The sequence below is a fragment of the Corynebacterium poyangense genome (assembly GCF_014522205.1).
Classification (GTDB): domain Bacteria; phylum Actinomycetota; class Actinomycetes; order Mycobacteriales; family Mycobacteriaceae; genus Corynebacterium; species Corynebacterium poyangense.
On the sequence record NZ_CP046884.1, the window covers coordinates 1498426 to 1556096 of the forward strand.

A 57671-nucleotide genomic window follows, 5' to 3' on the forward strand; every position below is an offset into this window, starting at 1 on the left:
ATGAAGAAAGAATAATGAGGTCACCATCACGAACAGTGATTTGGCGATGCTCCCGACGCGCCATGCGAGACAATGCTGCCATGGGCTCACCCTGCGTACCGGTGGTAATCAATAGCACCTTATGGGGAGCCATTTTGGCTGCATCATCCATAGATATAAAGGTCCCGCGGGGAGCTTTCAGATAGCCCATCTTCTCCGCAATTTCCATGTTGCGAATCATCGACCGGCCATTAAAAGCAACCTTGCGTCCGGCTGCTACCGCGGCATCCACGGCAGACTGGACGCGGTAAACATTGGAGGCAAAAGAAGCCACAATAACCCGCTGTTTAGCGTCTGCTACCAGCCGCTTGAGGGTTGGGGTGATCTCTGATTCCGACCCTGAAAATCCTGGTGTGCTGGCATTCGTAGAGTCGCACAACAACAGATCTACCCCTTCATCACCGAAGCGGGATAGCGCCGGCAAATCAGTGGGTTTACCGCCAATGGGGGTTTGGTCCAGTTTAATGTCACCGGTGTGAATAACCAGACCAGCGCCAGTTTTAATGGCAATCCCTAGGCAATCTGGAATGGAGTGGTTGACCGTCCAGAATCGCAAGTTAAAGGGACCACGATTAACATCGGAGGACTCATTAACCTCAATGAGCTTCGGGCGTTGCCGGTGCTCCTGGCACTTCGCTGCGATAAGCGCCAAGGTAAATTTCGACGCCAGAATAGGAAGGTCTGCTCGGTGCTTAAGTAGCCACGGGATTCCACCAATATGGTCTTCATGCCCGTGAGTAATCACCAGGGCATCAACCCGATCTAGGTGATTTTCAATAGGCCCAAAATCCGGGAGGATCAAATCCACCCCTGGTTCCCCTGAGGACGGGAAGAGAACACCACAATCCACAATTAACAGTCGATTATTGTATTCAAACACCGTCATATTGCGGCCGATTTCGGAAATACCACCCAACGCGTAAATCCGCAGCCCATTTTTCGGCGCCTTCGGCGGAGCCGGTAACCGCTTAGTTAAATCCGCCCCCTGCATGGACTTCACGACGTTCCGGCGTCCACCATCCTGACGAGAACGCTTCCCCCCTTGCCCACGTCGGTTTTGATTTTTCGCCCGACGCCCATCTTGACCATTCTTCTTGGCGTCGCTGTACTTCTTCTCGGTGCCGTTTCGAGCTGCACCTTCTTCCTCCGGTGCGTGAAACACCGGAGTGTCAGCCCCCGGAGGGCCCGCCTTACGGGTCACTTTCCGAGAACGATTTCGGGGTTCAGTCATATTTAAAGGACTCCAGATTTTTCCATATCGTCGCGAAGCTCCTCAACTTCTTCCGCAGTAGGCGGAGTAATCGGCAGCCGAGGATCTCCGACTTCAATGCCCTGCAAACGGAGGGCAGCTTTTGCGAGGCTAGCTCCACCCAAACGAGCCTGGGCATGAACCAGCGGATTTAATGTGGCATTTATGCTACGAGCTCGCTCCAAGTCACCTTCAGCAAAGCTGGTATAAAGCTCCCTTAGCTGGCGGGGAGCCGCATGCCCAATGACCGAAATAAATCCGGTAGCGCCAACAGAAAGCCAAGGTAGGTTCAGCGGATCGTCCCCTGAGTACCATGCCAAGCCGGTTTCCGCAATGAGCTCAGTTGCAGCTGTGATGTCACCTTTGGCATCTTTCAGCGCCTGAACAGTGGGCAATTCAGCCAACCGTCGAATAGTATCAGATGCAATAGGTACTCCCGAACGCCCGGGTATGTCATAGAGACAAATTGGGGTATCAGTAGCAGCGGCCACTGCCCGGAAATGTTCATATAATCCGGTCTGATTTGGCTTGGAGTAATAAGGAGTGACCACCAGCAAAGCATCAGCTCCGGCCTCAGTGGATGCCCGAGCGAGCTCAATGGAAGAGTGAGTATTGTTTGTCCCCGCACCAGCAATAATTTTAGCGCGGTCACCCACTTCCTCCTTCACAGCTTTGAGCAACTCAAGCTTTTCTGCAGTAGTGGTGGTCGGAGACTCTCCCGTGGTGCCAGCCAGCACCAAGGAATCACAACCTTCATCAACAAGATGCGCCGCAAGACGTCGACCGGCACCAAGATCAAGCTCACCATCTTGGCCGAAAGGCGTGACCATGGCTACGCAGACGGTACCGAAGGTGTCGATTCCGTTCTTCGATGTCAAAACTGTGCTCATGACCTGAAAGAATACCTGTTTAATTTCCTTCCGGGGGCACCGACCCACAGGGAAAATCTGCCCATAGCAAAGGACTTGCTGCTGAGAGCACAGCGAAACTAGCCTTGGCCACTTCCTGGATTTCCTGTTCGGCGTTTTCCCCACCACTCTGTTTCAGGAAATCTCGCCAACCGGCGATGCTAGAACTCACAACCACGGGGCTTTCGCTCAATCCTGGCTCTAAACCACGCAAGGCCGCAGAAATTTCTTTAGCCTTGAGTACCGCATTGTTCTCCTCGTGGAATTGCTCGGCTAACACCTCAGCCAATTCACGACTGAGAAAAGTTAAATCATCGACGGCATTGTCCACCATTCGACGAGCGTCACGGTTGTTTCTTAGAGTCTTCGCCAAAGCAATGGATCGTTGTTCCCGATCCACCCGATCAGGATTCATCTCGGTAATCATCAGGCGTCGGAAACTTAACATCTGGTGCACACAGTCACGAGAAATTCCTCGAATATACAGGGTGGCACTAGCATGCTCAAGGATCTTTTCGCGTCCCACTGCCAGAAGTTTCAGCAGGTACGCCCGGTTCGTGCGGGTTCGAGGCTGCGGGGACTCAAAACTGTTGTCATGCAGCCGGCTGGCAAATTCCGTCAGTGCTTCAGCCCCGGAGCACTGATCGGGAACCCAATTCAGCCCTTCTGGAATATGAAACTGAGTGCTTGCGATTAGCTGAACCTCAAGCTCACGCACCGTGACTACTACTCCTTCATGATCCGTGGTGGTGGTTGGCTACATGCTATAAGCCAAGGTAGGAATCAAGTCCTACGCATAGCCCGGGGCGATCAGCCACGTTCCGGATACCGACCAGAACACCAGGAACAAAGGAAGTGCGGTCATAAGAATCTTGGCGAATAGTGAGGCTTTGGCCTTGGGTACCAAAGATTACTTCTTCGTGGGCAACCATTCCACTCATCCGCACCGCATGAACGGGAACTCCGTCTACGTCAGCACCTCGGGCTCCTGGAAGGGACTGCGCTGTCTTATCGGGTTGAGCAGGCATACCAGCTGCGCGTCGTGCTTCGGTTATCCCCTCAGCGGTATGAACCGCGGTCCCGGAGGGAGCGTCTAATTTGTTGGGGTGATGGAATTCAATGACCTCGGCTGATTCGAAGAACTTTGCTGCTTGTTGAGCAAAAGCCATGGCAAGAACAGCAGAGATCGCAAAGTTCGGAGCAATGAGCACCCCTACCTCGGGGTGTTGAGAAGCCCATTCTTCAACCTGCGCTAGGCGTTCTTTATCAAACCCGGTGGTTCCTACCACGCAGTGTATTCCGTGCGCAATGCAGAATTCGAGGTTCCCCATCACTACGTCTGGGGTGGTGAAATCAACGATGACTTCGGCCTCAGCAGTAATCAGATCGTGGAGATCGTCACCGCGATCAATGGTGGCTACAAGGTCGAGGTCCTCTGTGTCGCGGACCCCCGCCACTACAGCTTCTCCGACCCGCCCCCGAGCCCCAAGAACACCGACTTTAATACCCACATGAACCTCCTGGAACATCCTTGTTAACACAATCGATGTTCTAGTTTAGGCCCAAAGCTCAGTTAGCGTTCCCGACGCGCCCCTGGAGAAGGTGTTGCTTGGAGAAAAGCTGGGGGAGCAAATTCTGCCTGAGCAAAGGAGCGAGAAATTGCTTGAGCCATTGGGTGAACCTCTGCGCGAGGGACTAAAGCAATTGCGCTTCCGCCGAAACCACCGCCGGTCATGCGGGCCCCGATGGCTCCGTAGTCCTTTGCTGTATCGACGATGAGGTCGAGTTGAGAGACAGTGACTTCGTAGTCTTCCTTCAGCGACTTGTGAGAGGCGTACATAGCACAGCCAAAAGCCTGGAAATCAGCTCGCTTGAGGCTTTCAATAGCATCAAGAGTTCGTGAGATTTCAGTTACTACATGTCGGACCCTACGGTTGGTGCAATCTGAATCTGCTCCCGTGCTTGTGGCCCACTGCTGCGCAGCCGCATATATCGCGGTGTCATCACCGATGTCTCGAAGAGTAGATGCTTGGCAATAGTGGGTTACTGCATCAATAATTCCCCGGCGGGAGGCATATTGACCATCAGCCAAACTATGAGGGGCATTGCTATCAATCACCAGGATGGCTAAGTCATGGGATTCAAGATCACAAGGAACGTGATAACTCTGTCCGGTGGAAAAATCGATGGCCAGAGCAAAACCGGATTTCCCTTGCAAGGAAATATTCTGGTCTAATCCTCCCGTAGACGCCCCCACCACCTCATTTTCTGCCCGGATAGCAGCCTGGATAATAGCAGTTCGAGTCGCATCATCTGCTAAAGCTCCGTCACCTTTTTCTAGCTCCACCACCGCACTTGCTACTGCGCACTCAATAGCGGCAGAACTTGAAAGCCCAGATCCCAGTGGAACATCCGACACTATTGCCACGTCATAGCCACGTGCGCTAGGTGACAATAGACCTGCTTCTCGCAACGCCCAGATGGGGCCCAGTGCGTAACCTAGCCATCCAGAAATTTCTCCTGGTCCAAGATTCCCGGCGCGGAGTTCCGCTTTAGCTGGTTCAGAATGGCTAGGAAGCCAAGACTCAATCCTGATGGTGTCATCATCTCGGGGAGAAATGGCGACGTAGGTAGATTGCTCTAAAGCGAAAGGTAGGCAGATTCCTCCGGCATAATCTACATGTTCGCCAATAAGGTTTACCCTCCCCGGGGCTGCCCACACTCCCGTTGCCGAATATCCATAGCTGCGTTCAAAATTCCTTAACGCGGCATCGCAGGCTTCTTGCGATGTCCGGTTAGGCAACCAGTGAGGTGTGCTCATGCCTGCTCTCCTATCTCTTGAAAGCGTTGAGCTATTCGCTCTGGGGTGGTATCGGATATCCATGCTCCTTGGCCGGACTCGGATCCCGCCAAGAATTTCATGCGCCCGGGAGACCGCATGAGTGAAAAAAGTTGGAGATGAAAACGTCCGTATTCGCGCTCCTCGCCGACTACAGCTTGATTCCATGCACTGATATAGGGAGTGCGGTCTACCCCCTCGAAGAACTGATCGATCCGTCGCAGGAGATCTAGATACATCCGGGTTAGTTCATCACGTTCGACGTCACTAAGCTCTGCGAAATCCTTGACGTCACGATGCGGCATCATCATGACCTCTACCGGCCATTTTGCCGCGGCAGGGACAAAGGCAGTGAAGTAGTCGCCCACGCGAAGCAGACGTCGACCGTCTTCGTGTTCAGCGCGGAGGATGTCATCAAAAAGATCGTGTCCGGTGTTGTCACGGTGATGGCGAGCCTGGATGATAATTTGTTGCGCCCGGCTAGGGATGTAGGGATAGCTATAGATCTGTCCGTGCGGGTGCTGCAGGGTTACTCCAATTTCGGCACCACGGTTTTCGAAGGGGAAAACATGGCGAATCCCTTCAATTGCTGATAACTCTGCGGTGCGATGCGCCCACGCCTCTACCACGGTGCGTGCCCGTTGGTAACTCAAATCCTTGAAAGAATGATCTACCTCGGGGGTGAAGCACACGACTTCGCATCGACCGCGCGCTGGCTGGTGAGGGATCAAATCTGGAAGGCGTTGCTCTGACGATTCCCCGGAGGATTGTTCCGCGTGCACGGACAACGAAGGGAAGCGGTTTTCAAAAACCACGACGTTATAGTCTACCGCCGGGATTTCCGTGGGGAGCTGTCCCGGCTTGCTGGGGGCAAGCGGGTTTTCATTGGCCGGTGGCATGAAGGTACGGTTCATGCGGTGCGCTGCGTAGACATTCCATTCTCCGGTGAGCGGATCTCGACGCATTTCCGACTGGGTGGAAGCAATGGGAAGTTTCCTTGGATCATCCAGTATTCTGGTTTCTTCCCCGCTGAGATAGGGGTTTTCGTCATCGAAATAGAGGAGTTCTCTCCCATCGGCCAAGTGCGTCCGGGTCACCCGCACTGGATGAGGCATTAGTGTGCCGGTCCTTCCTGGTGCATTGCGGCTAGTTCTGCTTCATCGACCACAATTGGGCGCAGTTTAGACCAGAGGAAAAATCCGGCTGCCACTACAAGGAGAACCACTCCGGCGTAGATGTTGTATTCCGAGTGTTTTAGCTCGTTGGTGTCCAGATTGATCCCTGGGTTCAGGAGGAAACCAGAAAATAGCAAGAGGATTCCGTAGATACCGAGCAATGCTCCAATGACGTTGCGGATATCGAAAGCGCCGGCGGAATGTTTCTGTGGCTTGGTATGTGCTTGTTGAGATGTAGTCATAGTCGCTCCCCTCCTTAAGCAAAGATAATGTTGAGAATAATGACCAAGACCAGGCATAAGATGCCTAGCGGAATGGTGCGTTGATACCACGGCAGAGCAGCTTCAGCGTTATCCACTAAGTGTTCTTTGGGGGTCACCGAACGGACAAAGCCAACCAGTTCCGCATCGGGTTTGGGCTGGGTGGCCAACGAAACAATGATGGACAACACAATGTCAACAACAAAGGCAATGGACGCCGCGACAAACGCCGTTCCCTGGCCGGGGAGATTAAAGAATCCTGCTTGCGCGGTGCTGAACTCCGCAATGCACCAATATATGACGGCGGAAAGGGTACCCATGACAAGTCCCACCCAACCTGCCGTCGGGGTCATGCGCTTCCAGAACATACCCAAGATGAAGGTAGCGAAAAGCGGAGCGTTGAAGAATCCGAAGAGAGTTTGGAGATAATCCATGATATTGCCGAAGTTTTGCGCGATCAGGGCGGTAAATACCGCGATCAACGTCGCACCAACTGTGGCAATTTTCCCGATTTTCAGGTAGTAAGAATCATCTTTATCCCGCTGTACATAAGCTTGCCAGATGTCATAGCTAAATACCGTGTTGAAAGCAGAGATATTAGCAGCCATACCAGCCATAAAAGCGGCTAAGAGACCAGCAATAGCTACCCCCAACAACCCATTAGGAAGAAGGTCTCTCATTAAATACAATATGGCATCATTAGGTTTGGCGTCACCTTGCTTAATAGGGGTAACAATAGCCCCCGCCACCATACCGGGAATAACCACCAAGAAGGGAATAAACATTTTCGGAAAAGCGCCAATAATCGGGGTTTTCCGAGCTGAGGACAAAGAATCAGCGGCCATGGATCGTTGAACTTCGACAAAGTTGGTGGTCCAGTAGCCGAAGGACAGCACGAATCCTAACCCGAACACCAGTCCAATAACGGAGACGACGGGATTATCAAAGCCAGACAATTCCGTACCAGGCCAGGTGTGGAAATGGCTGTTATTGTTCACCATGGTTTTCAGACCGTTCCAGCCGCCCACATTGTGCAAACCGATGAGAGTCAATGGCAGCAAGGCAGTGACAATGACAAAGAACTGCAGAACTTCGTTGTAAATTGCAGCGCTTAAGCCGCCCAGAGTGATATACGAGAGCACTATCACTGCGGCTACAACTAAGGTGACCCACAGATCCCAGCCAAGGAGAGAATTAACTACCTTTGCTAAGAGCAAAAGGTTGACTCCAGCAATCAAGAGCTGCGCCAAGGCAAAGGATAAGGCGTTGACCAGGTGGGCTGCTGGACCAAAGCGTCGAAGCATAAATTCCGGTACGGATCGAACCTTAGAGCCATAATAGAAAGGCATCATGACAATGCCTAGGAACACCATGGCGGGAATGGCTCCGATCCAGAAATAGTGCATGGTTTCCACGCCGTAGGTCACACCGTTTGCTGAGTGTCCTACAATCTCCACCGCGCCCAGGTTGGCTGAGATGAAAGCTAACCCAGTGACCCAAGCTGGGAGGGAGCGTCCAGAAAGAAAGAAGTCAATCGAACTGGAAACCCGGGAGCGCGCCGCCCATCCGATTCCCAGCACGAAGATGAAGTAGATAGCGACAATGAGGTAATCCATCACTGTCGCATCGAGCCGCGGGGCTCCAGCCGCAACAATCACGGCAGATCTCCGTTCTATGTCAAAAAATGTCCTGAAAGTGTTGTAAGACACAACACATTGTTCTACCCCGGTATACGCCAGAGGTCATACAACTTTCATCCATTGAGGAGTTTTTTGATTTTTTTCACACCATTCTGAGGGATTTTCAGAATTTTTCCTCAGCTTTTATTCGCCGAGCGCCCGCACCCCTACCTGGAATTGAACCGTCTCTCCCGGCTTGATATAGCCGATATCTCGACCCGAACGGAAGGCATTAGGCGGACACGTCATTGGCTCTACCGCCACTGCTCTCCCTAATCCGGGATAGCCCTCACGTCGAGCCGGATCTGCGGTAAAAATTTGGAACCACTTGGTTTTGGCATCAGCTCGAAGTTCCACTCCGCGCCCTTCTCGGTCTACCAAGGTGGCTCTGATCATGCCGTCAGCTGCCGGAGAAGCCACGTTGCCAAAGCAGTGATCCAACCACACTCCGTGCATCGGTACGCCATGATTAAGATGAGCAAGAACCGCATCCGCTGGAATTTCTGGACCAGCGGGCAAGTTTCGCTGCGGGTCAAGAGGTAAGCAGCTCTTCGCCGGTACTGACAAAATGCATTCATCTAGGGCGGCTCCTCGAGCTACTAAGTAGGGATGCCAACCAATTCCCAAGGGACAGTCACTATCTACTATCCCAGGGTGACGAATAGTCATCACTCCGCTCAGCCCAGCTTTTTCATTTAACTCCCAGGTCACCGCGTATTCCGATGGCCACGGCCACCCCGGCTGCGCAGGGAGATCTAAGCTCAAACCCACTCGTGTGTCTTCAACAGTGTCAACCTTCCACTGTCGGGTACCAACGAATCCATGGATGGCAGTCATTCGACCTGGCTCGCTAATATCTAGCCGGTGCATCTCTCCACGGTGAGAAAACACTCCATCAGCGATGCGATTTGGCCACGGCGCCAGGAGGGTTTGGGCTCCCAAGGGAGGAAAACCATTATCCCCATATGGGGCTAATAGATCATCTCCTTGAAAACGCAACTCAGCCGGGCCACCACCGAAGCTGCTTACTTTCGCTTCATAGTCACCAGCTCGAAGCCCAAGGTAACTAGACATATTTACCTCCCCTTATATCTTCTGTAGGTTCCTAACCCAAGGCTAGACCAGGATCAAGTTAAGGAACCTGTGATAAAGACCGCGTGAAAATATGTCAATCGAATATTCGACATTGAGGTTACTTAAAGACTACGATTCAAAAACATCACAGTGGTTGCGGTCACACGACCGTCCCGTGAAGACCCTCGCCCTACTTACTGGACCATAGAGACCGTTATGTTCAAGTATCTCTTGAAGAAGATAGCTAGCTGGCTGGTGGTGATTTTTCTCGCCACAAATATCGCCTACTTTCTAGCTTCGTTTTTTCTCGATCCTCGATCCAACTACCTCGGCCGTCGCCCCCCCTATTCCTGATGATCAAGTAACCAAAATTTTAGAACCTCTTAATCTTTCTGATACCACGCCCCTATTACAGCGTTGGTGGACGTGGCTCAGCAATATTTTGTTCCATTGGGATTGGGGAGCCTCGCCCCTGGGAGACTCGGTCAATGAGCAAATCTCCCACCGCATCTGGGTTTCCGCCCAACTCCTCCTCCTCGCCACCATCCTATCCGTCGTGGTCGGCGTGGCCATTGGTATCTACACGGCATCCAATCAATATCGGCTCGGAGATCGTGCCTGGCAATTCACCTCGATCATCACGATGAACCTCCACGTGGTTGTCGCTTCGCTAGGCGTGGTAGCTGCCGCCTTATGGATCAACCGAGTAACCGGAACGCGGGTCTTTTATGTCACCGGCGCCTCAAACCCAGACATCACTGGTTTCTTCCCTAAGATCATTGATCTTCTCCAGCACCTTGCCTTGCCGACTATCTCTTTGTTGATTGTCAGCTACGCCGGCTACCACATGATGCAGCGGACACTATTGCTTGATAACCTCAGCGCGGATTATGTTCGCACTGCTAGGGCTAAAGGTTTAACTCGACGCCAGGCTATCCGTAAACACGCCTTGCGCACCTCCATCATTCCCGTGGCGACGTCTGTGGCCTTTTCGATTCCGGGAATTTTTACCGGTGCCATTATGACGGAAAGAATCTTCGCGTGGCGAGGCATGGGTGACTATTTCCTTCAAGCCTTAACCCGGAATGATATTCACGGCACCGTCGCGGTTGCCGCATTCGGTGCTTTTACCACTGCCATCTCAGCCATTTTGGCTGATATCACCGTCGTTATCGTCGATCCACGCGTGAGGGTGAACTGATATGAGCGAAACCGGAAAAAACCGTGCTCTCCAGCATCGCGCTGATTTAGGCCGGACCGCGGCGGACGACGCCATTGGTAGCGGCGCTATCCCTACTGCTGATTTGACCTCAGCATCGCAGCCCACATCCCAGACGGCAGTTGCCTACCCGGCAGAAGCGGGAATTACCTCTTCTCCGGATCCCTATCGGGAACGCAAACCAGGCCTCCGCCATATGAGCCGAATGATGCTGTATCGGCGTCGCTTTATGCGTAATCGCTTCGCAGTGGTCGGCGTCATTATCTTTGTGCTGCTTATCCTTCTGGCAATCATCGGCCCCTATTTAAGTAAGTGGAGCTACTATGAAGCCGACTTCCTCGCCTTGAGCGAAGCTCCTGGCCCTGAGCATTGGTTCGGCACCTCAGAGGCGGGAAATGATCTCTTTGCACAAGTCACTCACGGCTTGGGCCGTTCACTAATCATCGCAGTCACAGTTTCTATCAGTGTTACTTTCCTTTCTGCTGTGATTGGTGCAGGTGCAGCGTTATACGGCGGTGCGGTAGAAAAGATCATCCTGACCATTATTCACTTCCTCTTAGCCGTACCAACCTTCTTGATCATCGCATTGTTAGTCTCCGATTCTGGCGGAGATTGGAAGTTACTCACCGTGGTCCTTATCGCCTTTGGCTGGTTTTATCCGGCTCGTGTGATTTGGTCCTTAGCACTGTCCGTACGGGAAAACGACTATGTTCGCGCGGCCAAATATATGGGTGTTTCCCGCCCCCGGACAATTCTTCGCCACATTGTTCCTAATATCGGATCGCTGCTGGTCATCCAATTGGCCTTGAGCGTGGTCTCCACGGTGATGTCCGAAACCGGCCTGTCCTTCCTCGGATTGGGTGTGAAATTGCCCGACGTCTCCCTGGGTACCTTACTTTCCCAAGGAGCTAACCAGCTGGAATCTGCTCCGTGGATGTTCTGGTTCCCGGCCGGAGTCCTTACTCTCCTCACTGTGTCCATGGCGTTTATTGCCGATGGACTGCGTGACGCCCTTGATCCGAACTCCAATGCGGGAGGCAAAGCATGACCGAGCAACCCATTCTTTCCGTCCGTGATCTCGCGGTCTCTTTCCCCTCGGAAGCGGGAACGGTTAACGCTGTTCGCGGGGTTGACTTTGACTTGTATCCGGGGCGCACTCTCGGAATTGTCGGTGAGTCTGGATCCGGAAAATCAGTGACCTCCATGGCAATCATGGGGTTGCTCCCGGACTATGCCAGTGTTCAAGGCTCCATCAAGCTTAAGGACCAAGAGCTTTTAGATTTATCTGATACCCAAATGTCAAAGATCCGGGGCAACCAGATTGGAATGATCTTCCAGGATCCGCTCTCCGCTTTGACGCCCGTTTTCAATATCGGAGATCAAATTGTTGAAGCCATCCAAACCCACCAAAAGGTTTCTCGTTCCAAGGCCCTAACCCAAGCCGCAGAATTACTCGACCTGGTGGGAATCCCCGAGCCTCAACGTCGCCTAAAATCTTTCCCTCATGAGTTTTCCGGCGGTATGCGTCAGCGCGTGGTTATTGCTATCGCTATTGCTAATAACCCCAGGGTCCTTATTGCCGATGAGCCTACAACTGCCCTTGACGTTACTATTCAGGCGCAGATTCTCGACGTCATCAAAGTAGCGCAAAAAGAAACCGGCGCCGCTACCATCATGATCACTCATGACATGGGAGTTGTCGCCGGTACTGCGGATGATGTGATGGTGATGTATGCCGGTCGTCCAGTTGAGCGCGCAGAAGTCACTGAGCTTTTCCATAATCCCAAGATGCCGTATACGGTTGGACTATTAGGTTCAACCCCGCGCATTGACGTTGCTAGCAGCGGAGCGTTGACCCCGATTAGCGGTCACCCTCCGGTGGTGGTTGATCTTCCCCCGGGATGTCCTTTCGCACCTCGCTGCCCTGTAGCGATAGATCAGTGCCGAGACATTGATCCGGAGCTCACCCCGCTACCTCAGCTGGCCCAGCACTCAGCTGCCTGCCACCGTTCTGAGGAAATCCATGATTCTCGCATTGACGGACAAAAACTCTTCCCTACTCCGGAACTTGCTGAAGATAAGTTAGCCGGTGTGCCTCGAGAGGAGCGGAACGTTGTCCTTGAGGTCAAAGATCTCAAGAAGGATTTCCCGCTCATTAAAGGTGCAGTCCTGAAACGCCGGGTCGGTACCGTTCATGCGGTGCGCGGTTTAACTTTCGACGTCCGTGAAGGCGAGTGTTTCGCGATTGTGGGTGAATCTGGTTGCGGAAAAACCACGACCTTGTTGGAGATTATGGATTTAGATCCGCAAGATGGCGTGGTGGTGCTAGGCGGAAAGGATGTCTCGAAGCTCAGCGCAGGCCAGCGTCGTGACACCAGGAAGTCTATTCAGATGGTGTTCCAGGACCCGATGAGTTCCCTGGACCCCCGGTTAACGATCCGCGATATTATCGCTGAGCCTTTAGCATCGCTGGGCTACAAAGGCAATATCGATGATCGGGTAGAAGAGTTGATGACGTTGGTGGGCTTAGACACCACACAGATTGATCGTTTCCCTGGTCACTTCTCCGGAGGTCAACGTCAGCGCATAGGTTTAGCCCGAGCTTTAGCCACTAACCCGCAGCTTATTGTCCTAGATGAGCCGGTATCTGCGCTGGACGTTTCTATTCAAGCAGGCATGATTAACTTGCTTGATGATTTAAAGCGCCAGCTTGGGTTGTCTTATCTCTTTGTGGCACATGACCTTTCGGTGATTAGGCACCTTTCAGACCGCGTAGCAGTGATGTACCGGGGTGAATTTGTCGAAAGCGGTGATGTGGACGAGATTTTCGATCATCCACAGCATCCCTACACCAAAGCGCTACTCTCGGCGATCCCCATTCCTGACCCAGATATTGAACGCGACCGTAAGCGTATTCCTGTTCCCCGTGATGCCGACGGCGGCAGTGGAGCACCCATGACGGAGCATTCAGCCTCAGGTTTAGGACGCCTCTTCGCTAAAAAATAGGGGCGACGCCTACCCAGCGCCCGCCCAGGGTGCGGTGGTTATTGGAAGCTTCCAATAACTTCCGGGTCCGGGGCACACCGATCCCCACAGCCCTCTGCCCCAATATCCGTCGGGGCATGACAGATTGGAGAGTCCGATGAGAAAGTCCTTAAAGGCATCAGTGGTGGCACTGATGGCCGTCGCAGGTCTTAGCCTTAGTGCCTGCGGCGGTGGTGGAAACCAAGGTGGCGATTCCGGCGAAGCTATCAGCCACGATCAGGTGGCAGATTACGCCCAAACCTCCCGTGATCAAGTAAAAGATGGTGGCGAGCTTAATCTTCCCATTGTGGAGCTGTCTGAGCAGCAGCTTCCATTCAATGCCGATGGCACCGCCTACAGCACTACTATCTGGAGCCTGTATAACCCCCAACTTGCCCTGTTCAGCCCAGATGGCAAGTACACTCCCAATGATGATTACCTCACCAAGGTAGAAGACAAAACCGAAAACGGTAAGACCGTGGTGACTTACACCATTCGGGATGAAGCCAAGTACAATGATGGAACTCCTATTGATTGGAAAGCCTTCGAAAACACCTGGCGCTTTAACAATGGTGAGATGAAAGACGTGGTGCCCAATAGCACCGATGGTTATAAGCTCATTGAATCCGTGAAAGCGGGTGCTAATGACAAGCAAGCGGTCGTCACCTTTAAGCAAGCATATCCCTGGTGGATGGGGCTATTTGATAAGTTGCTGCCACCCCAGGTGAATTCTGCTGACCTCTTTAATAATGGCTACCTCAAGAAGACCCACCCCGAGTGGGGAGCTGGCCCCTACAAGCTGGAAAGCGCTGATTTCAACACCAGCACCGTCACCTTTGTTCGGAATGATAAATGGTGGGGTGAGCCGGCCAAGTTGGACCGGATTGTCTATCGCGGTATGGAAGATAGCGCCTCCATTAATGCATTCCGTGCTGGAGAAATTGACGCGGTAACCGCAGGTACTAAGGACCGTTTAGAAACGGTGCGTGGCATGGGTGATAAGGCTGAAATTCGGATCGGTAAGGTTCCCTTCAGCTCCTTGCTTACCCTCAATTCTCAAGCCGGCCCATTGAAAGACGACAAGGTGCGCGAAGCTGTGATGAGCGCCATTGATCGCTCTAAGCTGGCGGAAATCCGCTTCAACGGCTTAAATTACTCTGAGGAATTGCCCGGGTCCTTTACCCTCTACTCCGTCCAAGACGGCTATGAGGATAATTTCGGCAAGGTTGTTTCCTACGACGTTGATAAGGCTAAGTCCTTACTGGACGAAGCTGGCTGGAAAGAAGGCGCTGATGGTATCCGTACCAAGGATGGACAGCCCCTGGTCCTGCGCTACACCCTTCTCGGCGATAGCCCGCTGTTCAAGGGTATTGCTGCTGCACAACAGCAAATGCTGCGCGAAGTCGGAATCGACATGCAAATCAATGAGCGCCCCAGCTCTGATTTCTCCAAGGTCAGTAAAGAGCGCGATTTCGATCTCTTCCCCATGGGCTTTAGCAGCACTGACCCCTACGGTGTTGCCTATTTCGATCAGACCTACAATTCCAAGAGCGAACTCAACAAGTCTGGCACTGGTTCGCCGGAATTTGATAAGAAGATCGAAGAGCTAACCAAGATCTCTGATCCTGATGAGCAGATCAAGAAAGCCAATGAACTTGAGCAGGATGCCTTTAAGTTCCATGGCATTATGCCGCTGTTCAACGGCCCCCAGATTGTCGCTGTCAAACCTGGACTAGTGAACTATGGGCCGAAGATGTTCGGCATCATCAAGGTTCAAGACATTGGGTGGAAAGCTGACTAAGACTAGTTCTTAGTCCTAGTTCCTCCACTCTTGGATCTAAAAAATCCCGCCCTCTGGTTTAAACACCGGGGCGGGATTTTTCGTCGATACTAGTTTTCGTCCACAGGCTCTAAGGAAATCTTGCCGCGATTATCAATATCGCTGATTTCCACCTGCATCTTATCGCCCACATTGACCACGTCTTCTACTTTCTCAATGCGGCGTTTCCCACCAAGGCGGGAAATGTGCACTAACCCGTCTCGACCAGGAGTTAACGACACAAAAGCACCGAAGGGGACCGTCTTGACGACAGTTCCGAGAAACCGCTCCCCGACCTTAGGTAGCTGCGGATTAGCAATAGAGTTAATCCGCTCAATGGCTGCGTCTGCTGCTGTTCCATTTGCGGCGGAAACGTACACGGTGCCGTCTTCTTCAATGGTGATATCCGCACCGGTTTCTTCAGTCAGTGCATTGATGTTCTTGCCTTTCGGCCCAATGAGTTCACCGATCTTCGAGACCGGAACCTTAACGGTGGTGATCTTCGGCGCCAAGGAACTCATCTCATCCGGAGATTCAATGATTTCTGACATCGTATCCAGAATCTCTAACCGTGCTTCACGGGCTTGCTCCAAAGCCTGGGCGAGAACCTTAGAAGGGATACCATCCAGTTTGGTATCAAGCTGCAAGGCCGTAACATAGTCTGCGGTACCTGCAACTTTGAAGTCCATGTCACCGAAGGCGTCCTCGGCACCGAGGATGTCTGTTAAAGCGACGTATTCTTGTTTCCCATCAATCTTCCCGGACACTAAGCCCATCGCAATCCCGGCTACCGGGGCTTTCAGGGGAACACCGGCGTTATACAGGGAGAGGGTGGAAGCGCAAACAGATCCCATTGAGGTGGAACCATTAGATCCCAAAGCCTCAGAAACCTGGCGGATGGTATAGGGGAATTCCTCACGCGAAGGAATGACCGGCAACAAGGCACGTTCCGCCAACGCTCCGTGACCAATTTCTCGACGCTTAGGAGAACCAACTCGGCCGGTTTCACCAGTAGAGTACGGCGGGAAGTTGTAGTGATGGATATAACGCTTATTGTCAATCGGGGTCAAGGAATCAATATGCTGTTCCATTTTGAGCATATCTAGGGTGGTAACTCCCAAAATCTGGGTTTCTCCACGCTCAAAGAGTGAAGAACCATGAGCCCGAGGAATAAGGTCCACCTCAACACTGAGGTCTCGAATATCTTTTACCCCACGCCCGTCAATGCGGAAATGATCCCGCAAAATCATCTCCCGTACGGTTTGCTTCATCACTGCGTTATACGCAGCACGAATTTCCTTATCAGGCGTTTCTCCATCCTTGCCCACCAGTTCAGCCTCAATTTTTTCCATATAGGCATTGGTGGCTTCATCACGTTCCTGCTTCGCCGGAATCTGCATCAGCTGACGCATCTTCTTAGCTGCCTTCTGCTCCACCTTCTTGAAGGTTTCTTCGCTGTAGTCCGGGAATAGCTGGAATTCCTGGGTTTCTTTACCCGCCCGATCTTTCAAACCTTCTTGTGCTCGGCACAACACCTCAATAAACGGCTTCGCCGCTTCCAGACCTTGAGCAACCACCTTTTCGGTAGGAGCCGGATAGCCTTCTGCAATTTTTTCCGACACCGTCGCGGTGGCACCAGCTTCAACCATCATGATGGCAACATCGTCGATTTTCTTCCGACCTTGTCGTCGGGTGATGCGACGTCCGGCCACCACCATCTCAAAAACGGCATTGCGGTGCTGTTCTACATTGGGGAAAGCTATCCACTGGCCGTCTTTGTGGTCATTGTCGTAGACCAACGCCATGCGAACTCCACCTACAGCCCCAGAGACTGGTAGCCCGGAAAGCTGGGTTGCGGCGGAGGCACCGTTGATGGCTACCACATCGTAGAAATCATCCGGATGTTGAGATAGGACCGTCACCACAATCTGAACTTCATTGCGTAGACCTTTGGTGAACGTGGGGCGTAGGGGTCGGTCAATCTGTCGGCACGCAAGAATCGCCTCAGTAGAGGGGCGCCCTTCGCGACGGAAAAAGGAACCGGGAATTCGTCCTGCGGCGTACATTCTTTCTTCCACGTCAACGGTGAGGGGGAAGAAATCAAAACCTTCGCGCGGAGAGTTTGATGCCGTAGCGGTGGCCAGCAGCATCGTCTCTTCGTCGAGGTAGGTGGTCACTGAGCCGTCGGCCTGCCGCGCTAGCTGTCCGGTCTCAAAACGGATGGTTCGGGTGCCGAAATCCCCGTTATCGATAGTGGCTACCGCCTCGATAAACCCGAATTCTTCATCCTCAAAATAGCTCACGTCGCTCATGCGCGTGGTTTCTCCTCTTAATATTCATTCTTCGGCGATCATCGATGCCGCCGCATAGGATTGACAATTTTCCACGCACTACTGTAGCAGGTCATTCAAATAAGGTTCGACGCCCACCTCGTTGCTCTTCGTGTGTGTCGAGGTAAGCCCTCTCCTCAGGCGAAGCATGGTGATAAAAAATCCTCCTCATGAAAATGAGGAGGAGAAAGCCTAAAAGCTCTGGGGACTTAACGGCGAAGACCCAACCGGGAGATCAAGTCACGGTAGCGGTCAACGTTGTTTTCTGCCAAGTAGTTGAGCAATCCACGGCGACGTCCAACCAAAAGCATCAAACCACGACGGGAGTGGTGATCATGCTTGTGGAATTTGAGGTGCTCGGTGAGGTTAGAAATCCGGGCACTCAGCAAAGCAACCTGAGCCTCGGGAGAACCAGTATCGGAGTCATGAAGACCGTACTGAGATAGAATTTCTTTCTTCTGCTCGGTAGAAAGCGCCATTGCTTGCTCCTTGTATTCTCTTTCAGTCCACATCACATGGATGTCCAAGGCGATGGCCTTGGTTAACTACGCTCGGACTGCTGTGGACCACAGTCTCTAAGCCGGGAGGTAGTTTACCCTACCGCTGTCTTTTAAACCAAATTCCTATCCGCGCGGAGCGGTCTGTGCAGCAGCCTTCGTTATCCGAGACATAAACTCTTTAAGGAAGCGCTCCACATCAACTCCCACCGCTACCTTCACGCTCTTCTTCGGGTCATTGAGTTTTTCTTCATCCCCAATGGTCCGGCCTCGGGTTTCTCCCTCGCAATCAACTTTCATGTTGATATCAAGGCAGGTCACTAGGCTCGGGTCGACAGCCACGGCTACCGCGAGTGGGTCATGCAACCCACATCCACCCAGGTGCGGCGCAGTGGTTTCATAGGCTTTGATGTAGTAGTCGGTGGCCTCAGCAAGAAAATCTCCACCCACCGTGCCGAGCTGCTGCCATTGAGCTGTTTCGGCGGTGGTCAGCAGGGTCTGCAAGGTCACATCTAGGCCAATCATCGTCACCTTCGCCCCAGAGCGGAATACCAGATCAGCCGCCTCAGGGTCCTGGTTGATATTCGCCTCCGCCCACGGGCTGACATTGCCCGGCACCGTCAAGGCGCCGCCCATAATGACGATTGTGGCGTTATCCGCAAAGGTGGCGTCGCGTTGAATGGCGGCCGCCAAGTTAGTCATCGGCCCTGTGGCAACAATGACGAGGTCTTCACCGTATTGACGCACAGCGTCAATCAAGAAATCCACGGCCCCTTGATCGCGGACGGTTCCCTCAGGCTCAGGAATAAGTGCTTCACCAATGCCGTTACGACCGTGGATAAATGCAGAGATATCAAGAACTTCGAAGGAATCCTTGGTGATGGCATGTGGCTCACCGGCAAAAACTGGAACATCCTTATGTCCGAAAAGCTCCAAGATAGCTAAGTCATTTCGGGTGCCGGTTTCCATCAGAACATTGCCGTAGGTGCCCGTTACGCCAATAACTTCTAGTTCCTCAGAAGCCAGGGCATAAACCAAGGCTAGGGTGTCATCAATGCCTGTATCAAGATCAAGAATAACCTTCATAATTCTCGGTACCTCCCAATGTCGGGACTAATTTTCCTCGTCCGAGTCTATACCCAAGGCTCGGTAGGCATCCGAAACATCTTGGCGTATCGCTGTTAACAGGTCCTCAATACCATTGAACTTGAGCATGTCTCGGAGATGCGCAACAAACTCCACGGTTGCACGTCGCCCATATAAATCTGCTTCATGCCCCATGACGAAGGACTCGACACTTCGTCGATCATCCCCAAAAGTGGGATTAGTACCTACCGAAATTGCCGCTGGATAAGCAACCTTCGGTTCCATATCCCCATCGATGTCGCCCTCATTAACCACCGTGAACCACCCGGCATATACTCCATCTGCTGGAATAGCAACACAATCCGGGAAATACATGTTTGCGGTAGGAAAGCCCAGTTCACGTCCTCCCCGACCATTGCCATGAACAATCTGTCCAGATACGCTAAACCGTCTGCCTAGTGCGCGTTGTGCTGCCACCACGTCGCCCTGGGCTAAGGCATCACGCACCACGGTAGAACTAATGCATGTGCCCTCATCCCGTAGAAGTTCGACGATATGAGCCTTAATCCCGACCTCCGAACACAGTGCTTCGAGGACGGTCGTGGTGCCGCTGGCGTCGCGTCCGAACGTGAAATTATCTCCCACATAGACAGAGCGAGCAGATAAGGTTTTTAGCAGCAGGGTGGACACATATTCTTGGGGGCTTAAACCGGCTAATTCACAGCGAAAATCAATGACCAGCACCCCATCAATCCCTAGTTCAGCTGCACGCCGTAAGCGCGAGTCCACACTCATTAATGAGGTAGGAGCGTGACCGGGTAAAAATACGCTTACCGGGTGAGGGTCAAATGTCACCATGATGCACGGCAGACCTTCGGTTCTTGCCTCTCGTACCGCCCGCGATATGAGGCCACAGTGTCCCCGGTGCATTCCGTCAAAGACACCAATTGTTACGACTGAACCCTGAGGTTGCGGAGGTACCTCTTGTAATCCACGCCAGATATCCACCGCTCCATGCTACGTCATCCACACGAAGCCTTTAGACATCGCATAGACTGCCCTCATGCCCGTGGCGAACTCTGGATTAGTAGTTGTAGATAAACCAGCCGGAATGACCTCTCATCATGTTGTTAGTAGGTTAAGACGTATTTACCGCACTCGAAAAATAGGTCATGCCGGCACACTGGACCCCATGGCCACCGGGGTTTTAGTCGCTGGGGTGAACCGGGGAACAAAGTTTTTAGCGCATCTAGGGGCAGCGGAAAAAAGTTATCATGCCCGAGTGCGATTAGGCGTAAGTACCAGCACCGAGGACGCAGAAGGTGAGATCATCACCACGGCGTCATCTGAAGCACTCTCAGCGCTGACAGACCACGATATTCTTGAGACACTCACCAAATTTCGTGGCGATATTCAGCAACGCCCCTCCGCGGTGAGTGCGATAAAGATCAACGGCAAACGAGCGTATCAACGAGTCCGCGACGGCGAAGACGTGGAACTACCCAGCCGACCAATCACAATTTTTGATCTCCACGCAGACAACTTCAACCGAGAACACGGGGTGATCGACTGTGATCTACAGGTACATTGTTCCTCCGGGACCTACATCAGGGCCTTAGCCCGCGATATTGGAGACGCCCTCGGCGTAGGGGGGCATCTTATTGCGCTACGCCGCACAGCAGTGGGGGTTTTTAGCCTTGCTGATGCCTCAACTCTGGAGGAGTTAGAATCCGCAGAACACCCTCCCCTGGTGTCCTTAGATGAAGCACTACCGCGATGCTACCCACCCCTCGCTGTTGATACTGAACAAGCTCGAAAGCTCTCCTTGGGTCAGCGTTTGAGTCCCCGTGGACTATCCGGGATCCACAGTGCCATTGACCCACAAGGTCACGCCGTTGCTCTTGTCCAAGAGACAGCAGAATCACTGAGAACTGTTTTCGTGGCTCGCCCGGCAACCTTATAAAACTGTGTATCAGACGATGCTTCAACGGCCACTGCTCAACGCCCACTGATGGATCTATCACCTATCTGATCAATGAATGAAGGCAGTGGCCAAAATATAACCCTCACTAATGCTCCAACGTCCGTTAATAAAGGGAACAGGAGTAGGTCGCACCAGGAGATAAGAAATAAATGTGCCGTCTTCTCTAAGGTCAATTTCGGCTTGCTCAAAGCCTAGCCAACGATGAGTCAACGGAAACCACGTTTTATAGGTGGCTTCTTTCGCACAGAATAATAATCTGTCCGCGCACGCAATCCCCTGTTTTCTCAGGCTGTCCAGCTGTCGGTATTCCCCAGCGCGAGCAATACCAGATAGCACCCCATCCGGCAGGGGTTCAGCTGGCTCAACATCAATTCCTAAAGATCGCACGAAAAGTTGCGGGGCGACGGCAGCAGCCCGGAACCCTCCTGTATGGGTAATTGAACCGCATACGGTATCTGGCCACAGAGGCATACCACGGTGACCTCGTAAAATAGGGTCACCATGTTCCTTACCCAAATCCTCAAGAGCCCGATGAGCACACCACCGCGCATCACCAAATTCTGCCTTGCGTTGATCAGTAGCCTGCGACACCAGGGATTGTTCTAAAGGATGCAGGTTGTAGAAGTTACTCAAATCCAGGATCTCTGGATCAGTACGCACATAACACCAGCAAACACTCTTGGGAAACAAGGAATCATCCATCATGAATTCATTCCTTCCGTGAGAACTGGATATGGCCAGGGCATATTGCTCTTTCGAGTTTGCCATTCGCGTGGATACCCCAGAGACACCTCAATATGAGGTACCTCGTCGTAGATATCAATCCGCGGTATATGAAGATGCCCGTAGATAACAGCTTGAGCATTATATCTTTGAGCCCACCCCCGGGTATGACGAGTTCCACACCACAACGGTATTTCTGGATGGAATACCCGCTCCGTGGGTTCTTTGATCAAAGGCCAATGGTTGACCAGGATGGTGGGACCGTTGACACGTCCTAGACGCTTGACGCTATAGGCCAATCGATCCCAACACCAGGCTCTGACGTCGACGAACGGCGCTATCGAAAAATAATCCGTCAACACTACTTTTGCTTGCTCAGCTTGGCGTAGGGCGGCGTCGACGCTAAGACCTTCTTGCCGAAAACTGTAGTCATACAGGGTAAACAGGGGGCAGATTGTCACCCCGTTGAAAACGGGGTACGGATCCTCGGGAGTCAATACGCCGAGATTTCTCGAACCCTCGACTAACTCCTGATACTTATCCCGTCCTCGGTGTCGATCAGTAGACCGAGAAAACAATTCGTGGTTTCCCGGTGTCCAGATGATGGTGTGGAAACGCTGCTTAAGCTGGGCTAAGACTGCTAGCACAAGTTCAGTTCTCTCGGCGATGTCGCCGGCGATAATGAGCCAATCTGCAGGAGATTCTGGTTGGAGCTGATTAATGCGATCTCGATTCAACCTCACCGCAGCGTGGAGATCAGAGACCGCCCACAGCGTCTTCTTCTCCTGGTGAGGCATCGCACCTACTCCTTTACCACGTTACTAACCCAGCGCATTGAGTGGAACCGCCATGCTACCGCACCTAGCCGGATAAGGATAAAAAGCACTAACCCGAACCAGATTCCGAGGAGACCGGTGTGGAATATCTGAGCGAGGATCACTGCTGGGAAGAATCCGCAGAGTACCGAAGCAATGCTGATTGTTCGGAGATAGTTAGCGTCCGCCGCCCCCAATAAGATCCCGTCGAGGGCAAAAACTATACCGCCGAGAAGCACCATGATCACCAGGAGCCACCATGGGCCGGCTAGTGCGGCACGAACCTCGTTATCTGGGGTGAAGAGAGCTGGAATGTGTCGCGAAAAAACCGCCATGATGACACAAATCAAAGCGGCGAATAACATCGACCACCGGGTGACCTGGATTCCGGTTTTTCTAGCGAGATCATACGTTCCTTTGCCGAGCGCAGCACCGGTGAGAGATTGCGCTGCTATGCCTAGCGAATCTAACACCAAAGAGATGAAGGACCAGAGTTGGAGCAAAATTTGGTGTGCTGCTAAGGACGCCTCACCAGCTCTGGCAGCCACCGCTGCGGCCGCTAGAAAAGTTGCTTGAAAAGATAAAGAGCGCAGAATTAAGTCCCGACCTAAAACCAATTGAGAACGCATGGTGGACCAGTCAGGAAGCCACGAACCCGAGTGACTGCGGAGAAGTTTGATCAGAAAACATGTCGCGGTGATGCTGGCACCAAGAACATTAGCGAAAGCTGAGCCGACAAGCCCCCAGTGGGCCACAAAAAAGGGAACAGCAACAGCGCCTGGGATGACTCCGGCAAGGGTGAAAAACAACGGTGATACCGCGTCTTGTACCCCGCGCATCCAACCGTTTCCCGCCATGATGACCAGGATTAGCGGCACTCCTAAAGCCGCGATACGCAACCAACGCGCTGCCTCGCGCCCGATGTCTTCTGAGCCAGCTAACCAGGTGGTTATAGCTGGCGCAAAAACCATAACAATGGTTGCGAGCACACTTCCGACAGCGAGGGCTACCCAGGTTGATTGGACTCCCTCACGAACTGCGGCGGAGGTATGTCCACGTCCAAAAAAGCGCGCGGATCGTGCCGTGGTCCCATAGCTGAGGAAGGTGAGCTGAGTGGTGATCAGTGACTGAATCGTCGTACCTGCGGTAAGCGCCGCCAGGTCAAATCTGCCTAATCGTCCAACAATTGCGGTATCAAATAGCAAATACAGCGGAGGGGCAATAAGTACACCCAAGGCAGGCAGAGCCAAGGCCAAAATCTCTCGCGCGGAAATATTTACCGCAGCATCTGCCTGCTCCCGGCGGGATGAATGAGCCATAATCAGCGCTTATTTCTCCAAAGAAATATCATCAAGGACGTTTTTCAGCTCAGCAACAATGGTGTCTGTTTTCCCCGAGGTAGTGTAACCAGCAGCGGGAACATGTCCACCGCCACCGAGCTGAGTAGCGATCCGAGAGACATCAATGTGGGAAGAACGCAAGGACACTGCCCAACGCCCGGGGGATGTTTCTTTAAAAACCACTCCGATATCAGCGTCATCAACTACTCGCACAAAATCAGCGAGGGATTCTACGGCGGCAGAAGAATGTCCGTAGACGGTGTCGCGATCCGCTATCAAATAGGCGACGCCTAGTTCCCCGATCTGTTCTAAGGTCACTCCGCTGAGCACCGAACCCATCATTCGTAGATCTTTCACTGAGTTTCCATCAAGAAGCTCTTCCGCAATCCGACGCGTATCAAGCCCGGTTTTCATTAGTTGAGCAGCTAGGAGGTGCATCTGAGGAGTACCCCAGCGGAAACTACCAGTGTCGGTAAGCACACCAGCATAAAGACAGTGGGCCAAGGTGCGATCTAAGGGCACGCCTAGGGTTTTGAATAAGTCCGCCAAAATCACCGTGGTGGACTCAGCCTCAGGTTGAATGATATTGAGTGTCCCAAATCCAGGGTTGGAAGCATGGTGATCAATCACCAACGTACGAGAGGACTGGGCTATGGCATCTGCTAACGCGCCGGTTCGATCCAAGGATCCACAATCAACAACAATAATTAAGTCCACCGGAGGTAATTCTGCTGTTAGCTCTATGTCTGTGGCTCCGGGAATGGTTAGCAGATTCCGGGGGATTTCTTGAGCTTGTCCGATAAAACCCCGTGCTCTTTTACCGAGGTAACGAAGGGCGTGGACCACTGCCGTAATAGAGCCGATGGCATCAGCATCAGGCCGAAGATGGCCCACTACGGCAACGCGTGCCGCAGAATCAATCACATAGCGGGCCTTATCAAAATGATGGTGGTGTTCTCTGTTGAAACCCTGATGCTCCACCCTAGTCTTCTTCCTGCTCTGAATCTCGATAAGGATTAGCATCCCCAGCAGGAACAGCGGTTTCCTTTAACTTTGCTAACTCCGCATCACGGGCCTTAGCGCGCGCCAAAAGTTCTTCCATCCGAGCGGATGTTTCCGGCACAGTGTCAACTTCAAAACTCAAGGTTGGAGTAAAACGAACATTAAGTTCATTCCCGACGATTTTACGGAGTTGCCCACGGACCTTAGTAAAGACCTCAGCTGCCGCATCAAAATCTGGTTCTTCAGCTAAAGTGCGACCGCGAACAGTGTAGTACACGGTAGCATCATGGAGGTCTCCAGTGACCTTAGTGTCGGTGATGGTCACGAGTTCTAAACGCGGATCCTTGATCTGGCGTTCAATAGCGGTGGCCACAATGGTCTGAATACGTTTAGCCATACGAGCAGCTCGTTGGTGATCGGACATAGGACTCCCCTTCTCCTTAGTTGATAACCAGTAATACAGCGTCAAGATTCTACCCCATACCAAAGCCCCTGAGAGCGGTTCAGGCTCTCAGGGGCGAGGGATTGTGATGAAGCTATCCTCCCGCATGGGGAGAGTGCGGTTTAGGTGCGAGGCACCTCAACCTGTTCATAGACTTCAATCTTGTCGCCGATCTGAATGTCGGGGTAGGACAACACCATACCGCACTCATATCCAGCAGAAACTTCGGTGACATCATCTTTTTCACGGCGCAACGAAGTGATGGTGGCTTCAGGAGCAATCACCGCACCGTCGCGAACCAACCGCAGCTTGGCGTTGCGTCGAACCTTTCCTTCTTCCACCATGCAGCCGGCGATGAGACCAACAGCTGAGGCTTTGAAGATCTGGCGAATCTCGGCAACACCCATGTCGCGATCTTCGTAGATGGGCTTGAGCATACCCTTGAGAGCTTGCTCCACTTCCTCAATGACTCGGTAAATCACGGAGTAGTAGCGGACGTCCACGCCTTCGGCGTTTGCTTCCTCAGTCGCTTTACCCTCGGCACGGACATTGAAGCCAATGATCACGGCATCGGAGGCTGCAGCAAGCTTCACATTGGTTTGGGTTACTGCACCAACGCCACGGTCAATGATGTTGAGCTGTACTTCATCATCGACGTCGATCTTAAGGAGGGCTTCTTCCAAAGCCTCCACGGAACCAGCGTTGTCGCCTTTGAGAATGAGGTTGAGAGTGCTGGTTTCCTTGAGCACTTTGTCCAAATCTTCCAGCGATACCCGCTTCCGAGTTTTCGCTGCCAAGGCATTGCGACGTCGAGCATCACGCTGATCAGCGATCTGTCGAGCCACCCGATCATCTTCCACCACAAGCAGATTGTCGCCCGGGCCCGGGACACCATTTAAGCCTTGCATCTGAACTGGTCGAGACGGTCCGGCTTCTTGAACATCCTCGCCGTACTCATCCACCATGCGGCGGACACGTCCGTAGGTGTCTCCGACGACCACGGAATCTCCAACGCGAAGCGTACCGCGTTGAACAATGACTGTCGCTACGGGTCCACGACCACGATCCAGATGAGACTCAATCGCGATACCCTGGGCATCCATATCTGGGTTAGCTACCAGATCAAGGGAAGCGTCGGCGGTGAGCGTAACAGCTTCCAACAAGCCATCAATATTTTGCCCCTGCTTAGCCGAAATATCGACGAACATGGTGTCACCACCATATTCTTCGGGCACCAAACCGTATTCAGTAAGTTGCCCGCGAATCTTATCCGGCTGCGCTTCTGGCTTATCAATCTTGTTGACCGCGACCACAATCGGGACGTCAGCGGCCTTAGCGTGATTAATAGCCTCAACAGTCTGAGGCATCACCCCATCATCAGCGGCCACGACTAACACAGCAATATCGGTGGACTCGGCACCACGGGCCCGCATTGCGGTAAAGGCTTCGTGACCAGGGGTATCCAGGAAAGTAATGGTGCGTTCGTGATCCTCAACATTGACCTGAACCTGATAAGCACCAATTCCCTGGGTAATACCACCGGCTTCACGACCACCCACATTGGATTTACGGATCGTATCCAATAGTCGAGTCTTACCGTGATCTACGTGCCCCATGACGGTTACGACCGGAGGTCGCTTGGCTAGATCTTCCTCAGTGCCTTCATCTTCACCAAATTGCAGGTCAAAGCGCTCAAGAAGTTCCCGATCTTCGTCTTCGGGAGAAACCACTTCCACCTGGTAGTTAATTTCCTCGCCCAGAAGCTGGAGAGTTTCATCAGAAACCGAAGCGGTCGCTGTCACCATTTCGCCCAGGTTGAATAATGCCTGGACCAGTGACGACGCTTCGCAACCGATTTTCTCGGCGAAATCTGACAAGGAAGCACCGCGACGCAGCCTCAGCGTCTCGCCACCACCGTCGGGAAGACGAACTCCACCGATGACGTTGGGAGCTTTCATTGACTCGTATTCGCTGCGCTTCTGACGCTTGGACTTACGTCCTTTACGCGGAGCGCCACCGGGCCTACCAAAAGCACCTGCGGTTCCACCACGACGTCCGCCGCGGCCACCGCCGCCGCCCATGCGCTCGCCGAAACGAGGTCCTCCGCCGCGATTATTGCGGCCGCCGCGACCACCACCAGCTGGATCCTTCGATGGCATCTCGCGTGGGCTAGGATGCGCTGGCATCATCGCTGGCGAAGGACGACGGCCTCCTCCTTGCTTGACACCTTCATGAGAGTGTCCACCTTGCTGACGCTGACCACCACGGCCACTACCAGAACGATTGTTTTGCTTCCGCCCTCCGGCACCTGCCCCAGAACGTTGCCCACCACGGCCACCTGGGCGCGGTGCTGGGCGTTCTCCACCCCCGGTAGAGAACGGATTATTTGCTACCCGCGGAGCACGACCGCCCGGCTTTGGCCCAGGCTTCGGGCCCGGTTTCGGCTGAGGCTTTGGCGCCTTCTTCTCAGCTTTTTCCGAGCCTTTGTGCTGCTCTGGTTTTTCAGCTGCCGCTTCATGGGTAGCTGACTTTCCACCCTTCGCCGCCGGCTTGGGAGCTACCGGCTTCGGCCCGGGCTTGGGGCCTGGTTTAGGAGAACCCGGTTTCGGCGTAGCTTTAACAGCAGCCTTCGGGGTTTTCTTCCCTGAACTTGAGTCAGCTCCGCCAGCTTTAGCCTCACCTTTCGGACCAGGCTTAGGACCTGGCTTGGGCGAGGACTTCGCCGCCTTAGGCTTAGGTGCAGCCGCTGGGGTTGCACTACCTGAAGCAGCCGATGCGGAATCAGCAGGTTCAGCGGACCCGTTTTTCTTTTCATAGTGTGCCCGCATCTTCTTCACCACGGGTGGTTCAATGGTGGACGATGCAGTCTTAACGAACTCACCCTGCTCTTTCAGGGTCGCCAGCAGTTCTTTACTGGTAATCCCCAATTGCTTGGCGAGCTCATGAACACGAAGCTTTCCTGGCACTTCTCTCCTCTGTGATTTCTCTAGGAGTCGAAGGCCAGGGCGCGCTGACCTTCGACCCTAGGTGTGGTCGTTGACGTTCATCGCTGATGCTTCATCGTGCGCTCATCAGTGTTCGGTCTTCCTTACGTACTCTCCGGGAATAAGGAAACTCTCTTTTCCTGATTCCTCGGCGGCCTGATGTATTACATAGGCCCTGATTTCGGAGGTATCTACCCCACCCGGCAGCCTCAAGGCACGCCTCCACGCTCGACGCTTCTCAGCAAGCTCGAATGCTTGAAGAGTGGGTCTTAACCACGCTCCCCTTCCAGGAAGCCGGCGACGTGGGTCAGGGATAAGCCGACCCGGCGAGTCTGGATCCACGACCACCCTTAATAGCTGGTCAGTAGGCAGTTTCTGCCGGGTTCCGACGCAAGTTCGGCATGGCGTATGCCGTCGGGCTGCTGCCATGCCACCTCCTTATCCGCGTCAGTTCTGGCGCCCCCATATCCATGTGGAGCACCAGGCCGGTCGTTTATCTTACGCGAAAATGAGAAAATGCGTGAATTTAGGCTTGAATGTCAGCGTCGGAATGAATATCAATTTTCCATCCGGTGAGCCGAGCAGCGAGTCGAGCGTTCTGACCTTCACGCCCAATCGCCAACGATAGCTGATAGTCCGGAACAATAACGCGCGCGGTTTGGGCTTCTGCGTCGATCACCTCCACACTCACTACTTTGGAGGGGGCTAAAGCATTACCCACGTAGCGAGCAGGATCCTCATCCCAGGAGATGATATCTATTTTTTCGCCACCGAGTTCTTTCATGATGCTACTAACTCGCTGCCCTCGGGGGCCGATGCACGCGCCTTTGGCATTCAGACCTTTAACGTGGGCATGAACCGCAACTTTGGAGCGATGCCCAGCTTCGCGCGCGATGCCGAGAATCTCGACCGAGCCTTCCGCCACTTCGGGAACTTCAAGTTCAAAAAGTCCTCGAACAAGTTCGGGGTGAGTGCGTGAAAGGTGGATCGTTACTTGACGATCTCCCCGATTAACACCGACGACATAAGCCTTGATGCGATCACCGTGTTCTAAGGTTTCACCGGGCAATTGTTCTGCCGGGAGCAAGATCGCGTCTTGAGGTTCTGCCTCTGTACCAATTTGGACCACAATGATTCCGCGCTCGTTGGCTTTAGCGTCTCGCTGCACAATGCCGGAAACGATTTTACCCTCATAGTCTGTGTAGGCTTCAAAAACTCGCCCGGCTTCTGCTTGTTGAATCTGTTCGATGATCGCGTTGCGGACTGCCTGGGCTGCAACTCTACCGAAACCATCGGGGGTGTCTTCGTATTCGCTCAGAACCGCCCCGGTGTCGTCGAGCTCGCTCACAATTACCGCAACCTCGCCGGTCTCAGAGTCAATATCAACCCGAGCACGGGTTTCAGCCCCATCAGCTTCTGCAGATCGATATTCCCGGTAAGCGGAAAGCAGCGCCCGAGCAATAGTTGGAAGCAAGTCCTCAACCGGGATATTGCGTTCCTGTTCAATGGCCTGCAATGCTTGCAGATCAATATTCACTTGTTAGTTTCCTTGCCTTTCTTCGGCTTCTTCAAAAGACAGCGCGCACAAGTCACGCTCTGCCTGTGGAGGTTGTGCGAATTCAATTTCTACCATCGCAGCTACGTTAGGCGCCAACTCAAAGATCCGAACATGAGGTTTTTTCTCTCGACTTACCAACACCACCGACTCATCTTTTACCGCCCCAATCCGCCACTGGCTTCGCTCACCGTCCTCGGTGAGCTGAACCGCTCGGAAACGGTTGCGTCGCCAATGCCTCGGCAAGGTTAAGGGGAAGTCCACCCCAGGAGTGGTGACCTCCAGGGTATATCCGGGGCCGAAATGAAAAGTACCAGCTTCCTCAGCGGCGTCGAGCTGTTGCGAGATTTCTCTACTGAGTTGCTCTAAATCATCTAAGCCAGGAGCACTATCTGCGGCCACAGCTATTCTGACCAGAGACTTCTTGCCTGCCTTTTGGACCCGCACATCCTCCACATCCATGTCATAGGGACTGGCGATGGGTGTTACGAACGCCATGATCTCAGATTGAGTGGGAAAAGCCATGGCATCCAGCCTAACCGGGAAGGTCTGCGCGTAACATACCCGGTGTGCCTCAATCCAAAGTTCTGAAGTTTCTCACCCGACGCAGCATTGTGGGCGTGTGCCTAACCTCTCTGGCACTCAGCATGACCAGTTGTGGGGTGCTGGGTCCCCGACCGGATAGCACCTTGGTGAGTTTGGCAGGTCAAGCTCTCAAAGACTCACATACGTGGGCTGATAGTTCACCCCGGTTAGCTAAACTCCGAGGAACTCAAGCCGAACGACTACTTGCAGAAATTGCCCGTGACTGCGGCACGTACCAGGATGGAAGAATACCGCAGGATTGTCAGTTAGACAATGATCAGGTAGAAAGCCACGGCATCGAACAATCCCCGGAAGACTCCTTCGACACCATGGTCGCGAGCATTGATGATACCCCGCAAGGTTCTAGGGACCTCATCACTGACTTAGCTTTTAACTTTGGCCATCAGTTCCTTGCTGATTCCACCACAGATGGCAACGACGCTGCGAAGGAGCTCCCCCAACCACCGGCACTGCCCACCAAAGACCAAGATGAAGCAACCACACTGCTGCAACAAGAATATTCCACCATTTGGGGGTTAGATTCTGTTCAAGGTTTTTCATCAGCCAACGCACTTCCTTCTTTAAGCAGTCTCGGTGATTGCCACCGACACAGCAGCGCAGCTTTAGAGCAAGCGTTCCAGCTAGCGAAGAAAACAGCCCCCGAAGCTGCCCCGGGATATCAAATCCCGGCCGAGAAAATTCCAGCAGATACTCATGCCGCCCAGGATTTCGCAGTCGCACTACAGCAAAACTCCGTCCAAGAATGGAAAAAAGCGATGTCACTCGCTAAGGATGATGCATGGCGGTTGTGGCTAACTCGCACGGCGATAGTGTTGGACCAATGTAGCCAATAAAAAACTGTAAATTCTTATATTTTGTTGTTAGAATACGATAGGTGATTGGCCTACATACCCGACGCCATTTTTTTGTTTCTGCGTTAATCATCTTGTTTCTCGGATTATCTGCTCTTTTTATTGGACCTGCAGAACAATCCGGAGATCCCAGCGGAAATCTCCCCGACGGCGCCGATTCCACTCAGGTAGCTGACCTTCTGGCGCAGCAACCAGAAGGCTCAGAAAAAACAGCTATTGCTCTTTTTTATACCGACGATGGCAGCGCCTTAGATCTGCGACGCTTAGCTCCTATAGCTCAGCAATTCGGAGCCCCATTAATACCGGCGGACAATATGAAAGGTGGGATAGCACCCATTTCATTGTCCGGCGAGGATACCGATAATCCCACCGCATTAGGGGAACGCATTAAAAGCCTCCGCAACGATCTCAATTCCGATCTTCCCCCGCACACGGTAGTCCAAGTCACTGGACCTGCAGCGATCCAAGGAGATTTAGCAAGCGTTTTTGATAACGCAAACTTTCTCCTACTCAGCGTCACAGCGGCAATCGTCGCGATTCTTCTCATCATCACCTACCGCTCTCCCCTCCTGTGGATCATCCCCCTCACGGTGATCGGAGTCGCAGACCGGGTAGCCGCCAGTGTATTCACCTGGGTGCTTCATGGAAGCGAAATGTACTGGAGCGAGCAAACCACAGGTATTTTATCGGTGCTAGTCTTCGGAGCCGGCACAAATTACGCTCTCCTTCTGATTTCCCGCTACCGCGATGAATTGCATCGCCACGATAGCCGGGTAGCAGCAATGGCACAGGCGTGGGCACCGTCGGCCAAAACGTGTGTCATCTCCGCGTTAACTGTGGTCCTGGGGATGGGATGTCTAATGCTATCCTCAATCCCTATCAACCGTGGCCTCGGAGCTGCAGCCATAGTCGGGATTTTTGTCGCCTGGGTTTTTGCACTCCTCGTTCTCCCCGGAGCACTCTTGCTCTTCGGACGTTGGATTTTCTGGCCCCAACAACCTGTGGTAGGCGATACCATCAATCATTCTCTTTGGCGCCGAATTAGCCGAATCCCGGCTCAACGCCCCGTTACTGTGCTCGTGGCAAGTTTCCTCGTACTGGGGATCACTGCACTGGGATGGTTCTCTATGAAAACTGGGTTGAGCCAAGAAGATCAATTCATTAACACGCCGGAGTCCATCACCGCCGCCCAAAAATTAGAGGAGTATTTCCCTGATCAAGACGCTAACCCGGCCACCGTGGTAACCCAGCAGCCCCAGCAGGTCATGTCCCGTCTTAGTGACTCTGGATTTGGGGTACAACCGGCACCTGCTGCCGGCAGCTGGGAAACGTACCGAGTTTCTGGCGCCTCCACTTCCCAGCTCCGCGAAACCCTTGCAGGTACTGATGCTCTCGTGGGAGGACAAGAGGCCCAACTACTGGATACCGAAAACTTTGAGCAACACGATCGCCTCGTGATTTTCCCTGCGGTGTTAGGAATTGTGTTTCTTGCCCTAGCTGTGGCCTTGAGGTCTTTCTTAGCACCGCTCATCATGACGGCTACCGTGCTGTTGACAAATATTTCTGCCCTCGGGCTCGGCTGGTGGATCAGCACTAAAATCCTCGGATTTAGTGCCTTCGCCCCCTCAGTTCCGCTCTATTCCTTTGTGTTCCTGGTAGCTCTGGGTATTGATTACTCAATCTTCCTTATCTCCCGCGCTAAGGAGGAACCCGAACTCAAAACCGGTATTTTCCGTGCTCTAGAAGCAACTGGCGGAGTTATTACCAGCGCCGGAATACTCTTAGCTTCAGTATTTGCTGCCCTCGGGGTGTTACCCCTGGTGGCTCTAGCTCAGGTAGGAATTGTCATTTTCCTCGGGGTTTTGCTCGATACCTTGCTGGTTCGCACTCTCTTTATCCCAGCTATCGTCCGGTTGTTAGGCGAAAAATTCTGGTGGCCTCGAAAGACAACCCATAAACAAGCAAGGAGCTCCGCATAATTTAGAAGATGTGGAACACCTGCACGATAGCCTGAAGGCCTAACACCAGCCCCGGTGTTAGGCCTTCAGATTTTTCGCTTAACCAAGAATGTCAAGGACAGCAGCAGTAATCTCAGCAGCAGAGATCTCTGTGGTCTCCCCGCCGCGTTCCCGCAGCTCTACTACCCCATCACCATAGCGACGCCCAAACACCACGGTATAAGGCATCCCAAGTAACTCAGCATCTTTGAATTTCACCCCGGGGCTCACCTTCGGCCGATCATCATATAAGACGTCAATCCCGGCAGCATCAAGATCCGCAACTAGTTGTTCCGCCGCCTCGGTAGCAGCGGAATCCTTATTCGCCACCACTACATGAACCGGATAGGGAGCAACTTCTACCGGCCAATTCAAACCCTTGTCATCATGACGCTGTTCAGCTAACACGGCTACTAACCGGGAAACCCCGATGCCATAGGAACCCATGGTAGGAACGCTGCGCTTACCGTTTTCATCGAGAATTTGAACGTCAAAAGCTTCGGTGTATTTACGACCAAGCTGGAAAATATGCCCTATCTCGATTCCTCGTTCTAGGGTGAGTGTTCCCATCCCTTCAGGGGCTGGATCACCTTCCTTAATTTCTGCAGCTTCGATGGTGCCATCGGGTTGAAAATCACGCCCACACACCAAACCCACGATGTGATGGTTCTTCTTATCTGCACCGGTGATCCAGGATGTTCCTGGCACAACTCGGGGGTCAGCCAATACGGTGATGTCATGGTCGGCTAGAGCCCGGGGGCCCACATAGCCTTTAACTAAAAATGGGTTGGCGGCGAAGTCTTCCTCGGAAGCTAATTCCACCGTGGCTGGCTCACATGCTGCTTCTAGGCGTTTCATATCCGCTTCCCGATCACCGGGCAACAGGATGCCGGTCAGCTGTGGCTCCTTGCCAGATTCGGTGATTTTCACCATTAAGCACTTCAGGGTGTCGGATAATTCCACCGGGCGCCCATCAACGTGAATATTTTGGCTACGGGCCCACGCTAAAAGGGTATCCATGGTTTCAGCATCAGGGGTCTCATACTCCTGGGCTTCGGGCTGACCGTCAATAGGCCGCGGGGTTCCTGGCTGAGTAACCACTGCTTCGACATTCGCCGCGTAATTTCCCTCAGTGGAGCGGACAAAAGTATCTTCACCGGTTGGGGAAATCGCCAGGAATTCCTCCGATGCGGATCCTCCCATTGCTCCAGAGGTTGCTTGGCAAATCGCGTAGTTTACCCCTAGTCGATCAAAAACACGCTGGTAGGCGACGCGATGTTTAGCATAAGACTCGTCCAGCCCGGCGTCGGACATATCAAAGGAGTAGGAGTCTTTCATGACAAATTCGCGACCACGGAGAATCCCGGCGCGCGGCCGCTCTTCATCCCGATACTTGGTTTGGATCTGATAAAGGATGACGGGGAAGTCCTTGTAGGAGGAATAAAGATCTTTCACCGTGAGGGTGAATAACTCCTCATGCGTTGGCCCCAGCAAGTAATCGGCAGATTTCCGATCCTTAAGCCGGAAGAGGGCGTCACCATATTCGGTCCATCGATTAGTGGTTTGATAGGGCTCACGCGGCAAGAGCGCCGGGAAGCTGAGTTCTTGGGCACCCATCCGGTCCATTTCTTCACGCACTACGTTTTCAATTTTCTTTAAAGTGCGTAATCCCAAAGGCAACCAGGAGTACACCCCCGGGGCGACTCTTCGGATATATCCGGCACGAACCAAAAGCTTATGGCTGGGAACTTCAGCATCTGCTGGATCTTCTCGGAGAGTCCGCAGAAACAACGTGGACAGGCGGGTAATCATGACGGAGAGTTTACCGCCTAGGGTAGGAGCTATGCTCATTATCCTCCCACCTTCAGAAACCAAAGCTCATGGCGGTGATGGTCAACCTCTTGACCTGTCGAACCTGCATTTTCCGGAGCTTAATTCCATTCGTGAGTCATTGATCAACGATCTTTTAGCTTTGGAACCCTCCGCCATGCAACAGGCCCTGAAACTTTCAGATCGACTATGGCCGGAGGGGGAGGCCAACCTCGAACTCCTTGACTCCCCCACCATGCCCGCTATTTTCCGATACACCGGCGTTCTTTATGATGCCCTTAAAGCCGAAACGTTATCTCCCATTGCTTTTCCACGATTAGCGATTGGTTCGGCGTTATTTGGTGTTCTTTCTGCTCAGGATCCGATCCCCCACTATCGGTTATCTGCCACTAATAAAATTCCTCAACTCGATGGAACCTCCCCCACTTTAAAATCCCGGTGGAAACCTCAATTGAGTGAGGCCTTGGATAACCGTCACGAGCTTATCCTCGATTTACGCTCCGGTGCTTATGCTGATTTAGGGAAACCCCGCTCAGGAATTTCGCTGAAGGTTTTCCAAGAAAGGTTCGACGGAACCCGGTACATAGTCAGCCACTTCAATAAAAAATACAAGGGAGTTTTTGCGCGGTGTTTGGCAGAAGCGCCCGAGGATTTCTGTCACGTGGATGATGTTATCCAATTTGCAGATTCTCACGGTTTCCAGGTGGAAAAATATGGTTCCAATGAAATCCACCTTATTGTCGCAGAAAGTGAAAGTTAGTTCCTTTTTGTATCCTAGGACCCATGGCTGACCTTCCCCACCTGGAGCACTATTTCGCCGACACGTTCCCGGAACTGTCGATTCCGGTGCGTCCGGAAGAACCCCCACAGCCTCGACTCGTAGCTATCCATAGTTCTTTAGCTACTGAGCTCGGGCTATCTCCCGAATGGCTCGCCAGCCCCGACGGGGTGAAGTTTTTATGTGGCGTCCATCCGGGCTGTTCCGCACACCCAGTGGCCCAAGGTTATTCCGGCCACCAATTTGGGCAATTTAGCCCCATGCTCGGTGACGGCCGCGCTGCGCTGCTCGGTGAAATCATTGATCCTCAAGGACATCGCCACGACCTCCACCTTAAAGGCATTGGTGCTACTCCCTTTTCCCGTGGCGGAGATGGGTATGCGGTGCTGGGGCCCATGCTTCGTGAATTCTTGATCTCCGAGGCCATGCATTCTTTAGGAGTTCCAACAACTCGGTGTCTAGCAGTGATAGCAACCTCAAAAAAGATTATGCGACGGGGCGTACAGCCAGGAGCGCTTCTGGTGAGGGTGGCAGATAATCATTTGAGAGTTGGAACAGTTCAATTTAGCCGGCTTTTGGTGGAACATGATAAAGCAGATATAGATTTACTTTTGAGGATAATTGACGAAATTCAGCTACCGGGTAAATACGGTAATCCTGGTTTAGATCTCATAGACTATGTCATTGAAAAACAGTTATTGACTGTCAGTAAGTGGATGCGGCTGGGTTTTATTCATGGCGTGATGAACACCGATAACACCACGCTTAATGGGGACACTATTGATTATGGTCCGTGCGCCTTTATGGATTACTATGACCCCTCCACCTGTTTTAGTTCCATCGATCATCAGGGCAGATACCAATTTAAGAATCAGCCACTCATTCTAGGGTGGAATATCGCGCGTTTAGCCGAAGTATTATTACCCGTTATTCACCCAGACCCCAACACAGCAGCAGCAAAAGCCACCGAACTAGTGGAAGCAATTCCGCAGCGCTATCGTACGATGTGGCTCGCCGAAATGTCACGAGCCCTAGGCTTAGCCCCATCACCGGCTACCCACGAGATCATAGATGAACTCGTAGCACTCATGACTCAGTATCACTGCGATAACACTACAACTCTGTGGGGTCTGTCCGCTGGAATCTATCCTGCTCCCTTGGAAAAGTGGTATCGGCGTTGGAAAGAACACCACCCCGATACCGAAGCCATGTTCGCTTATAATCCCCTCTACATTCCCAGAAATCACCTCGTTGAGGCCGCACTCAAGGCAGCCGAGGATGGTGACGACACACTTTTCAAGGATCTAGAACGTCACGTCTACCAGCCATTCCGACAACTACAAGAAGACCAAGACCCCCAGCTTCTCCTCGCAGATCCCTATGCTCAACCGGCCCCGAAGGATGCCCCACCCTACATCACCTATTGCGGCACCTAAAAGGACAAGCCTCCCAGACAACTATTCTGGGAGGCTTGTGGAGTTAGACCGTTATTGTTCGGCCTTAACGCTCCAGTTTGAGAACCTTTTGAGAGTGATCCCACAGCTCTTCAAAGAGTTTCGGCTCATTAGATAGCTTCACTCCGTAGGAGGGGAACATTTCCTTAATCTTTCCACTCCACTCAATCATGTAACCACCAAAGCAGCGCTCAAGAAGTTCAATCATCGCGGAAGGTGCAATAGAGGCACCAGGGGATGCACCCAGCAACCCAGCAATGGTACCGGCGGAGTTATTAATTAAGGTGGTGCCAAATTCCAGGGAACCGAACCGCGGAACACCAGCAGGTTTAATCACCTGCACCCGCTGCCCAGCGATAATAAGCTCCCAGTCCTCTTTACGTGCGGTAGGCATGTACTCCCGAAGCGAATCAATCCGAGCATCCATGTCCTTGAGCAATTCAGTAACTAGGTACTTGGTCAAACCCATCTCCTGGACACCTACACCCAGATATGAGGGGATGTTGCCCACTCGCATGGACTTAAAAAGATCTAGATTTGAGCCATGCTTTAAGAACTTGGGGGTCCAGCCAGCATAAGGGCCAAACATGAGGCCTTTCTTCCCGTCGATAACGCGGGTATCAAGGTGAGGAACAGACATCGGCGGGGCACCCACAGACGCCTTTCCGTACACCTTGGCTGCGTGCTTTTCCACCAATTCCTCGTTGGTGCATCGCAACCACTGGCCTGATACCGGGAATCCAGCGAAGCCTTTGATTTCAGAGATTCCAGACTTCTGCAAGAGGGGGAGAGCCTGACCGCCAGCACCAACAAAAACGAAGTTCGCAATGATGGTTTGGGATTCACCGGTGTGGCGATTCTTGGCAGTGACTTTCCATTTATCCCCATGTGCGGAGATGTTGGTGACCTCATGCCCGTAACGAACTTCAGTACCCTGCTGGATCGCCGCATCAACAAACTGCCGGGTCTGAGCACCGAAATTAACATCGGTACCATTATTCGACCAGGAGATAGCAACCCGGTCTCCCGCCGCCCGGCCTTCACCCATGAGCGGCAGCATTTCATCGAAGGTGGCTCGGTCATCGGTGAACTGCATATCCGGGAACAGCGGCAAAGTCCGTAAGGCTTCATAACGGCGACGCAGGTAGCGAACTTGGTCTTCGCCATTAGCGAAGGAAACGTGCGGGACCGGATTGATGAACTCGCTCGGATCCCCCAACACACCTTTTTCTACTTGGTGAGACCAAAACTGCCGGGAAAGCTGGAACTTTTCATTGATATTTACTGCTTTCGCGGTGTCCACTTTGCCATGGTTTTCTGGCGTATAGTTCAACTCACACAGCGCAGAATGGCCGGTACCGGCGTTATTCCAGGGCGAGGATGATTCCTCTGCCGGAGCATCACAACGCTCAAAAATTACCTGAGTCCATGATGGTTCTAGTTCACGGAAGATAGCGCCGAGCGTGGCACTCATGATGCCCGCACCGATGAGGGCAATATCTACTTCCCCCATTAAAGCGGAGCTATTTCCACTGTTTATACGAGCCACGAAGATCTACCCCTTAATAAAAGTCACGTAGGTTCATTGCCCATATACCCTACTCCCCTCCCCCAGGCCTCTGGCCAATAAGACCCCCAGACGGTGGAGATGCTCTGAACTTCCACCCCCGGCTTATACCCCCTACACTATGTTTCTATGACTACAGTGAACCATGACTGGCCAGCCTGGGAACCAGATATTTTAGGCCCGGACTACCAATCCCTCACCATTCCCTTGGGAGAAGATCCTCAAGATGAGGGCGAGGTCTACGCCACAGTGGTTCGTTATCGTCCCACCGCTACCTCTTCCACCACGAAGGAAGATCACCGCCCCGCCTTGCTGTGGGTCCACGGGATGACTGATTATTTCTTTCATACCCACGTTGCCGAGTTCTTTGACCAACACGGATATGCGGTATATGCGGTGGATCTTCGGAAATGCGGACGAAGTCATCGTAGCGGCCAAAAATGGCATTACTGTACGGATCTAGAGGAGTATTTTCCGGATCTCTATGCCGCAGTTGATGCTCTACACGGTGCCGGTCACAACAGCATTATTCCAATCGCCCATTCCACGGGAGGATTAATTGTGCCGTTGTGGCTTAACCAGATGAATCAGGACCATGATCCCCGGTTCCACCTGATTAAGGGCCTCATCCTCAATAGCCCCTGGTTAGATATGATGTACCCCAAGGTTTTTGTGAAAATAGCCACTCCCATCGTCGATAAATTGGGCAAAGCTTTCCCCACTCTCGAAGTACCCGGCGGTGACTTAGGATGCTACGGCACATCACTCCAATCAGACCCCTCCAGGAATTGGGACTATGACCTCAACCTTAAACCGATCAACGGACACCCGAAATATTTCGGATGGTTACGAGCTATTGTTCGAGGCCAACGGCAAATCCATCAACACCATGTCGACGTGGGGGTGCCGACGCTAACTCTGTGCTCTTCGGCTTCCTGGCTCAATCACTCCTATAGTGCAGTAGCCAATGCCACTGACACTGTCCTCGACGTCCAGCAGATTCACGATCGCGCCCCGCTTCTCGGCCAGCAGGTGAGCGTCGAACCTATTCAAGGTGCCCGCCATGATGTATTCTGTTCACTTCATCATGCCCAAGCGGAGGCCTTTGCTAAAACTCTGCAATGGTTGAACTCTATTGGGGCAGATCCCAGCCGGTAGGATCAAGCTGAACTCAAACCACTCCAGGAGGATTTGGAACATCGTGAGCACACCAGCCGTTGATAAGCATTATTCTTTGATCATTATCGGAACCGGCTCTGGAAATTCGATCCCCACCCCGGAATTTGACGATCAGTCAATAGCGATTATCGAAGAAGGTATTTTCGGCGGAACATGCCTGAACGTAGGATGCATCCCTACCAAGATGTATGTCCACGCAGCTGATGTTGCCTTTGATATTGCCGAGGGACAGAAACTAGGGATCCATGGTGGTGTTGACCGCGTAGATTGGCAGCACATTGTTGACCGAGTGTTCCGGAATCGGATTGATCTCATCGCCAAAGGCGGAGAGGACTATCGGCGGGGGCCAGAAACTCCGAATATTGATGTCTATGACCATCACGCAGTCTTCGTTGGCCCGAAAACTCTAAAGACGGGTGTGGGATCAGAAGAAAAGATTATTTCCGGGGATGCTATTGTCATCGCCGCCGGGTCGCGACCGCAGATCCTGGATGTGATTGCGAATTCTGGAGTCACCTACCACACCAATGAGGATATTATGCGGCTAGAACAGCAGCCGGAGTCCTTGATTATTGTCGGTGGCGGTTATATCGCGCTGGAATTTGCCCACGTTTTTGATGCTCTGGGCACAAAAGTGTCTCTTGTGAACCGATCGGAGAAGTTGCTTCGCTCTCTGGATCACGATGTCTGCACTCGCCTTAATGACATAGTTCAGCAACGTTACGACACCCATACTGGCGTCGATATCCAATCTGCAGAAAATACTGATCATGGCGTCAAACTCAGCCTCAGCGATGGCACAGAACTCAACGCTGACGCTCTTTTGGTCGCTACTGGCCGAATTCCTAATGGTGATCTTTTAGACGCCGATAAAGCAGGCATTGAGCTCGCCGAAGACGGTCGACGCATCAAAGTAGATGAGTTCGGCCGCACCTCCGCACCAGGGGTGTGGGCTTTCGGTGATATCTCCTCACCTTATTTGCTCAAACATGTCGCTAATGCAGAGATGCGGGCGGTGCGACACAATCTTTTGCATCCCGACGATCTTCAACCCATGCCGCATAAGCATGTTCCCGCGGCAATATTTACCCACCCCCAAGTAGCCTACGTAGGGTTGACCGAACAGCAAGCCCAAGATCAAGGCTATGAACTGACGGTCAAAATCCAAAACTATGGGGATGTTGCCTATGGGTGGGCGCTCGAAGACACCACCGGCTTTGTGAAACTCATTGCGGATAAGAAAACTAGGAAACTCCTGGGCGCCCACCTCATTGGCCCCCAAGCTTCTACCCTGATCCAGCAACTCATCACTGTTATGGCGTTTGATCTCGATGTTTCCGAGGTAGCTACTCAGCAATATTGGATCCATCCAGCACTGCCAGAAGTTATTGAAAACGCCCTGCTTGGTTTGGAGTTTTAGGCAATGGCGTCACTAGCTGCGCCGCATCGGAATTCCGCCACCCTGCCACCACGGGCCCCAGAGGAGCCAACCACACCCCTCCGAACGCAGATAGCTTTATCTCTCCTGGCCCTCATGACAGGTTTTTGCCTCGTTATCGCCAGCATTACCCCACATATCTCTCACCACCGGGCCCTGGTGTGGTTGCTCGCCGCTATTGTGTCCACTAGCTCCCTGGTTACCGTCCAGGGTCTCTGGCGCCGCGAGTCCAGCAGAATCAGCCGCATGGGTTCCTGGCTCTCTAGTCTCGGCGGTCTCCTAGTTCTCGGCGTCGGAGCTCTACACGCCCTAAGCGTCTTACTCGCCGGAGGCCAGTTTGGCATTACTCTCTTCCTGGCATCAACATACGTCATTCCTGGCGCAACCATAGCTTGTCTCGCCGGCGGGATTCTTCGGCTCCCCGCGAAGTGGCGGCTACCTGTGTTCGCAGTTACTAGCTTTTGTCTCCTGACCCTCTGCGTGGTGGATCTTTCGGGGATTAGTTAAGCCCCTCATCTGGAATGGTGAGGATTTCATTGCCCTCATCAGTTATCACAATGGTGTGCTCAAACTGTGCCGTAAACTTAAAATCCGTGTTTTGCACGGTCCAGTCGTTGTCCCAAATCCGATAGTCCAAACTTCCCAAGTTAATCATTGGCTCAATAGTTAAAGTCATCCCAGGTTCCAGGACATCTCGATAAGCCATGGAATCATAATGCAAAACGACCAGCCCATTATGGAAAGTCGGACCAACCCCATGGCCGGTGAAATCTTGAACCACGTTGTAGCCGAAGCGATGAGCATAGGATTCAATAACCCGACCAATGACATTAATCTCTCGGCCTGGTTTTGCTGCTTTAATCCCCCGCATCATGGCTTCTTTGGTGCGCTGCACCAGTAGCCGATGTTCTTCAGAGACTTTTCCCGCTAAAAAGGTAGCGTTGGTATCCCCGTGCACACCATTTTTATAGGCAGTCACGTCAATATTGACGATGTCCCCATCTTCAATAACCGTAGTATCCGGAATACCGTGGCAGATGATCTCATTCAGCGACACACAGCAGGACTTAGGAAAATGACGATACCCCAGGGTAGAGGGGTATGCCCCGTGGTCACACATGTACTCATGAGCAATGCGGTCCAATTCATCCGTACTAACCCCGGGGGCGACGGCCGCACCAGCTACTGCTAGTGCATTAGCCGCGATTTTTGAAGCCTCCCGCATCTTTTCTATAGTCTCGGCTGTTTGAACATAGGGTTCACCGATGTTTTCTTGGACCGTGTCTTTCCACACGTATTCTGGGCGCTGAATATGTGCTGGGACGTGGCGGATGGGTGTTGGTTTTCCTGGCTTCAATGGTGAACGTTGAGACATAGCGACTATGCTAGTCCGCTACTCCCCTGCGGAATCCAGGAGGTTGAAGAAGTGATCAGTCACCGCCACAGAGGTTTCTGACCCGCCTCCCTTCACCACCAAGGTGGCAAACGCCAAATCATCCCGATAGCCTGCAAACCAGGCGTGAGAACCACCGTTGAATTCAGCTTCACCAGTTTTGGCGTGAATATCTCCTTGGGCTTTCATTCCCATCGCAGTACCAGAGGTTACTACGGCTCGCATCAGCGGACGCAGAGCATCAATAGCAGCCTGGGGTGGGGCATCAGAGCCGTCTTTTACTGTCGTTTCTTTCCCTTGAATAAGCACCGGGGTGGGAGTATGACCGACGGCTGCAGTCGCCGCCATTAATGCCACACCAAATGGGCTGACTAGATCATTGCCCTGGCCATAGCCGGCGTCCGTTCGCTCTAACATATCTGTTCCGTCCGGGATGGAACCCGTTAAAGTGTCGAGACCAGGGATGTCGTAATCGACGCCGATACCGAAACTTCGTCCCACTTTTTGAAGTTCCTTTTCACCCAGTCGGGCTGAAATATCTGCAAATGTGGTGTTACAGGAGCGAGCAAAAGCGGTTTGAAGAGGAACATTTCCTAGGCCAAAGCCAGCATAGTTCGTCACTATGCGGGTGCCGATATCCATCGTGGATGGACAGGGCACCGTAGATCCCGGTTGGAGGCCCTGATATTCCACACCTGCCGAAGCGGTGATGATTTTGAACACCGAGCCTGGGGGGTACTGTCCCATCAGGGCTAAGTCACCTTCCCGGTCTGCGGCCGGTGTCTGGGCCACCGCTAAAATCTCGCCGGTAGATGGTCTGATGACTACCATCATGGCTTGCATATTTCCCCGGGTGTTCACGGCTGCCTGAGCGGCGTCCTGGACTTTGTGGTCTAGGCTCACCCGCACTGCTGGCGCTGGAGAGGGTTCATGATAAGCAACATCGGTGTAGGCTGCCCCATCCTCAGAGACTGTAGATACTCGCCAACCGTTATTCCCATCAAGGTCATCAGCTACTATTCGATTAACCCTGGACATAATGTCGGGAGCAAAATTCGGGTCTTTGTTAATCATTGCGGATTCTTCGTTGAGCCGCACTCCCGTCGTTCGGGACATCGCTTGATTAAATTGATCTTTAAATTGATCAGAAATAAGCCCCACCGAATAATTTCCCTGATTCTTCGCTAATTGATTAGCTAATTCATCTGGATTCACAGTCGGCTGGGAACTATCTTCCCGATTAATAGTCGAAAGAATTCTGGCGATATTATTTGCCACGGTACGACGCTCTTGATCATCTTTGAGTGCCGTGGTATCTACAATAATTCTCTGTTTAGAACCAGGAACTAATACTTCAGCCCCATCAGATGTCATGACGCTAGCACGTTGAGCCTGAACTGGCCGCAATTCCAAGTGCTGATGGGCAGCCAACTGAGGATGCACGACGCTGGGCTGCCACCGTACCGTCCAGGTCCCATTGGACAAGGTCAATACCATTTGGGCTGGATAGGAAAGCTCACGATCCTTAGGCAGATGCCATGTGAGGTTATAGTGCACCGTAGCTACTGTATCTCGGACCTCAACGTCTCCTAGCTCGGTATCAAGTTGCTCAGCCTGTAACCCTGAAAAGGTGCGAGACATCATATCGTCAGCGTTATCAGGCTGGTCTACGTATTGACGCGCGGCATCATAATCTTGGTTAGCGAAGGCTTGAAGGAATTCTTCAGCCACGGGTTTCGGATCGGCTGGTCGTGGAGTACACGCCACTAAGGTGCCAGCCCCAAGTGTGGCGCTAAGGAGGACAGATACGAGCCGCTTCATGGCTAAAGAGGCTAATACCAACAAAAGGTGTGACCTGAAAGCCACACCTAAGCCAGGGCTTATTCTAGTTTGTAACCTTGACTGACGGGCTCATTCCTTCTTGCTCGTCCCAGCCTTGTTCCTCTGCTATGCGCTGAGCTTCTTCGATGAGGGTTTCAACTATTTGCGATTCAGGGACTGTCTTAATGACCTCTCCCCTAACAAATATCTGACCCTTACCGTTACCTGAAGCTACCCCAAGGTCTGCATCTCTTGCTTCTCCCGGACCGTTAACCACACACCCCATGACGGCAACTCGAAGGGGGAATTTCATCCCTTCTAGGCCCGCTGTTACTTCGTTGGCGAGGGTGTAGACATCAACCTGCGCACGTCCGCAGGAGGGGCAGGAAACAATTTCTAATTTTCGGGGGCGCAAATTCAATGATTGTAGAATTTGATCTCCCACTTTAATTTCTTCGACCGGATCAGCGGATAAAGATACTCGAATAGTGTCGCCAATACCCGAGCCCAGCAGCCATCCAAAAGCAACAGAAGATTTAATGGTTCCCTGGAACGCCGGGCCAGCCTCGGTTACTCCAAGATGGAGGGGGTAGTCTGTTTTAGCTGCTAGTTGACGATACGCCTCTACCATAACCACGGGGTCGTTATGTTTTACCGAAATAGCAATATCCCCGTAGCCGCACTCCTCAAATAAGGATGCTTCCCACATCGCAGATTCAACTAAAGCTTCCGGAGTGGCTTTTCCGTATTTTTCCAAAAGTCGCTTATCGAGGGAACCAGCATTAACCCCGATCCTGATGGGAATACCGGCATCCCCCGCAGCCTGAGCTACCTCTTTGACTCGGCCATCAAACTCCCGAATATTGCCCGGGTTCACCCGAACAGCAGCACACCCCGCATCAATGGCGGCGAAAATATATTTCGGCTGAAAGTGAATATCAGCGATCACCGGGATCGGAGATTTTGCCGCAATAGCCGGCAAGGCTTCTGCATCTACCGTTTTCGGACAAGCCACTCGAACAATATCGCAACCAGCTGCAGTCAGCTGAGCAATCTGCTGCAAGGTGGCATTAATATCGTGGGTTTTGGTGGTGGTCATCGATTGCACAGAGATCGGATAGTCCGAGCCAACCCCCACGTCCCCTACCATGAGCTGACGAGTTTTTCGACGTGGCGCCAACGTGGGGGGCGGGGTATCGGGAATACCAAGACCAATAGGTTGAGACACTATCGCTAATCTCCTCTGCGATTTTTCCTACCGTAGAACGGTTACCGACGAAGCTAAATTCTACACTCCACCATCAACGAGCTATTGATATAACCGGATGGGGTTGACCACATCTGCCACCAGCACCAATGCGCCAAAAGCAACCAGGATGGCCGCAATTGTCATTGTCAAAGGCATCAATTTCGAGTAATCTGCGGGCCCAGCAGCAGGAAGGCCACGGAGGCGTCGAACCCCATCTCTGATTTTCTCCCACAGCACCACAGCTATGTGCCCACCATCTAAAGGAGGCAGCGGGATGAGGTTAAATAACGCGAGGAAGAAGTTCAGGTTGGCGAGAAGAAGGAAGAACACATTCCAATAGTTGTGTTCTACGAGTTCTCCACCTACTCGAGAAGCTCCAACCACACTCATCGGGCTTTCTTTGTCTCGCTCCTTGCCTGTAATAGACATTGCCACACTCGGGATTTTTGCGGGCAGAGACATGAGGCCTTGAAAGCTAGCGGAGAACGTTTGCGCTGAGAGTTGAGCTGTCGCTGGAATTGCTTCGATGGGGCCGAATCGCCGCACCGCGTCAGGCGGGGCCCCAGCGTTTACCCCAATGGCGCCAGCGCGGAAAGAGTGTCCGTCGTGATCGAGGCGATTTACACTCGCCACAGTGATGGTGATTTCTTGAGGGTGCCCATCCCGTTCAATACCAAGTCGGATTTCTTGGCCAGGGCGCTCAAGTACCCAGTCACGAACTTGACTGAAACTCTGAACCACGTTGCCATCAATGCTTTTTATTCGATCCCCCGGCCGAAGACCGGCCTTCTCGGCAGGACCGGTTCCCGAACAAGCCTCCAGGTGCTGAGCATCACGCTGATTAGACACGCAGCTTAGTTCTCCCACCACCGGCGACGGATCAGCATAAGGATTAGGGATCCCGGAACTCACCGCCACCCCATAGAGGATGATCATTCCCACAAGGATGTTCATAATCACCCCACCTAGGAGCACAATGATGCGCTGCCACCAGGGCTTATTAAACATTGCGTGAGGAACTTCCTCGGGGGTTAATTGCTCTTGAGCAGTCATTCCGGCAATGTCACAAAAGCCGCCGAGTGGGATTGCTTTAAGACCGTACTCGGTGTGACCTCGTCGAAAAGAAAAAACCCGTGGGCCAAAGCCGATGAAGTATCGTCGCACTCTCATTCCGAAGATGCGGGCCGCCGTCATATGACCCCACTCGTGGAGGGCGATGGTTACGGCGATCCCCACGGCAAAAAGAAAAACACCTAGTAGATAAGCAGCCACCAGTAGATACTCCCGCACATTGGTTGACAACAATAGTTTCGACGCAGATCTCTCAACACCTGGCTCCTCAGAGCCGAGGATTAACGTTGAGTGATACGTTGCTGGGCCTGGGCCCGCGCCTGGGCTTCCGCAGATAGCACTTCCTGCAAGTCAGGGATTGCCGCCTCGACGTTCCCCTTCGCACCAAGGGTGGAATGAGTCAGCTCAGCGCAGACCTCGCTGACAATATCAACAATTTCTGGGAATTTGATTTGGTTATTCAAAAAAGCAGCTGCGGCTTCCTCGTTGGCCGCATTATAAATCGCGGGCATCACACCCCCATGTCGAGCAACTGATCTCGCTAACTCCACTGCCGGGAAGGCGTCATTATCTACTGGTTCAAAAGTCCACGTATGGGAGTCAAAAAAATCTAGGGCGGGTTGGGCCTCAGGGACACGATTCGGCCATAGCAGGGCATGGGCAATGGGCATTTTCATCGACGGTGGTGAAGCCTGGGCAATGGTGGCCCCGTCGTGAAAAGTCACCATGGAGTGGATGACGGACTGCGGATGTACCGTGACATCGATAATGTCAGGGTCGATATCAAAAAGCAGCGTCGCTTCAATGAGCTCAAGCCCTTTATTCACTAATGTCGCCGAGTTTAGGGTATTCATTTGCCCCATTGACCAGGTAGGGTGGGCTGCCGCTTGGGTGGGGGTTACCGGCCACATGCGCTCTCGGGACCACCCGCGGAAGGGGCCGCCCGAAGCGGTAAGAACAAATCGTTTCACCTCGTTTGTCCGGCCAGCGCGAAGACACTGCGCCATGGCCGAATGCTCCGAATCTACTGGGATTAGTTGACCTTCTCGAGCTTTCGACGTCACTAGCCGGCCACCAGCAACGAGAGATTCCTTATTGGCTAAAGCTAACCGAGCCCCGGTATCAAGTACCGCTAAGGTAGCCGCCAAACCCATGGATCCCACCAAGGCGTTGAGGACTGTGTCTGGGCTCGACGGCAATTCAGCGGAGCGTCGGACTAATTGCTCTGCAGCATCATCACCACTGATTACTTCGGCACCGAGAGCTGCCGAGACGGTCGACGCGGCCTGGGGGTCGGCCACCGCTACCTGGTGTGCGCTTAGTCCCCAATGCCGAGCTTGGTCAATGATGAGCTGTGGCTGAGAACCGTGGGCCGCAATCCCGATAAGCTCAAAAAGATCTGGGTGAGCTGCCATAACTTCTAAAGCCTGGGTGCCGATTGAGCCGGTGGAGCCGAGGATCAAGATGCGCTGAATCATTCTCCTATCTTGGCATCACGCTCGCAAGGACATGTAGCTACCCCCAGACACCCCGCATTCGGGTAAACCAAAAGGATGGCAAAGCAGGGAATCTGAGGAAAACATGTGTAAGATAAGGAGGACAAGAATTAGGTAGCTACATAAGGAGAGCGCTGTGGCTGTTTCCCATGAAATCAAGCCGGAAATTTACAATGGGGTGTCTACTCTCGATGAACCTTCCGCCGCTTGGGGATGGCACGGGCTAAGCCGTACCGCAGTTCAAATTTCAGGATGGATCTCTGTCCTTATTCTCTTGGGTTATCACTTCGGTAACCACCGCGGCCATGTGGAAACCATCTGGCTTTTGGTGATCGCCGCAGTTATTGCCCTTGGCTTGCTGATTCACCTCTTCCAACCGCAAGGTCACCAAGTTCGTACCCTTACCGCCCGCAATAAGCCGGTGGGGCACCGCGAGCCGGAATGGGCATATCTGCAGGCAACTCTGCAAGGGCCATATGCTGAACTGAGTGATTCTCAGCTTCGCTCCTTAAATATTGATCCTGCTCGGGTCCAACACCTTCGCGCTATCGATCACAACTCTGCTCAGGCTCCTCGCACTGGTGCACACGCTCTCCGCACCCCGGAAGAAGCCTAATAAATCTTTTCTCCGTAGAGTTTCACGGAAAAAGCAATAACACTGCTGCCCCGCTGATACCGGATCTCTTCCTCGTTAGAAGAAGATCCTGGCAATCAGCGGGATTTTCTATGTTAACCAAACTCGTACTTTTTGGAATATCGTGGCCTGGTCACACTCCCATTTCTTCACTGCCTGATGGAGGGCCAGCAGATACAGTCCGACGGGAATCAAAATGCTAACAAGCACTCCTAGGACATCAAGCCACAGCTGTCCCGAGTTGGACCCGATATAGGAAAGGATTATTCCTGGCACCACGGGGATCCAGCCGAAGAGGAGCACACCAAAACTAGCTACCATTGCTGCTGCACGATAACCACTTCGTTCAGCGTAGGGAGAGGTTCCCGGTTGAGAAACTGCATATGCATTGAACTCTGAGAGCACCAGCCCCAGAGCAGAGACCACAATAATGATGCCTACGCTAAAAAACGCCGCGTGAAGAATGATATTCCCGATCTCCGTGACACTGTTTCCCTTGAGGGACAAACTAACCACCATCGCTACTAGCGTAATAATCACGCTATAGCCCGCTACGGCGAATCCTAGAAGATTGCGCCCCACTAAGAGCGAGCGAGATTTAATGCCGCTAAGGATGTGGAGACCCACCCCGGGACCGTCATAGCCGTGGTCGTTAATAGAAATCACTGAACCGAGCACTGCCACCATTAAGGGCGGAAAATACCCATAGGAATGAGAGCCATTGAGGTAGCTCTGCATGGTCAAGAATATTCCTAGAATCGGAATGGTATAGAGCGTCACAGAAACCCGGCTATCACGAGGCATATAGCGCACCGCGCGGGAAAATACAACGGACATGGGAGACCACGGCAAACCTGGAAGAAGTAACTTCTTTGGCTGCATTAACTCGGTAGCATAACGGGCTTTCTTGGTGCGGGAGTGAGAGCCAGCATAAGCACTTGGGTTTTTTACCTCGTTATCGATGAGGCGATAGCTCAACCAGAAAACCGCACCGATGGTGGCAAGGCTTATGAGGGAGGTTGCCACTACACCTAACCAATTCCCAGCAAGAGATTGAACGATGATGCCGGCCGGGGCGGCTAAGGGAGTCCACTGGAGAATGTTCCCGATTGCAGAGTAGTTTTCTGTTAAATCAGGAGAGTGAAAAAGAAGGTTTACCGCGATGATGAAAATAAAGAATAGTAATCCCCCTATTTTTCCTAGTTTCTCTTTGAAACTGCGATCGCGGTGACTAAAAAGAAGGGTTAAAAATGTTGCACCAGCTGAGGTGAGGATTATTGATAGCAATGACCCCAGTATGAGCAGTAGTAAAGAAATCACACCTAAGTGAGGTACCGAAACAGCGATGATAATGGCACTTATTATAGTGCATAAGATTATCAAGATGCTGCGTTGTCGATAGAGAGAACCGATAAAAATAGATGCGAAGTATTCTTTGGCGCTGATATTGTAGGTGGGGAGCAAAGCCGGGGGGATGGGAAAATCCATCATGGGGAAGAAGAGAGCCCAAAATATTAATAATAGTGTTCCCATACCGAAAACTGCGGCTATGAGGGGAAATGAATTAGAGTGAGCTAACTCTTCATTAAGAAATATCCCTATCCCTACTAAACTTAGAGTTACATATATCCAAATTAATATCGAGAGAACAAGGACAGACTTATTCTCTTTAACTTGTCTCCTGGTTAATAATGAGCTCAAGTTGATCAAGGTCCGCCACCGTGGTTGAGCGGCGGGAAAAGCATTGCGGATTCGATCTTTGGTGCTGACCTCAGCGGGGGAGTTAATTTTCTTCATTTTGCGGTCCCCCTAACCAAGCCAAAGAACCTTCATCTAGCTCTGCCCCACCAACAAGTTCCACAAACACTTCGGACAGACTACGGTTGCCGCGGATTTCCGAAACTTTAGCGCTGTGCAGGACTCGACCCTGGTTGATAATGGTGACATGGTCACACAGTCCTTCCACCAGCTCCATAACATGAGAACTTAAGACAACCGTTCCACCATGATGGACATAAGATTTCAAAATGTCTTGAATCAATCGAGCTGACACCGGATCAACTGATTCTAACGGCTCATCAAGAATCAACACTTCCGGGTTATGCAGCATGGCTACTGCTAACAGAATCTTTTTTGTCATGCCTGCGGAATAATCAACGACACGCGTATCCGCAGCTTCCGCTAACCCCAACGTCTCTAATAACTCTGAGCCTCGCTGCGCAATGACATCTGGCTCCATGCCCCGCAATCCACCCGCATAAGCCAATAATTCCGGTCCGGATAATCGTTCAAAATAAGGATTATTATCCGCGAGTAAACCCATCTGCTTTTTCACCTTTTCAGGTTCAAGCCAAGTGTTATACCCCGCTATATAGGCCTCACCAGAATCAGGTTTCAGCAAACCAGTCGCAAGCGAAATAGTGGTAGTTTTTCCAGCGCCATTTGGTCCAACAATTCCGCATAAACAACCACGCGGAATATCTAAGCTAAGATTATCTACTGCTATTTTGTCGCCGAATCTTTTATTGAGACCTCGAAGTGCTATTGCTGCATTTCGCGGATTAGGGTCAAGACTCATCATGAGCCCTATACTAACAAAGGTTAAGGAAAACCCGTGGTTATTGTCGATCTTCGGCAGCCAACTGTCCACAGGCAGCCGCTATTTCTTGACCGCGAGTATCCCTCACGGTACACGGCACCCCCTGCGCGATGATGCGTCGAACAAATTCATCTTGACGAGCTTTGGGCGAGGCATCCCAGGGGGATCCAGGGGTCGGGTTAAGTGGAATCAGATTGACGTGAACCAGTGGCCCCAACGCCCGATGCAATTTCTTAGCCAGGAGGTCTGCTCTCCATGGTTGATCATTGATGTCACGAATCAGCGCATATTCAATAGAGATCCGACGCCCAGAGCGGTCGGCATAATATCGTGCCGCCTCTAAAACTTCGCTGACTGGCCAACGATTATTGACTGGGACAAGAGTGTCTCGAAGTTCATCATCAGGTGTGTGCAATGAAATAGCGAGCGTAACCGAGAGATCTTCATCAGCAAATTTTCGTATTGTTGGAGCTAATCCCACCGTGGAAACAGTGATATTTCTTTGCGATAAGCCGAATCCTGATGGAGCTGGACTGGTGATTTGACGCACCGCAGAAAGGACTCGTTTGTAATTAGCCAGTGGCTCTCCCATTCCCATGAACACCACATTGCTTAATCTGCCACCTTCAGCATTCATGGTGGCAGCGGCAGCTCGCACTTGATCGACAATTTCTGCAGTCGAGAGGTTTCGATCCAAACCACCTTGACCGGTGGCGCAAAATGGGCACGCCATCCCACACCCTGCTTGTGAAGAAATGCATAGGGTGGCTCGATCTGGATAGCGCATCAAGACGGATTCAAGGAGAGTACCGTCGTGCAATCGCCAGAGGGTTTTCCGGGTCTCCCCGTTATCCGTTTCAATTCTCCTCACCTCTTCCATGAGGGTGGGGAAAAGGGCATCCTTGATCTTTGGGCGCAGATCAGCCGGCAAATCAGTCATGCTGTGTGGATCCGCTTCGCAGCGTCCATAATAATGCCGCGCTAATTGGTCCACCCGAAACTTGGGGACGCCGAGGTCCGCGAGCACGGCTATGCGCTGTTCTCGATCAAGATCTGCAAAATGCTTCGGAGGTAGCCCGCGCTTGGGTGCGGAGAATTGTAACGCCACTGGTTTTGCCATGATGTAGCTATCATTGCACGGTCGAAGAGATGGGGCAAAACCACGTCAAAACCTTAGAGTGCGTACATTTGACAGTATGACGCAATCCTCACCTTCTCACTCGCCCCAGTCTGATCCGCACACGAGAACGGACACCTCTGACTCTTCTGCCTCATCGCCTACCCCATCCACTGATGACGCTGTCATAACTCCCCCACCGTCGCCGCGTCGAGTCCAAGGCTCCCTGGCCGGCAGTACCTGGGTGGGACTGATTATCGGGGCACTGTTGCTTATTTTGCTCATTGTTTTCATCGTGCAGAATCAGCAACCTGCAACAGTAACTCTCCTTGCTTGGGATTTCACCCTCTCTGCTGGCCTCATCTATCTGCTATTTGCGATTTTTGGCGCCTTAATCATGGCTCTCGTAGGTGGTGTCCGGATGATCCAACTGCGCCGCCAAGTGCGACAATAACTTCACCCTACCGGTGTTGCGCTATCTCTTCGCGACCATCCGCCGCTCTAGACTGCACCAGAAGAATTAATGATCGTCAAAATCAGCCAAGTCACCATGGCCGCCGGAAGCATTCCGTCGAGGCGATCCATAATTCCCCCGTGCCCGGGCAGAATATTCGACATATCCTTAATCCCTAGTTCTCGTTTGAATTGGGATTCCACCAAATCCCCTAACGTGGCACAGACCACCATCAGCACTCCGAGAATAGCGCCCATCCACCAGTAGTGTTCTAAGAGCACACTCACTGTCAAGCTGCCAACAATGACGCCACCCACTAAAGAACCGGCAAAACCTTCCCAGGATTTCTTAGGGCTCACCGCGGGGGCCATGGGATGTTTTCCGAAAAGGATGCCAGCGGCATAGCCTCCGACATCCGATGCGACGACGCACAACATGAAGGTCAAGATGTAGAGTGAACCGCTATTGGCGTCGAAAATCACCTCGCTCTGGGAGGGACTCGCCGCATCTACTTCGATGCGGGATAGCATCGCCGCAAAGGTTCCAAACATAGGGATCCACGTCAGCACAAAGATCCCTACAGTGGTGTCGCGCAAGTAATTTTGCGGTGCGGTAGTAGGGCCGTGATGGAATAACCTGCCATACATCAGCGCCAACACGCCGGTCACATACGCTGCCACCAGCCCTTTTGTTCCAAAAGGCCAGCTAGCCCAGATCATGGCTTGCCCCATGATAATTAGCAGTGTCCGCGGAAGAACATAACCGTTTTCTCGTAACCGGGTACAAACTTCCCAGGTTGCTAGTCCTAAGGCAGCGGCAACTAAGGGGTACCACAAAACCGGAAGAACCAGGATACATAGGATAACGAGCACACCTAAGCCAACCCCCACACCGATGGCGGCTTTGAGGTTTCGCCCGGCTGAATTTCGCGGCTTGAGAAAATCCTGCTGAGAAAGTTTGTGGGTGCTCTTCTTCACGGTTTCCTTCCCTACCCCCTGTGGCTGACCCCCCAAGATCAACGCCGCAGCAACTAAACGGCCATGAGTTCTTCTTCCTTCCGGGATACCACCTCATCAACCTGAGCTACATAATTGTGGGTGATCTTATCCAGCTCTTTTTCCGCCGCCTGAACTTCATCCTCACCGGCGTCACCGTCTTTTTGGATCTTCTTTAATTGATCCATTCCTTTACGGCGGATATTACGCAGGGCGATTTTCCCGTCCTCACCCTTGGATTTTGCCAGCTTCACCATATCCCGACGTCGCTCTTCAGTCAGTTGAGGAACGGTTACTCGCAACACCTGGCCATCATTAGTGGGGTTGACCCCCAAATCAGAGTTACGAATGGCGTCTTCAATCTCTCCCATAGCTGAAGCCTCATAGGGCTTAATGAGCAGCATCCGCGGTTCCGGAACTGAAATAGTTGCCATTTGGTTGATGGGGGTTCGAACCCCGTAATAGTCAGCGAAAACGCCGTTGAACATCGCCGGGTTAGCACGTCCAGTGCGGATGGTGGTCATTTCCTCACGGGTATGTTCGACGGTATGGGTCATTCGTTCTTCGGCTTCGAAGAGAATCTCATCAATCATGGGTATTCGTATTCCTTTGCGCGTTGAATTAGGAGAATAGTCCGGATCCAGTCCGGACAGAGTCATGGGAGTTAGCGTATCAGGACTGCACCAACGTACCGATGCGCTCCCCGGCTACCGCCTTAGCAATGTTTCCATCGCTGAGCAGATTAAACACCAAAATCGGCATATTATTGTCCATGCACAAGCTGAATGCGGTCGCATCGGCCACTTTTAAGCCTTTTTCGATGACCTCGCGTGGGGTGATTTCCTCAAAAAGCTCAGCCTCTGGATTGGTCCGGGGATCATCGCTATACACGCCGTCGACCGCCTTAGCCATCAACAACACCTCACAGCCGATTTCTAAAGCTCGCTGGGCTGCGGTGGTGTCCGTGGAGAAGAACGGCATCCCCATGCCTGCACCAAAAATGACTACTCGACCTTTTTCTAAGTGGCGGGCTGCTCTGAGGGGGAGATAGGGTTCAGCAACCTGAGTCATTTGGATAGCTGTTTGAACTCGGCAATCAATCCCCTCCTTGAGGAGGAAATCCTGGAGCGCCAAACAGTTCATGACTGTGCCCAACATACCCATATAATCTGAGCGGGACCGATCCATGCCACGCTGCTGGAGCTGGGCGCCGCGGAAAAAATTTCCGCCACCGATCACCACGGCAATTTCGGCCCCGGCCCGAGAAACCTCAGCAATCTGGCGCGCAACGTTTTCGACTACATCGGGATCAATGCCTACCTGACCCCCGCCGAACATTTCCCCTCCAAGTTTCAGCATTACCCGCTTATATCCGGCATTGCGTGTTGTGTTTTCGGGGGCATTCACAGTGGTGCTTCTCCTTTACCTCTGTTACGCGTGATCGCTTAGTATCCGCGTTCATCCTACCGTGCCATCGCGATTAGACGCCGCACTGGCCGGGTACTTTTTTGTCATGATGTACCCACTGCTGAAGTGCAGCTCGAACCGCGTCAGCATAAGCCTGTGCCCCTGGCGGATCTGGGTGAATGAGATCACTGCGAAGTAAGGAGTGATCAGCCTGGGCTCGATGGCACCAATCGGCCACGTACACATTCGGATACTTCTTCGCGGCCTCAAGCACCTCTTGTTGTGCCGCGGGCATATAGGAACGGTCTCCGTAGGGCATCACCAAAATTATGGTGCGCTCCGCGCCGAGACTGCGAATAATTTGATCCAAGAGTTGGGGATTTCCCGCCCCGTCGGCAGGCCCGTTAGTACCAAAACTGAGCACCACAAAAGGATCAAGCGTCCCGGCTGCTTTCATCGAAGAAATGATAGCTGGGGCCGCCTCATAATGGCGAGACACTTCCCCGTCCACATAGATGCCGGGGAAAGCGTCATTCATAGCCGCTTTCGACGCCAAAAGAACGGAGTCACCAATAGCGGTGATCTCATCACCTTTAGGCATCTCTCGATGTTCTTGCTCGGCTATGTCAGTGGCATCAACTGCTTGAGAAAGGTCACCTTTATCTTGAGACATCGCCGCAAGATCTGATTCCAATTGGGTTTGCTGGGGAGCACAAACCAAAGCGAGAGCAGTAATCGCGGCGAGACCGACTACACCGAATCCCCATTGGAGGCGACGCGTTCCAGGAATCAGGGAACCAAAGAATTCTCGTGCTACTGCTTTGTATCCGCGACGACGAATCGGTGTCTCAATCACCCGGTAGGACCAGTCAGCTAGTGCTAAAGAAAAAGCTAAGGCTAATAGACCACAGACCAAGGTAGTTGTGGTGGAAGTGGTGTTAGCGCCAAAGAAACGTCGGGCAATTTCTTTCACAATCACCACAACGGGCCAATGCCAAAGATAGAGTGAAAAGGAAATTGATCCCAAGTACCTTAAGGGACGAAACTCCCCAATTATTCGCGGAATGGTGTGGTTGCGGACTACGCTAAACACCACAACAGCTGTGGCTAGCGAAGCCAGGAGAAGCCCTCCCCGATACGTCCATGGAGATTGATCCGGTAAGAATACAACTAAGCCGGCCAGGACGACCAAAGCCGCAAGCCCTCGTAATCCCGCATGGCGCCGGGGGCCGGGAATGGGCCAAGAATCAGCGTCCGGATCAGCGCTGTTCGAGCTGAGGGAGAGCGCCAAGGCCGCACCAATTAACAACCCGAAGGCGTGGGTGTCTGTCCCGTAATACACCCGAGAAGGGTCCTCAGATGGGTTATAGAAAACCAGCATTAACAGGACTGAACCGAGCGCCAAGATCAGCGAGGTGAGAACAAGTGGGCGTCGAGATTTGTTACGGGCAGTAACAGTGATGAACAGGAAAATGAGTGGCCACAGGAGATAAAACTGTTCTTCTACTGCCAAGGACCAATAATGGGCAAAGAGTTCAGCGCCGGACTCCGCAAAATAGGAGCGTGAGGCGATGATCTGTCCCCAGTTATTGGCAAATAAAGCTGAGCTGAAGAATTGTCGAGGAAGTCCGACGGCTGCATCTCCCCCGAAAAAGCCGCCGATAGCTGTCATCGTAATGAGGACAAATAATG

The 57671-nt window shown here is 52.5% G+C and carries 49 protein-coding genes and 1 pseudogene (2 of these 50 only partly in view); 14 read left to right on the top strand and 36 right to left on the bottom strand.

The features are described 5' to 3' along the window. The 9 genes from GP475_RS07065 to GP475_RS07105 form a co-directional block, all read right to left on the bottom strand. On the bottom strand, positions 1-1270 hold the 5' portion of the coding sequence (locus GP475_RS07065; protein WP_187973735.1) for a ribonuclease J. Its footprint begins 725 nt before the window's first position; the window shows 1270 of its 1995 coding nt (coding positions 1-1270); its start codon is at positions 1268-1270; its stop codon lies beyond the left edge, outside the window. A 2-nt stretch (positions 1271-1272) separates the two neighbouring features. After that, complete coding sequence (gene dapA, locus GP475_RS07070) at positions 1273-2178, bottom strand: 4-hydroxy-tetrahydrodipicolinate synthase (RefSeq protein ID WP_187973736.1); 906 nt, start codon at positions 2176-2178, stop codon at positions 1273-1275. Positions 2179-2197: 19 nt separating this feature from the next. After that, positions 2198-2914, bottom strand: coding sequence for an FAD-dependent thymidylate synthase (locus GP475_RS07075; RefSeq protein ID WP_187973737.1), 717 nt, complete (start codon positions 2912-2914; stop codon positions 2198-2200). A 46-nt stretch (positions 2915-2960) separates the two neighbouring features. Further along, entirely contained in the window at positions 2961-3707 is a 747-nt protein-coding gene (gene dapB / locus GP475_RS07080) for a 4-hydroxy-tetrahydrodipicolinate reductase (protein WP_187973738.1), read from the bottom strand. 62 nt (positions 3708-3769) lie between these two features. Continuing rightward, a complete protein-coding gene (gene galK, locus GP475_RS07085) occupies positions 3770-5017 on the bottom strand; it encodes a galactokinase (RefSeq protein WP_187973739.1) in 1248 nt (415 codons plus the stop codon). After that, entirely contained in the window at positions 5014-6150 is a 1137-nt protein-coding gene (gene galT / locus GP475_RS07090; protein WP_187973740.1) for a galactose-1-phosphate uridylyltransferase, read from the bottom strand. Before galT ends, galK begins: the two co-directional genes overlap by 4 nt. Next, the gene (locus tag GP475_RS07095) at positions 6150-6452 is read right to left on the bottom strand and encodes a hypothetical protein (RefSeq protein ID WP_187973741.1); all 303 of its coding nucleotides are present in this window, start codon (positions 6450-6452) and stop codon (positions 6150-6152) included. The genes galT and GP475_RS07095 overlap by 1 nt, the downstream gene beginning before the upstream one ends. A 14-nt stretch (positions 6453-6466) precedes the next feature. After that, a complete protein-coding gene (locus GP475_RS07100) occupies positions 6467-8086 on the bottom strand; it encodes a sodium:solute symporter family protein (RefSeq protein ID WP_187975843.1) in 1620 nt (539 codons plus the stop codon). Positions 8087-8293: 207 nt separating this feature from the next. Then, on the bottom strand, positions 8294-9223 hold the full coding sequence (locus tag GP475_RS07105) for an aldose 1-epimerase family protein (RefSeq protein WP_187973742.1): 930 nt from the start codon (positions 9221-9223) through the stop codon (positions 8294-8296). A gap of 216 nt (positions 9224-9439) precedes the next feature. Here GP475_RS07105 and GP475_RS07110 point away from each other — a divergent pair. The 4 genes and pseudogenes from GP475_RS07110 (at position 9440) to GP475_RS07125 (ending at position 15267) form a co-directional block, all read left to right on the top strand. Continuing rightward, positions 9440-10424, top strand: a pseudogene (locus GP475_RS07110) (ABC transporter permease). A gap of 1 nt (position 10425) precedes the next feature. Then, positions 10426-11490, top strand: a complete 1065-nt coding sequence (locus GP475_RS07115; protein WP_187973743.1) for an ABC transporter permease — start codon at positions 10426-10428, stop codon at positions 11488-11490. Continuing rightward, positions 11487-13448, top strand: coding sequence for an ABC transporter ATP-binding protein (locus GP475_RS07120; protein ID WP_187973744.1), 1962 nt, complete (start codon positions 11487-11489; stop codon positions 13446-13448). Before GP475_RS07115 ends, GP475_RS07120 begins: the two co-directional genes overlap by 4 nt. Before the next feature lie 136 nt (positions 13449-13584). Continuing rightward, positions 13585-15267 carry an ABC transporter family substrate-binding protein gene (locus GP475_RS07125; protein ID WP_187973745.1) on the top strand — a complete coding sequence of 561 codons (1683 nt, stop codon included), beginning with the start codon at positions 13585-13587 and terminating at the stop codon, positions 15265-15267. An 89-nt stretch (positions 15268-15356) separates the two neighbouring features. Here the strand turns inward: GP475_RS07125 and GP475_RS07130 are convergent, their stop codons facing one another. The 4 genes from GP475_RS07130 to GP475_RS07145 all read right to left on the bottom strand — a co-directional run bounded on the left by GP475_RS07130 (position 15357) and on the right by GP475_RS07145 (position 20206). After that, positions 15357-17597 (bottom strand): polyribonucleotide nucleotidyltransferase, encoded by a 2241-nt coding sequence (locus GP475_RS07130; protein WP_187973746.1) that lies wholly within the window; start codon positions 17595-17597, stop codon positions 15357-15359. A gap of 227 nt (positions 17598-17824) precedes the next feature. After that, positions 17825-18094, bottom strand: coding sequence for a 30S ribosomal protein S15 (gene rpsO, locus GP475_RS07135; protein ID WP_187973747.1), 270 nt, complete (start codon positions 18092-18094; stop codon positions 17825-17827). Positions 18095-18238: 144 nt separating this feature from the next. Further along, positions 18239-19201, bottom strand: a complete 963-nt coding sequence (locus GP475_RS07140; protein ID WP_187975844.1) for a nucleoside hydrolase — start codon at positions 19199-19201, stop codon at positions 18239-18241. 24 nt (positions 19202-19225) lie between these two features. Continuing rightward, positions 19226-20206, bottom strand: a complete 981-nt coding sequence (locus tag GP475_RS07145; protein ID WP_187973748.1) for a bifunctional riboflavin kinase/FAD synthetase — start codon at positions 20204-20206, stop codon at positions 19226-19228. A 55-nt stretch (positions 20207-20261) separates the two neighbouring features. On the opposite strand from GP475_RS07145, the gene truB reads away from it, so the two are divergent. Further along, on the top strand, positions 20262-21161 hold the full coding sequence (truB, locus tag GP475_RS07150) for a tRNA pseudouridine(55) synthase TruB (protein WP_187973749.1): 900 nt from the start codon (positions 20262-20264) through the stop codon (positions 21159-21161). Between the two features lie 69 nt (positions 21162-21230). Here truB and GP475_RS07155 read toward each other — a convergent pair whose 3' ends face one another. The 9 genes from GP475_RS07155 to rimP form a co-directional block, all read right to left on the bottom strand. Next, positions 21231-21887 (bottom strand): 4'-phosphopantetheinyl transferase family protein, encoded by a 657-nt coding sequence (locus tag GP475_RS07155; RefSeq protein WP_187973750.1) that lies wholly within the window; start codon positions 21885-21887, stop codon positions 21231-21233. Continuing rightward, the gene (locus GP475_RS07160; RefSeq protein WP_187973751.1) at positions 21884-22702 is read right to left on the bottom strand and encodes a metallophosphoesterase family protein; all 819 of its coding nucleotides are present in this window, start codon (positions 22700-22702) and stop codon (positions 21884-21886) included. The genes GP475_RS07155 and GP475_RS07160 overlap by 4 nt, the downstream gene beginning before the upstream one ends. Before the next feature lie 5 nt (positions 22703-22707). Then, a complete protein-coding gene (locus tag GP475_RS07165) occupies positions 22708-24039 on the bottom strand; it encodes an MATE family efflux transporter (protein WP_187973752.1) in 1332 nt (443 codons plus the stop codon). A 9-nt stretch (positions 24040-24048) separates the two neighbouring features. Continuing rightward, positions 24049-25041 (bottom strand): DHH family phosphoesterase, encoded by a 993-nt coding sequence (locus GP475_RS07170; RefSeq protein WP_224400475.1) that lies wholly within the window; start codon positions 25039-25041, stop codon positions 24049-24051. Position 25042: 1 nt separating this feature from the next. Next, positions 25043-25486: a 30S ribosome-binding factor RbfA gene (gene rbfA / locus GP475_RS07175; protein ID WP_187973754.1), complete on the bottom strand. Its 444-nt coding sequence runs from the start codon at positions 25484-25486 to the stop codon at positions 25043-25045. Positions 25487-25626: 140 nt separating this feature from the next. Beyond that, positions 25627-28470 (bottom strand): translation initiation factor IF-2, encoded by a 2844-nt coding sequence (gene infB / locus GP475_RS07180; RefSeq protein ID WP_187973755.1) that lies wholly within the window; start codon positions 28468-28470, stop codon positions 25627-25629. A 105-nt stretch (positions 28471-28575) separates the two neighbouring features. Beyond that, positions 28576-28917 carry a YlxR family protein gene (locus GP475_RS07185; protein ID WP_187973756.1) on the bottom strand — a complete coding sequence of 114 codons (342 nt, stop codon included), beginning with the start codon at positions 28915-28917 and terminating at the stop codon, positions 28576-28578. 97 nt (positions 28918-29014) lie between these two features. Then, the gene (gene nusA / locus GP475_RS07190; protein ID WP_187973757.1) at positions 29015-30025 is read right to left on the bottom strand and encodes a transcription termination factor NusA; all 1011 of its coding nucleotides are present in this window, start codon (positions 30023-30025) and stop codon (positions 29015-29017) included. Positions 30026-30028: 3 nt separating this feature from the next. Then, complete coding sequence (gene rimP, locus GP475_RS07195) at positions 30029-30568, bottom strand: ribosome maturation factor RimP (protein ID WP_187973758.1); 540 nt, start codon at positions 30566-30568, stop codon at positions 30029-30031. Between the two features lie 44 nt (positions 30569-30612). Between rimP and GP475_RS07200 the strand changes: the two genes are divergently transcribed. Next, positions 30613-31482, top strand: coding sequence for a DUF4439 domain-containing protein (locus tag GP475_RS07200; RefSeq protein WP_187973759.1), 870 nt, complete (start codon positions 30613-30615; stop codon positions 31480-31482). Positions 31483-31523: 41 nt separating this feature from the next. Next, positions 31524-33479 (top strand): MMPL family transporter, encoded by a 1956-nt coding sequence (locus GP475_RS07205; protein WP_262485152.1) that lies wholly within the window; start codon positions 31524-31526, stop codon positions 33477-33479. Between the two features lie 78 nt (positions 33480-33557). On the opposite strand, the gene GP475_RS07210 is transcribed toward GP475_RS07205, so the two are convergent. Beyond that, entirely contained in the window at positions 33558-35309 is a 1752-nt protein-coding gene (locus tag GP475_RS07210; RefSeq protein WP_187975846.1) for a proline--tRNA ligase, read from the bottom strand. A gap of 31 nt (positions 35310-35340) precedes the next feature. Between GP475_RS07210 and GP475_RS07215 the strand changes: the two genes are divergently transcribed. After that, positions 35341-36087 carry a YaaA family protein gene (locus GP475_RS07215; protein ID WP_187973760.1) on the top strand — a complete coding sequence of 249 codons (747 nt, stop codon included), beginning with the start codon at positions 35341-35343 and terminating at the stop codon, positions 36085-36087. 23 nt (positions 36088-36110) lie between these two features. Next, the gene (locus GP475_RS07220) at positions 36111-37541 is read left to right on the top strand and encodes a protein adenylyltransferase SelO (RefSeq protein ID WP_187973761.1); all 1431 of its coding nucleotides are present in this window, start codon (positions 36111-36113) and stop codon (positions 37539-37541) included. A gap of 64 nt (positions 37542-37605) precedes the next feature. Here GP475_RS07220 and mqo read toward each other — a convergent pair whose 3' ends face one another. Continuing rightward, positions 37606-39072 carry a malate dehydrogenase (quinone) gene (gene mqo / locus GP475_RS07225; protein ID WP_187975847.1) on the bottom strand — a complete coding sequence of 489 codons (1467 nt, stop codon included), beginning with the start codon at positions 39070-39072 and terminating at the stop codon, positions 37606-37608. A gap of 183 nt (positions 39073-39255) precedes the next feature. On the opposite strand from mqo, the gene GP475_RS07230 reads away from it, so the two are divergent. From GP475_RS07230 to GP475_RS07240, 3 genes are read left to right on the top strand one after another with little or no spacing between them, the layout of a single operon-like run. After that, complete coding sequence (locus tag GP475_RS07230; RefSeq protein WP_187973762.1) at positions 39256-40284, top strand: alpha/beta hydrolase; 1029 nt, start codon at positions 39256-39258, stop codon at positions 40282-40284. Positions 40285-40327: 43 nt separating this feature from the next. After that, complete coding sequence (mtr, locus tag GP475_RS07235) at positions 40328-41725, top strand: mycothione reductase (protein WP_187973763.1); 1398 nt, start codon at positions 40328-40330, stop codon at positions 41723-41725. A 3-nt stretch (positions 41726-41728) separates the two neighbouring features. Next, the gene (locus GP475_RS07240) at positions 41729-42250 is read left to right on the top strand and encodes a hypothetical protein (protein WP_187973764.1); all 522 of its coding nucleotides are present in this window, start codon (positions 41729-41731) and stop codon (positions 42248-42250) included. Here GP475_RS07240 and map read toward each other — a convergent pair. The 5 genes from map to dxr all read right to left on the bottom strand — a co-directional run bounded on the left by map (position 42243) and on the right by dxr (position 48755). Then, a complete protein-coding gene (gene map, locus GP475_RS07245; protein ID WP_187973765.1) occupies positions 42243-43118 on the bottom strand; it encodes a type I methionyl aminopeptidase in 876 nt (291 codons plus the stop codon). The two genes, GP475_RS07240 and map, sit on opposite strands and share 8 nt — an antisense overlap. Before the next feature lie 18 nt (positions 43119-43136). Further along, positions 43137-44957 carry a penicillin-binding transpeptidase domain-containing protein gene (locus GP475_RS07250; protein WP_187973766.1) on the bottom strand — a complete coding sequence of 607 codons (1821 nt, stop codon included), beginning with the start codon at positions 44955-44957 and terminating at the stop codon, positions 43137-43139. A gap of 64 nt (positions 44958-45021) precedes the next feature. After that, entirely contained in the window at positions 45022-46185 is a 1164-nt protein-coding gene (gene ispG / locus GP475_RS07255; protein ID WP_187973767.1) for a flavodoxin-dependent (E)-4-hydroxy-3-methylbut-2-enyl-diphosphate synthase, read from the bottom strand. Positions 46186-46266: 81 nt separating this feature from the next. After that, positions 46267-47478, bottom strand: coding sequence for a M50 family metallopeptidase (locus GP475_RS07260; RefSeq protein ID WP_187973768.1), 1212 nt, complete (start codon positions 47476-47478; stop codon positions 46267-46269). Between the two features lie 80 nt (positions 47479-47558). Continuing rightward, positions 47559-48755 (bottom strand): 1-deoxy-D-xylulose-5-phosphate reductoisomerase, encoded by a 1197-nt coding sequence (gene dxr, locus GP475_RS07265; protein WP_187973769.1) that lies wholly within the window; start codon positions 48753-48755, stop codon positions 47559-47561. A 154-nt stretch (positions 48756-48909) separates the two neighbouring features. On the opposite strand from dxr, the gene GP475_RS07270 reads away from it, so the two are divergent. Then, complete coding sequence (locus tag GP475_RS07270; protein ID WP_187973770.1) at positions 48910-49389, top strand: DUF2631 domain-containing protein; 480 nt, start codon at positions 48910-48912, stop codon at positions 49387-49389. Between the two features lie 108 nt (positions 49390-49497). Here the strand turns inward: GP475_RS07270 and GP475_RS07275 are convergent, their stop codons facing one another. From GP475_RS07275 to rlmN, 3 genes are read right to left on the bottom strand one after another with little or no spacing between them, the layout of a single operon-like run. Beyond that, a complete protein-coding gene (locus GP475_RS07275; RefSeq protein WP_187973771.1) occupies positions 49498-51204 on the bottom strand; it encodes a hypothetical protein in 1707 nt (568 codons plus the stop codon). After that, positions 51191-51988: an ABC transporter ATP-binding protein gene (locus GP475_RS07280; protein ID WP_187973772.1), complete on the bottom strand. Its 798-nt coding sequence runs from the start codon at positions 51986-51988 to the stop codon at positions 51191-51193. Before GP475_RS07280 ends, GP475_RS07275 begins: the two co-directional genes overlap by 14 nt. 37 nt (positions 51989-52025) lie before the next feature. Then, positions 52026-53126, bottom strand: a complete 1101-nt coding sequence (rlmN, locus tag GP475_RS07285) for a 23S rRNA (adenine(2503)-C(2))-methyltransferase RlmN (RefSeq protein ID WP_187973773.1) — start codon at positions 53124-53126, stop codon at positions 52026-52028. A gap of 76 nt (positions 53127-53202) precedes the next feature. Here rlmN and GP475_RS07290 point away from each other — a divergent pair, with 76 nt between their 5' ends. After that, positions 53203-53577 (top strand): LapA family protein, encoded by a 375-nt coding sequence (locus GP475_RS07290; RefSeq protein ID WP_187973774.1) that lies wholly within the window; start codon positions 53203-53205, stop codon positions 53575-53577. 47 nt (positions 53578-53624) lie between these two features. Here the strand turns inward: GP475_RS07290 and GP475_RS07295 are convergent, their stop codons facing one another. From GP475_RS07295 to GP475_RS07310, 4 genes are all read right to left on the bottom strand, one after another. After that, positions 53625-54554: a phosphatidate cytidylyltransferase gene (locus GP475_RS07295; RefSeq protein ID WP_187973775.1), complete on the bottom strand. Its 930-nt coding sequence runs from the start codon at positions 54552-54554 to the stop codon at positions 53625-53627. Positions 54555-54607: 53 nt separating this feature from the next. Next, positions 54608-55165: a ribosome recycling factor gene (frr, locus tag GP475_RS07300; protein ID WP_187975848.1), complete on the bottom strand. Its 558-nt coding sequence runs from the start codon at positions 55163-55165 to the stop codon at positions 54608-54610. A gap of 79 nt (positions 55166-55244) precedes the next feature. Next, entirely contained in the window at positions 55245-55931 is a 687-nt protein-coding gene (pyrH, locus tag GP475_RS07305; RefSeq protein WP_223144692.1) for a UMP kinase, read from the bottom strand. A 121-nt stretch (positions 55932-56052) separates the two neighbouring features. After that, on the bottom strand, positions 56053-57671 hold the 3' portion of the coding sequence (locus tag GP475_RS07310) for an acyltransferase family protein (protein ID WP_187973777.1). It continues 466 nt past the right edge of the window; 1619 of the gene's 2085 nt are visible here — the last part of the coding sequence; its start codon lies off the right edge, out of view — the gene reads right to left on this strand; its stop codon occupies positions 56053-56055.

What these genes read in the sequence shown, in the direction of transcription:
- galK (WP_187973739.1), bottom strand. Translation starts at nt 5,017, where the DNA reads ATGAGCACACCTCACTGGTTGCCTAACCGGACATCGCAAGAAGCCTGC.
- GP475_RS07220 (WP_187973761.1), top strand. Translation starts at nt 36,111, where the DNA reads ATGGCTGACCTTCCCCACCTGGAGCACTATTTCGCCGACACGTTCCCG.
- map (WP_187973765.1), bottom strand. Translation starts at nt 43,118, where the DNA reads ATGTCTCAACGTTCACCATTGAAGCCAGGAAAACCAACACCCATCCGC.
- GP475_RS07280 (WP_187973772.1), bottom strand. Translation starts at nt 51,988, where the DNA reads ATGATGAGTCTTGACCCTAATCCGCGAAATGCAGCAATAGCACTTCGA.
- GP475_RS07210 (WP_187975846.1), bottom strand. Translation starts at nt 35,309, where the DNA reads ATGATTACCCGCCTGTCCACGTTGTTTCTGCGGACTCTCCGAGAAGAT.
- GP475_RS07230 (WP_187973762.1), top strand. Translation starts at nt 39,256, where the DNA reads ATGACTACAGTGAACCATGACTGGCCAGCCTGGGAACCAGATATTTTA.
- rimP (WP_187973758.1), bottom strand. Translation starts at nt 30,568, where the DNA reads ATGGCTTTTCCCACTCAATCTGAGATCATGGCGTTCGTAACACCCATC.
- GP475_RS07100 (WP_187975843.1), bottom strand. Translation starts at nt 8,086, where the DNA reads ATGGATTACCTCATTGTCGCTATCTACTTCATCTTCGTGCTGGGAATC.
- GP475_RS07215 (WP_187973760.1), top strand. Translation starts at nt 35,341, where the DNA reads ATGCTCATTATCCTCCCACCTTCAGAAACCAAAGCTCATGGCGGTGAT.
- pyrH (WP_223144692.1), bottom strand. Translation starts at nt 55,931, where the DNA reads ATGCTGAAACTTGGAGGGGAAATGTTCGGCGGGGGTCAGGTAGGCATT.
- GP475_RS07155 (WP_187973750.1), bottom strand. Translation starts at nt 21,887, where the DNA reads ATGATGGATGATTCCTTGTTTCCCAAGAGTGTTTGCTGGTGTTATGTG.
- dxr (WP_187973769.1), bottom strand. Translation starts at nt 48,755, where the DNA reads ATGATTCAGCGCATCTTGATCCTCGGCTCCACCGGCTCAATCGGCACC.
- rpsO (WP_187973747.1), bottom strand. Translation starts at nt 18,094, where the DNA reads ATGGCGCTTTCTACCGAGCAGAAGAAAGAAATTCTATCTCAGTACGGT.
- GP475_RS07240 (WP_187973764.1), top strand. Translation starts at nt 41,729, where the DNA reads ATGGCGTCACTAGCTGCGCCGCATCGGAATTCCGCCACCCTGCCACCA.
- truB (WP_187973749.1), top strand. Translation starts at nt 20,262, where the DNA reads ATGCCCGTGGCGAACTCTGGATTAGTAGTTGTAGATAAACCAGCCGGA.
- GP475_RS07130 (WP_187973746.1), bottom strand. Translation starts at nt 17,597, where the DNA reads ATGAGCGACGTGAGCTATTTTGAGGATGAAGAATTCGGGTTTATCGAG.
- GP475_RS07105 (WP_187973742.1), bottom strand. Translation starts at nt 9,223, where the DNA reads ATGTCTAGTTACCTTGGGCTTCGAGCTGGTGACTATGAAGCGAAAGTA.
- GP475_RS07275 (WP_187973771.1), bottom strand. Translation starts at nt 51,204, where the DNA reads ATGAAGAAAATTAACTCCCCCGCTGAGGTCAGCACCAAAGATCGAATC.
- GP475_RS07165 (WP_187973752.1), bottom strand. Translation starts at nt 24,039, where the DNA reads ATGGCTCATTCATCCCGCCGGGAGCAGGCAGATGCTGCGGTAAATATT.
- GP475_RS07185 (WP_187973756.1), bottom strand. Translation starts at nt 28,917, where the DNA reads ATGGCAGCAGCCCGACGGCATACGCCATGCCGAACTTGCGTCGGAACC.
- GP475_RS07120 (WP_187973744.1), top strand. Translation starts at nt 11,487, where the DNA reads ATGACCGAGCAACCCATTCTTTCCGTCCGTGATCTCGCGGTCTCTTTC.
- galT (WP_187973740.1), bottom strand. Translation starts at nt 6,150, where the DNA reads ATGCCTCATCCAGTGCGGGTGACCCGGACGCACTTGGCCGATGGGAGA.
- rlmN (WP_187973773.1), bottom strand. Translation starts at nt 53,126, where the DNA reads ATGGCAAAACCAGTGGCGTTACAATTCTCCGCACCCAAGCGCGGGCTA.
- rbfA (WP_187973754.1), bottom strand. Translation starts at nt 25,486, where the DNA reads ATGTCCGATCACCAACGAGCTGCTCGTATGGCTAAACGTATTCAGACC.
- GP475_RS07125 (WP_187973745.1), top strand. Translation starts at nt 13,585, where the DNA reads ATGAGAAAGTCCTTAAAGGCATCAGTGGTGGCACTGATGGCCGTCGCA.
- mqo (WP_187975847.1), bottom strand. Translation starts at nt 39,072, where the DNA reads ATGGGGGAAGTAGATATTGCCCTCATCGGTGCGGGCATCATGAGTGCC.
- dapA (WP_187973736.1), bottom strand. Translation starts at nt 2,178, where the DNA reads ATGAGCACAGTTTTGACATCGAAGAACGGAATCGACACCTTCGGTACC.
- GP475_RS07250 (WP_187973766.1), bottom strand. Translation starts at nt 44,957, where the DNA reads ATGAAGCGGCTCGTATCTGTCCTCCTTAGCGCCACACTTGGGGCTGGC.
- GP475_RS07095 (WP_187973741.1), bottom strand. Translation starts at nt 6,452, where the DNA reads ATGACTACATCTCAACAAGCACATACCAAGCCACAGAAACATTCCGCC.
- GP475_RS07160 (WP_187973751.1), bottom strand. Translation starts at nt 22,702, where the DNA reads ATGCCTCACCAGGAGAAGAAGACGCTGTGGGCGGTCTCTGATCTCCAC.
- frr (WP_187975848.1), bottom strand. Translation starts at nt 55,165, where the DNA reads ATGATTGATGAGATTCTCTTCGAAGCCGAAGAACGAATGACCCATACC.
- GP475_RS07115 (WP_187973743.1), top strand. Translation starts at nt 10,426, where the DNA reads ATGAGCGAAACCGGAAAAAACCGTGCTCTCCAGCATCGCGCTGATTTA.
- GP475_RS07290 (WP_187973774.1), top strand. Translation starts at nt 53,203, where the DNA reads ATGACGCAATCCTCACCTTCTCACTCGCCCCAGTCTGATCCGCACACG.